This is a genomic window from Vibrio sp. B183 (assembly GCF_000740665.1).
GTDB lineage: Bacteria > Pseudomonadota > Gammaproteobacteria > Enterobacterales > Vibrionaceae > Vibrio > Vibrio coralliilyticus.
In genome coordinates this window covers 57,464-115,134 of the sequence record NZ_JPQB01000002.1, presented here as the reverse complement: position 1 = coordinate 115,134, position 57,671 = coordinate 57,464, and the positions used below count along the sequence as shown (strand labels likewise).

55 protein-coding genes and 1 tRNA gene (2 of these 56 running past the window's edge) are annotated in these 57,671 nt (G+C 44.9%); 37 read left to right on the top strand and 19 right to left on the bottom strand.

The annotated features are described in order from the left end of the window. Positions 1-211, top strand: the 3' portion of a protein-coding gene (locus IX95_RS00690; protein ID WP_038156021.1) for an SDR family NAD(P)-dependent oxidoreductase. 455 nt of this gene lie to the left of the window's left edge; only the last 211 of its 666 coding nucleotides appear in the window; the start codon falls outside the window, past its left edge; the stop codon is at positions 209-211. 20 nt (positions 212-231) lie between these two features. Here the strand turns inward: IX95_RS00690 and IX95_RS00685 are convergent, their stop codons facing one another. Further along, a complete protein-coding gene (locus IX95_RS00685) occupies positions 232-972 on the bottom strand; it encodes a substrate-binding periplasmic protein (RefSeq protein ID WP_038156019.1) in 741 nt (246 codons plus the stop codon). Positions 973-1,325: 353 nt separating this feature from the next. Between IX95_RS00685 and IX95_RS00680 the strand changes: the two genes are divergently transcribed. The 18 genes from IX95_RS00680 to nadA all read left to right on the top strand — a co-directional run bounded on the left by IX95_RS00680 (position 1,326) and on the right by nadA (position 18,678). Further along, entirely contained in the window at positions 1,326-2,297 is a 972-nt protein-coding gene (locus IX95_RS00680) for a porin (RefSeq protein ID WP_038156018.1), read from the top strand. Positions 2,298-2,674: 377 nt separating this feature from the next. Then, a complete protein-coding gene (locus IX95_RS00675) occupies positions 2,675-4,414 on the top strand; it encodes a glycoside hydrolase family 36 protein (RefSeq protein ID WP_038156322.1) in 1,740 nt (579 codons plus the stop codon). A 68-nt stretch (positions 4,415-4,482) separates the two neighbouring features. Continuing rightward, the gene (gene ruvC / locus IX95_RS00670) at positions 4,483-5,004 is read left to right on the top strand and encodes a crossover junction endodeoxyribonuclease RuvC (protein WP_006962853.1); all 522 of its coding nucleotides are present in this window, start codon (positions 4,483-4,485) and stop codon (positions 5,002-5,004) included. 123 nt (positions 5,005-5,127) lie between these two features. Next, on the top strand, positions 5,128-6,579 hold the full coding sequence (locus IX95_RS00665) for a methyl-accepting chemotaxis protein (RefSeq protein ID WP_038156016.1): 1,452 nt from the start codon (positions 5,128-5,130) through the stop codon (positions 6,577-6,579). A gap of 78 nt (positions 6,580-6,657) precedes the next feature. Next, positions 6,658-7,275, top strand: coding sequence for a Holliday junction branch migration protein RuvA (gene ruvA, locus IX95_RS00660; RefSeq protein ID WP_029236098.1), 618 nt, complete (start codon positions 6,658-6,660; stop codon positions 7,273-7,275). A 20-nt stretch (positions 7,276-7,295) separates the two neighbouring features. Next, positions 7,296-8,300 carry a Holliday junction branch migration DNA helicase RuvB gene (gene ruvB, locus IX95_RS00655; protein ID WP_038156014.1) on the top strand — a complete coding sequence of 335 codons (1,005 nt, stop codon included), beginning with the start codon at positions 7,296-7,298 and terminating at the stop codon, positions 8,298-8,300. Between the two features lie 459 nt (positions 8,301-8,759). Further along, positions 8,760-10,346, top strand: a complete 1,587-nt coding sequence (gene cydA / locus IX95_RS00650) for a cytochrome ubiquinol oxidase subunit I (RefSeq protein ID WP_019275757.1) — start codon at positions 8,760-8,762, stop codon at positions 10,344-10,346. Between the two features lie 15 nt (positions 10,347-10,361). Continuing rightward, complete coding sequence (cydB, locus tag IX95_RS00645; protein WP_038156013.1) at positions 10,362-11,498, top strand: cytochrome d ubiquinol oxidase subunit II; 1,137 nt, start codon at positions 10,362-10,364, stop codon at positions 11,496-11,498. A gap of 12 nt (positions 11,499-11,510) precedes the next feature. Further along, positions 11,511-11,618 carry a cytochrome bd-I oxidase subunit CydX gene (gene cydX, locus IX95_RS25750; protein WP_000270284.1) on the top strand — a complete coding sequence of 36 codons (108 nt, stop codon included), beginning with the start codon at positions 11,511-11,513 and terminating at the stop codon, positions 11,616-11,618. Then, positions 11,611-11,913 (top strand): cyd operon protein YbgE, encoded by a 303-nt coding sequence (gene ybgE, locus IX95_RS00635; RefSeq protein ID WP_038156009.1) that lies wholly within the window; start codon positions 11,611-11,613, stop codon positions 11,911-11,913. Before cydX ends, ybgE begins: the two co-directional genes overlap by 8 nt. A 165-nt stretch (positions 11,914-12,078) precedes the next feature. Further along, positions 12,079-12,498, top strand: a complete 420-nt coding sequence (gene ybgC, locus IX95_RS00630; RefSeq protein ID WP_038156007.1) for a tol-pal system-associated acyl-CoA thioesterase — start codon at positions 12,079-12,081, stop codon at positions 12,496-12,498. Continuing rightward, positions 12,488-13,186 (top strand): protein TolQ, encoded by a 699-nt coding sequence (gene tolQ / locus IX95_RS00625; RefSeq protein ID WP_019275754.1) that lies wholly within the window; start codon positions 12,488-12,490, stop codon positions 13,184-13,186. The genes ybgC and tolQ overlap by 11 nt, the downstream gene beginning before the upstream one ends. 5 nt (positions 13,187-13,191) lie before the next feature. After that, positions 13,192-13,635 (top strand): ExbD/TolR family protein, encoded by a 444-nt coding sequence (locus tag IX95_RS00620; RefSeq protein ID WP_006962844.1) that lies wholly within the window; start codon positions 13,192-13,194, stop codon positions 13,633-13,635. A gap of 13 nt (positions 13,636-13,648) precedes the next feature. Next, complete coding sequence (tolA, locus tag IX95_RS00615) at positions 13,649-14,722, top strand: cell envelope integrity protein TolA (protein ID WP_038156005.1); 1,074 nt, start codon at positions 13,649-13,651, stop codon at positions 14,720-14,722. Between the two features lie 49 nt (positions 14,723-14,771). Further along, positions 14,772-16,085: a Tol-Pal system beta propeller repeat protein TolB gene (gene tolB, locus IX95_RS00610; RefSeq protein ID WP_021454995.1), complete on the top strand. Its 1,314-nt coding sequence runs from the start codon at positions 14,772-14,774 to the stop codon at positions 16,083-16,085. Positions 16,086-16,122: 37 nt separating this feature from the next. After that, the gene (gene pal / locus IX95_RS00605; RefSeq protein ID WP_006962841.1) at positions 16,123-16,662 is read left to right on the top strand and encodes a peptidoglycan-associated lipoprotein Pal; all 540 of its coding nucleotides are present in this window, start codon (positions 16,123-16,125) and stop codon (positions 16,660-16,662) included. Between the two features lie 15 nt (positions 16,663-16,677). Further along, positions 16,678-17,454, top strand: a complete 777-nt coding sequence (ybgF, locus tag IX95_RS00600; RefSeq protein ID WP_038156002.1) for a tol-pal system protein YbgF — start codon at positions 16,678-16,680, stop codon at positions 17,452-17,454. 162 nt (positions 17,455-17,616) lie between these two features. Next, positions 17,617-18,678: a quinolinate synthase NadA gene (gene nadA, locus IX95_RS00595; RefSeq protein WP_006962839.1), complete on the top strand. Its 1,062-nt coding sequence runs from the start codon at positions 17,617-17,619 to the stop codon at positions 18,676-18,678. 68 nt (positions 18,679-18,746) lie between these two features. Here nadA and IX95_RS00590 read toward each other — a convergent pair whose 3' ends face one another. Together IX95_RS00590 and IX95_RS26595 are read right to left on the bottom strand one after the other, a co-directional pair. Beyond that, a complete protein-coding gene (locus IX95_RS00590; RefSeq protein ID WP_038156000.1) occupies positions 18,747-19,286 on the bottom strand; it encodes a disulfide bond formation protein B in 540 nt (179 codons plus the stop codon). Between the two features lie 10 nt (positions 19,287-19,296). Beyond that, the gene (locus IX95_RS26595) at positions 19,297-19,452 is read right to left on the bottom strand and encodes a DUF5993 family protein (protein WP_038155998.1); all 156 of its coding nucleotides are present in this window, start codon (positions 19,450-19,452) and stop codon (positions 19,297-19,299) included. Positions 19,453-19,742: 290 nt separating this feature from the next. Between IX95_RS26595 and IX95_RS00580 the strand changes: the two genes are divergently transcribed. The 3 genes from IX95_RS00580 to IX95_RS00570 all read left to right on the top strand — a co-directional run bounded on the left by IX95_RS00580 (position 19,743) and on the right by IX95_RS00570 (position 22,532). Beyond that, on the top strand, positions 19,743-20,774 hold the full coding sequence (locus IX95_RS00580; protein WP_019275746.1) for a potassium channel family protein: 1,032 nt from the start codon (positions 19,743-19,745) through the stop codon (positions 20,772-20,774). A gap of 176 nt (positions 20,775-20,950) precedes the next feature. Next, complete coding sequence (locus IX95_RS00575; RefSeq protein WP_051912411.1) at positions 20,951-22,180, top strand: S1 family peptidase; 1,230 nt, start codon at positions 20,951-20,953, stop codon at positions 22,178-22,180. Then, complete coding sequence (locus tag IX95_RS00570; protein WP_038155996.1) at positions 22,173-22,532, top strand: hypothetical protein; 360 nt, start codon at positions 22,173-22,175, stop codon at positions 22,530-22,532. Before IX95_RS00575 ends, IX95_RS00570 begins: the two co-directional genes overlap by 8 nt. Positions 22,533-22,567: 35 nt before the next feature. Here the strand turns inward: IX95_RS00570 and IX95_RS00565 are convergent, their stop codons facing one another. Further along, positions 22,568-23,137, bottom strand: a complete 570-nt coding sequence (locus tag IX95_RS00565) for a UPF0149 family protein (protein ID WP_006962835.1) — start codon at positions 23,135-23,137, stop codon at positions 22,568-22,570. Between the two features lie 123 nt (positions 23,138-23,260). On the opposite strand from IX95_RS00565, the gene IX95_RS00560 reads away from it, so the two are divergent. From IX95_RS00560 to IX95_RS00550, 3 genes are all read left to right on the top strand, one after another. Further along, positions 23,261-25,690 carry a hybrid sensor histidine kinase/response regulator gene (locus IX95_RS00560; RefSeq protein WP_038155993.1) on the top strand — a complete coding sequence of 810 codons (2,430 nt, stop codon included), beginning with the start codon at positions 23,261-23,263 and terminating at the stop codon, positions 25,688-25,690. A 224-nt stretch (positions 25,691-25,914) separates the two neighbouring features. Next, complete coding sequence (locus IX95_RS00555; protein ID WP_006962833.1) at positions 25,915-26,364, top strand: L-alanine exporter AlaE; 450 nt, start codon at positions 25,915-25,917, stop codon at positions 26,362-26,364. Positions 26,365-26,510: 146 nt separating this feature from the next. Further along, positions 26,511-26,598 (top strand) — tRNA-Ser (locus IX95_RS00550). Between the two features lie 77 nt (positions 26,599-26,675). Here IX95_RS00550 and IX95_RS00545 read toward each other — a convergent pair. Beyond that, on the bottom strand, positions 26,676-28,523 hold the full coding sequence (locus IX95_RS00545) for a 3'-5' exonuclease (RefSeq protein ID WP_038155991.1): 1,848 nt from the start codon (positions 28,521-28,523) through the stop codon (positions 26,676-26,678). A gap of 316 nt (positions 28,524-28,839) precedes the next feature. Here IX95_RS00545 and IX95_RS00540 point away from each other — a divergent pair, with 316 nt between their 5' ends. Both IX95_RS00540 and IX95_RS00535 read left to right on the top strand, forming a co-directional pair. Continuing rightward, a complete protein-coding gene (locus IX95_RS00540) occupies positions 28,840-29,448 on the top strand; it encodes a class I SAM-dependent methyltransferase (protein ID WP_038155989.1) in 609 nt (202 codons plus the stop codon). 3 nt (positions 29,449-29,451) lie between these two features. After that, positions 29,452-30,600 carry an HNH endonuclease gene (locus IX95_RS00535; RefSeq protein WP_038155987.1) on the top strand — a complete coding sequence of 383 codons (1,149 nt, stop codon included), beginning with the start codon at positions 29,452-29,454 and terminating at the stop codon, positions 30,598-30,600. Positions 30,601-30,664: 64 nt separating this feature from the next. Here IX95_RS00535 and IX95_RS00530 read toward each other — a convergent pair whose 3' ends face one another. The 3 genes from IX95_RS00530 to manA form a co-directional block, all read right to left on the bottom strand. Next, positions 30,665-31,063: a PPC domain-containing DNA-binding protein gene (locus IX95_RS00530; RefSeq protein ID WP_038155985.1), complete on the bottom strand. Its 399-nt coding sequence runs from the start codon at positions 31,061-31,063 to the stop codon at positions 30,665-30,667. A 98-nt stretch (positions 31,064-31,161) separates the two neighbouring features. After that, on the bottom strand, positions 31,162-32,319 hold the full coding sequence (locus IX95_RS00525) for a hypothetical protein (RefSeq protein WP_019275737.1): 1,158 nt from the start codon (positions 32,317-32,319) through the stop codon (positions 31,162-31,164). Positions 32,320-32,626: 307 nt separating this feature from the next. After that, positions 32,627-33,811, bottom strand: a complete 1,185-nt coding sequence (gene manA / locus IX95_RS00520; protein ID WP_038155983.1) for a mannose-6-phosphate isomerase, class I — start codon at positions 33,809-33,811, stop codon at positions 32,627-32,629. 151 nt (positions 33,812-33,962) lie between these two features. Between manA and IX95_RS00515 the strand changes: the two genes are divergently transcribed. Further along, on the top strand, positions 33,963-34,877 hold the full coding sequence (locus tag IX95_RS00515; protein WP_235202551.1) for an ROK family protein: 915 nt from the start codon (positions 33,963-33,965) through the stop codon (positions 34,875-34,877). Positions 34,878-34,885: 8 nt separating this feature from the next. Here the strand turns inward: IX95_RS00515 and IX95_RS00510 are convergent, their stop codons facing one another. The 4 genes from IX95_RS00510 to IX95_RS00495 all read right to left on the bottom strand — a co-directional run bounded on the left by IX95_RS00510 (position 34,886) and on the right by IX95_RS00495 (position 38,185). Beyond that, a complete protein-coding gene (locus tag IX95_RS00510; protein ID WP_006962825.1) occupies positions 34,886-35,191 on the bottom strand; it encodes a DUF1496 domain-containing protein in 306 nt (101 codons plus the stop codon). A gap of 97 nt (positions 35,192-35,288) precedes the next feature. Then, a complete protein-coding gene (locus IX95_RS00505) occupies positions 35,289-36,182 on the bottom strand; it encodes a 1-aminocyclopropane-1-carboxylate deaminase/D-cysteine desulfhydrase (protein WP_038155979.1) in 894 nt (297 codons plus the stop codon). 67 nt (positions 36,183-36,249) lie between these two features. After that, positions 36,250-37,518 (bottom strand): sensor histidine kinase, encoded by a 1,269-nt coding sequence (locus IX95_RS00500; protein WP_038155977.1) that lies wholly within the window; start codon positions 37,516-37,518, stop codon positions 36,250-36,252. Beyond that, entirely contained in the window at positions 37,511-38,185 is a 675-nt protein-coding gene (locus IX95_RS00495) for a response regulator transcription factor (protein WP_006962822.1), read from the bottom strand. The genes IX95_RS00500 and IX95_RS00495 overlap by 8 nt, the downstream gene beginning before the upstream one ends. Before the next feature lie 214 nt (positions 38,186-38,399). Between IX95_RS00495 and IX95_RS00490 the strand changes: the two genes are divergently transcribed. From IX95_RS00490 to fabV, 6 genes are all read left to right on the top strand, one after another. Further along, positions 38,400-39,401, top strand: a complete 1,002-nt coding sequence (locus tag IX95_RS00490; RefSeq protein WP_038155975.1) for a glycosyltransferase family 2 protein — start codon at positions 38,400-38,402, stop codon at positions 39,399-39,401. Next, a complete protein-coding gene (locus IX95_RS00485; protein ID WP_021455020.1) occupies positions 39,398-40,801 on the top strand; it encodes an ArnT family glycosyltransferase in 1,404 nt (467 codons plus the stop codon). The genes IX95_RS00490 and IX95_RS00485 overlap by 4 nt, the downstream gene beginning before the upstream one ends. Beyond that, the gene (locus IX95_RS00480; protein ID WP_038155973.1) at positions 40,798-41,214 is read left to right on the top strand and encodes a GtrA family protein; all 417 of its coding nucleotides are present in this window, start codon (positions 40,798-40,800) and stop codon (positions 41,212-41,214) included. The genes IX95_RS00485 and IX95_RS00480 overlap by 4 nt, the downstream gene beginning before the upstream one ends. 330 nt (positions 41,215-41,544) lie before the next feature. Continuing rightward, positions 41,545-42,171, top strand: a complete 627-nt coding sequence (locus IX95_RS00475; RefSeq protein WP_031342166.1) for a TetR/AcrR family transcriptional regulator — start codon at positions 41,545-41,547, stop codon at positions 42,169-42,171. Positions 42,172-42,236: 65 nt separating this feature from the next. After that, positions 42,237-44,522, top strand: coding sequence for an acyl-CoA dehydrogenase (locus tag IX95_RS00470; RefSeq protein WP_038155968.1), 2,286 nt, complete (start codon positions 42,237-42,239; stop codon positions 44,520-44,522). A 179-nt stretch (positions 44,523-44,701) separates the two neighbouring features. Further along, positions 44,702-45,904, top strand: coding sequence for an enoyl-ACP reductase FabV (gene fabV, locus IX95_RS00465; protein WP_006962816.1), 1,203 nt, complete (start codon positions 44,702-44,704; stop codon positions 45,902-45,904). Positions 45,905-45,959: 55 nt separating this feature from the next. Here the strand turns inward: fabV and xthA are convergent, their stop codons facing one another. Continuing rightward, the gene (gene xthA, locus IX95_RS00460; RefSeq protein WP_038155966.1) at positions 45,960-46,766 is read right to left on the bottom strand and encodes an exodeoxyribonuclease III; all 807 of its coding nucleotides are present in this window, start codon (positions 46,764-46,766) and stop codon (positions 45,960-45,962) included. A 222-nt stretch (positions 46,767-46,988) separates the two neighbouring features. On the opposite strand from xthA, the gene IX95_RS00455 reads away from it, so the two are divergent. Beyond that, positions 46,989-49,106, top strand: coding sequence for a methyl-accepting chemotaxis protein (locus tag IX95_RS00455; RefSeq protein ID WP_038155964.1), 2,118 nt, complete (start codon positions 46,989-46,991; stop codon positions 49,104-49,106). 35 nt (positions 49,107-49,141) lie between these two features. Here IX95_RS00455 and IX95_RS00450 read toward each other — a convergent pair whose 3' ends face one another. From IX95_RS00450 to dinG, 5 genes are read right to left on the bottom strand one after another with little or no spacing between them, the layout of a single operon-like run. After that, positions 49,142-50,278 carry a cupin domain-containing protein gene (locus IX95_RS00450; protein ID WP_038155962.1) on the bottom strand — a complete coding sequence of 379 codons (1,137 nt, stop codon included), beginning with the start codon at positions 50,276-50,278 and terminating at the stop codon, positions 49,142-49,144. Next, positions 50,275-50,439, bottom strand: a complete 165-nt coding sequence (gene rsmS, locus IX95_RS00445) for a pleiotropic regulatory protein RsmS (protein WP_006962812.1) — start codon at positions 50,437-50,439, stop codon at positions 50,275-50,277. The genes IX95_RS00450 and rsmS overlap by 4 nt, the downstream gene beginning before the upstream one ends. A gap of 1 nt (position 50,440) precedes the next feature. Continuing rightward, complete coding sequence (locus tag IX95_RS00440) at positions 50,441-50,989, bottom strand: primosomal replication protein (RefSeq protein ID WP_038155960.1); 549 nt, start codon at positions 50,987-50,989, stop codon at positions 50,441-50,443. Continuing rightward, complete coding sequence (locus IX95_RS00435; RefSeq protein ID WP_006962810.1) at positions 50,986-51,765, bottom strand: sulfite exporter TauE/SafE family protein; 780 nt, start codon at positions 51,763-51,765, stop codon at positions 50,986-50,988. Before IX95_RS00435 ends, IX95_RS00440 begins: the two co-directional genes overlap by 4 nt. A 19-nt stretch (positions 51,766-51,784) precedes the next feature. Further along, complete coding sequence (gene dinG / locus IX95_RS00430) at positions 51,785-53,857, bottom strand: ATP-dependent DNA helicase DinG (RefSeq protein ID WP_038155958.1); 2,073 nt, start codon at positions 53,855-53,857, stop codon at positions 51,785-51,787. Between the two features lie 517 nt (positions 53,858-54,374). On the opposite strand from dinG, the gene IX95_RS00425 reads away from it, so the two are divergent. Continuing rightward, positions 54,375-55,406, top strand: coding sequence for a porin (locus IX95_RS00425; protein ID WP_019275719.1), 1,032 nt, complete (start codon positions 54,375-54,377; stop codon positions 55,404-55,406). A gap of 132 nt (positions 55,407-55,538) precedes the next feature. On the opposite strand, the gene bioA is transcribed toward IX95_RS00425, so the two are convergent. Continuing rightward, complete coding sequence (gene bioA, locus IX95_RS00420; RefSeq protein ID WP_038155956.1) at positions 55,539-56,822, bottom strand: adenosylmethionine--8-amino-7-oxononanoate transaminase; 1,284 nt, start codon at positions 56,820-56,822, stop codon at positions 55,539-55,541. Between the two features lie 133 nt (positions 56,823-56,955). On the opposite strand from bioA, the gene bioB reads away from it, so the two are divergent. Then, positions 56,956-57,671, top strand: partial view of a biotin synthase BioB gene (bioB, locus tag IX95_RS00415; RefSeq protein WP_021455031.1) — the 5' portion only. The gene runs 337 nt beyond the window's last position; the window shows 716 of its 1,053 coding nt (coding positions 1-716); its start codon is at positions 56,956-56,958; its stop codon lies off the right edge, out of view.

Here is a 57,671-nt window from a genome sequence, read left to right as displayed (position 1 = left end):
GGAATCGGTGCGCCTAGAACTGAAGGGCAAACCAATGAAGTTGATTGCGGTGTACCCTGGCGGTATGGATACAGAATTCTGGCCCTCAAGTGGTAAGGAAGTGAACACGAGCGGCTTTATGGGCGCAGAGGACGTCGCTGAGATGATTCATTCGTCGTTGTCTAGCCTCGGCAATGGCTTCGTTTCTGACATTACGATCAATCGGGTTTAAAATCCTCTAAGCTGAAAGTACTAGTCAGTCAAACCGTACTTTATTCGCAGATCATGAAGTTTCTGCTCCGCGTGATGTTTAAAATACAGGTTGAGCGCTGTCACGATTTGCTCGGCTTGAGGATGATCTTTTCTCACTGCGGCGTGCAGTGGGGTAGAGTCAAGGTAGGCTTCGCTAAAATGAAGCCTGTCCTTTTTGATTCGCATCTCTTTCACTGTCCATCTTCCCACTGCTTCATCTGTGACGAGAACGTCTGCCCGATCGGTAAGCACCAAGCGGATGCTATTGGGTAAGTCTATCGAGTCTGCTGGGATCATTTCTTTGTAGTCACGCAATCCAGCGCCGTAGGCATAGTTGTTGATTAACGCAACACGTAAGCCTTTCAAACTGTTCATTGAGTTGTATTCAAAGTTGGTGTCGGTACGAGAAATAAAGGCCATCTGGTTATACATATATTCTTCTGTGAATAAGTAATCTTTGTTGCGTTGTTCTGTCTTCCAGATGGCGATGATGACGTCATTTTTGCCGTTAATGGTTTCTTTAAGCACCCTAGACCAGGGTTTGACAGAATATTCTATTTCAAAACCAGCGGAGACTAACGCTTCTGTCACCAAATCATGGGCGATCCCGCTGCCAAGTGCAGAGTTCATGACGTAAGGAGGCCATAAGTCTTGCGCGAGTCGTAATGGCGCAGCCCATCCTAGGCCACTCCATAGGCTGAGAGTAAGGAAAATCAATTTTCCAATTTGGTATCTATACACCAGTCTGTTCCATCAAACCTCTTAGTAATTAAGTTTAGTTGAGGTTGAGAAAGCCAAAAATATTTTTATCATCAGAGTTATCTTTGTGCTCATTCCGCCACGAGTATTTGCTTACGCGTATTCGAGTGTGGCGTTAGTGCTTTTACGTTCGGATTGAAATTTTCTCTTTATATTGAGCTGTTTGTCATTAGTGATTAAGGGAGCTTGACCTTTTTCGTGAATCTTAATTAGGTGACTACGTTTATTTTTTATTGATTTATTTGTTAATAATCGTTGGCGCCAATAGTTTCTATAGCCAGAGCGAGCAGATGGTATTTGACGCTCATAAATAAAAATCTATAGGAACATAGAAAATGAAAAAGACAGCATTAGCAGCAGCCCTATCTCTTGTTGCAGGTTCAGCCGTAGCAGCAGACGCACTTTCAGGCGACCAATTCACAGTATCTGGTGAAGTCGCAGTCGGTGGTTACTACCAAACAGACCGTAAAGAAAATGGTGCGGTAAACAACATTGAAAGACAAAAAGATGAAGAGTTTTACAATGGTGGTGTAACGGGTTTTGATATCTTCGCTGATTACGAAAACGGTAACATCGTTGGAAAATTTGGCGGTGAGTTTGACGTAGAAGATGATTACGGTACATCAGATTCAGAGTTCAATATTACTGACACTTGGGTTGGTTACAAAACTGGTGCTGGTGTTGTTTCTGCTGGCTATGCAAATGACACTGCTCTAGACGCGGTTGATGGTGCAGCAGACCAAACTATCGAGTTCCTATGGTCACCAAATGATGCATCTGACGCACGTCAGGTAGTTAAATTTGAAGGCGATAAAGAAGGCGTTAAATACGGTATCTCTTACTATGGTGACCGTAACTACGAAGGTAGCGATCGCCAAGCGGGTTACAACGGTTACCTAGGCTACGAAAATGACACTTTCATGGTTAACTTTGGTTACGAAGACAACGATGAAGATCAAGGCGATACAGACAAACTATACCTAGTGAACGGTTCGGTGAAGCTTGGTTCTGTTGGCATCGGTGCTACTTTTGCTGAAGAAGAATTTGCAGATGGCAAAAAAGTTAAGATGTACAACACATCTGCAGGTTACACCATTGATGCACTATACTTAGCAGCAGGTTACGTAACGATTGAAGACACTCGCGAAGCAGTGAACTTCGGTGGTTCTTACGCGTTTACCGATAACGTGACTGCACTAGTTGATATTGCTTACCACATTTCTGATGAAGGCTTTAACTCAACGACAGGTGTTGGCGCAGAAGAAGGCGACATCGAATCATTCGTTAAACTAGCTTACGCATTCTAATTTAACGATCGGGTTTATTCATATCTCTTAAAGCCCACAAAGGTGGGCTTTTTTTAAGCAGGACGCTTATCGCAATAATCCACTGCCTTTTCGCCCTCCGGAGTTGGAGGGCTTTTTCGTTTTAAGACACCCCCAGATTCATCTCCTACTAGGGTTCTTCATTCTTTCCCTCAAAAACTCTACCTGTGAATGGATGCTAATACCGCTTTGTGCGGGCAGGCATCTAAAAGTGATTTTTCATCACCATCACAAATGATATGAAAACAATTCGTGACCCAGACCAATATTACCTAAGTTAGTGATTGGACAATAAAAAAACCTAGTGCTCTAATTTGATTAAGGGCACAGCAAATTTGATTGATCTGGGGGGCTCATTTATGTCGTTTTCAGTCAGCTTGGAAAATGGTCGTACTCTGCGGGTCAGAGACATCAATTTGCAAGCCGAGCTCCATCACAATGAAATATCGTTTAGTTATCAAGGCTTGAATAATGATCGTATCAGTGGGCGCTATGTTCTGGCGATTACGGAGTTTGAGTTCGAACATAATGCGACTCTGCTAGGTGATGGTTTCCAGATGCTTGCTCAGACTACGGGTACTGTCGACAACCCTGTGGATATTGGACGCTGCCCGGACAACTCTTCAAGTTATCGTATCTATTCTTCAGCAGGACCAAAGCGCTATTACAATTATCTGGTGGTTGAAGACTCCATAGGTTATACCTTGTTTGGCTTTACTTCTTGCCACCGTTTTGCGGGTTATTTTGAAGTTGTAGAGTTAGAGAATCGCAACTGGTTGAAGATCTGTATTGATGGCGAAGGTACTTATCCATTGGATTGGGCATCCAATCAGCTGGAATCTGTAGCGGTTCTTCAGGGAGAATCGTTATCAACACTCTTTTCTGAGTATGCACAAATGATTTCGCGTCATCACTCCCCAAGAGCTGGCGTGAAGAAGGCAGCGCCTATTGGTTGGTGCTCCTGGTACGCTTACTATGCTGACGTTACGCAGAGCCATGTCCTCGATAACATGAATCATATGAAGGATGAGTTGGCATCGCTCGAATATGTACTGCTGGATGACGGTTATCAGGCTTTTATGGGAGACTGGCTCACGCCGTCTGACAAATTCCCCTCTGGCGTAAAAGCGCTGATAAAAGAAATCAAACTTCAGGGCAAGAAGCCCGCGATTTGGCTAGCCCCCTTTATTGCTCAGCCAGAGTCGGAGCTTTTTAAGCAACATCAAGATTGGTTTGTGACTCATGAAGATGGTTCTCTACTGAAAGCCGAAGACGTGACTTATGCCGGTTGGCGATGTACACCTTGGTATATCTTGGACACGTCTCACCCAGATGTGCAGGAGCATCTTACCCAAGTGGTTAAAACGATGCGAGAAGAGTGGGGGATAGAGCTGTTCAAGCTTGATGCGAATTATTGGGGAACGCTAAAAGGGCGACGAGATCAGAGCGGCATCACTGGTGTTGAAGCGTATCGATTGGGTATGGAAGCCATTGCCGAAGGAGCGGGTGATGCCTTAATTCTTGGCTGTAATGCTCCAATGTGGCCATCGCTAGGACTTGTCGATGCCATGCGAGTGTCAGACGATGTGGAACGAGATGAACGGCGCTTTGAGCAAATCGCGAAAGAAACGTTTTATCGCAGCTGGCAGCATCGAAAACTGTGGCAGATTGATCCAGACTGCGCCACGTTTGTCTCTTTGCCGAATCAGGCCACAGAGCGTCGTTATTACGAGTTTCATCGGGACACACTGCTAGCCTGCGGTGGCATGTTGTTATCTGGTGACCCGTTGCCCGAACTGACGCCCTTCGCTCAGAAAACACTCTCCCGCCTGTTTATCCGCCAAAAACATAGCCAAAACGCGGCTAGATTTACTTCGTTGAGCTTGCACCATGCTTATTTGAAAATGACGGAGCAGAATGATCTGCACTGTTTGTTTAACTTCCAGCAACCTGCTCGAGAAGTGACTTTAACCTCTGACTTTCCAGTGTATTGGTATGATTACTGGAGCGGCGAAAAACTCAGTCATGAACGTACTGCGGTGATCGAAGTCACCTTGGATGCTGGATTATCAAGCAGAGCTATTGTCACCGCGCGCTGAAACCTCGCTAAAGATCATGGGGTAAGCTAAGATACGCGCTGGCTAAACGAATAGGTTTTATAAGCACTATGTCAATCATCTTGGGCATTGACCCAGGTTCCCGCATCACCGGATACGGCGTCATCCGCCAGACCGGACGTCACCTCCACTATTTAGGCAGTGGTTGCATTCGAACATCAGAAAAAGAGCTGCCCGGTCGACTGAAGCAAATTTACGCCGGAGTCACAGAAATCATCACCCAATTTCAACCGGATGTGTTCGCTATTGAGCAAGTGTTTATGGCGCGCAATGCGGACTCCGCCTTAAAGCTTGGTCAAGCCCGCGGCAGTGCGATCGTAGCTGCCGTCAACGCCGATCTCCCTGTCTATGAGTATGCGGCGCGCTTAATTAAACAAGCGGTAGTTGGAACGGGGGGCGCAGATAAAGAGCAGGTGCAGCACATGGTACAGTCAATGCTCAAGTTGCCTGCTAAGCCTCAAGCGGATGCCGCGGATGCCCTAGGCGTTGCTATCTGTCATGCGAATACCAATAAAACCTTAGTTGCTTTGGCTGGCAAAGCAACCAGTGCACGACGAGGTCGTTACCGTTGATTGTGCGTAGTGATTTCAAAATTGAGACGTCCTAAACAGATCTAATAATGCGATTTGTTATGAAAATGTTGTAAATCTATAGTGGTCGGAGGTCTTACAACTTTCAATCAAGGATGATTGACAATGAACCCAGCCACTCTCTGGCGTCGTGCGTGCATGCCGAGCCAACACCATTGGACAAAATCACAACAGCGACAGGCTGACATCCTGTCTCTATTCACTTTTATTGCCTTCCTCGTTGGCCTTTATAGCTTTATTAAATGGAGTAAACACAGCCATGACAGCTTACTGTTGACTTCTGTGTTTCTGATTGCATTAGAGTTGATTTCTGCAGCTTGTTTGAAGTGGTTTAAACATCCCGGTTTTGCGCTCAATCTTGGATTTGTTGGTATGACGGTCCATGCGCTCAACATCATTTACCAAAGTGGCGGAGTGGTAGAGTCAACTCAAACCTATTGGGTGCCTTTACTGGTTGTTGCTTTTTTCCTATCGGGGACGAGGAGTATGGCGATTTGTTGGAGTGCGATTGTCATTTCGTTATCGGCTGCCATGACGTATCTTCATCTCTCGGATTTTAGCTTTCCTCAATTGATTCTGTCTGAATCGGCATTGCGCATTGAAATATGGTCAGGAACCATTCTCCCGCTGGTGGTGATATGCATTGCTCAAGCATTTACGGCGAAACAGCGTGATCAGGCGATCGAACTGGCAGAGTACGCCAAGCAGAAAAGTGAAGCGGTAGCCGACAAAGCTACCCAAGGTGAACGCCATTTATCAAGTGTGCTAGATCAGGCAAATCAGAATTCTCATCAATTGAAAGAAGTCTCGCAAATTTTGGAGTCTCAGTCGGAAGCCCTCGACAGCCAGGTCAGTCAGCTCAACATCAATAGTGAATCGCAGGCCAGTGCCGCTGAACAGATGAGCCAGCAAGTCCATCAGATGACGGAGGGGCTTGAAGATTCTAGCCACTTTGTCACTGAGTTACGCGGACGAAGTGACGCTGTTCATAAACAGGCGGAGAAAAGTTCAGAACTGCTTGAAGCTTCTACCAGTGCGATAAGCCAGATCATCGACAGCCATGAGCAAATCATGAAAGTCGCTGATTTGATCACTTCGGTTGCGGAACAAACCAATTTACTGGCACTGAATGCAGCGATTGAAGCCGCTCGTGCAGGTGAACAGGGCAGAGGTTTTGCTGTGGTGGCGGATCAGGTACGTGAGTTATCAGCTAAGAGTAGTGAGTCTGCGGTGGAGATTCGTAACTTGCTTGACCGAAGCGAACAGGAAGTGCGGCACGGTCAAGATGTGGTCCATGCTAGTGCGACGCGAATGAAAGAAGTCATCGAACAAGTGACGGGTATCTCGAAAGATGTAAACGGCTTAGCCAATATCATGACCAACCAAATGTCGGCACTCAAAGAACTGGATGAAGCGAGCAGTGAAGTGGCCAATGGTGTGGTGGAGACCAAGACCATTTCCGAGCTTGTTGCACAAAATGGTGCGCAGTTAAACGGGCAGGTCGAGACAGTTCGCACTCTCACATCCCAACTTGATCTAGTGGTCTCAAAAATCTAGATACACTGTATAAAGAACTGGATGTCTATCCAGTTCTTTATTATCCTGTCGCAAATTCATTTCCAAAGAGTATTGAGTGTGATTGGACGTTTGCGTGGCATTCTGCTTGAAAAGCAACCCCCTGAATTGTTGATTGAAGTAAACGGTATTGGCTATGAAGTTCAGATGCCGATGAGCTGTTTTTACGAATTGCCGAATATTGGTGAGGAAGCAATCATCTACACGCATTTCGTTGTTCGCGAAGATGCTCAGCTACTCTATGGCTTTAATACTGTTAAAGAACGCGCTCTATTCCGCGAAGTGATTAAAGCTAATGGTGTTGGCCCGAAACTGGGCTTGGGTATATTGTCAGGTATGACAGCCAGCCAATTTGTTTCATGTGTTGAACGTGAAGATATTTCAACACTGGTTAAATTGCCGGGTGTTGGTAAGAAAACTGCAGAACGTCTGGTCGTTGAGATGAAAGACCGTCTCAAAGGTTGGGGAGCGGGTGATTTGTTCACGCCGCATACAGATGCAGCGCCAGTCGATTCAGCGCCTCAAGTTGATCAAGCTAACGCCGAAGAAGAAGCAATTAGCGCATTACTTGCACTTGGCTATAAACCGACACAAGCTTCTAAAGTAGTGTCTCAGGTCAAAACCGCGGATATGAGCAGCGAAGAGCTAATCCGCGAAGCACTAAAGTCAATGGTTTAAGTGACGACTAGGAACTGTTAATGATAGAAGCGGATCGTCTAATCGCGCCGGAAAATGCGGTTTACAAAGAAGAAGACGTTATCGACAGGGCAATTCGCCCGAAAAAACTGGCGGATTACCAAGGACAAGATCACGTTCGTGATCAGATGGAGATTTTCATCAAGGCCGCCAACCTGCGTGAAGAAGCGTTAGATCATTTGCTGATATTTGGTCCTCCTGGTTTGGGGAAAACCACATTGGCAAATATTGTGGCCAATGAAATGGGCGTAAACATTCGCACTACATCTGGTCCGGTTCTGGAAAAAGCCGGTGACTTGGCTGCGCTTCTGACCAATCTCGAAGAAAACGATGTGTTGTTCATCGATGAAATCCATCGTTTGAGTCCGATGGTTGAAGAGGTGTTGTATCCAGCGATGGAAGACTACCAGCTCGATATAATGATTGGTGAAGGTCCTGCCGCGCGTTCCATCAAGATCGATTTACCGCCATTTACTTTGATCGGTGCGACCACACGAGCTGGCTCGTTGACTTCACCACTTCGAGACCGTTTTGGTATTACTCAGCGCCTCGAATACTACAAAATTCCTGATCTTCAACATATTGTCCAGCGTAGCGCTGATTGTTTGGGCTTGTCGATGGAGAGCGAAGGCGCGCTTGAAGTCGCAAGACGTGCTCGTGGTACGCCACGTATCGCCAACCGATTGTTGCGCCGTGTGCGAGATTACGCAGAAGTGAAAGGTAACGGGCATATATGTGCAGACATCGCAGACAAGGCCCTTAACATGTTGGATGTTGACGCACAGGGCTTCGACTACATGGACCGCAAATTGCTGCTGGCCATTATGGAGAAGTTCGGTGGTGGACCTGTTGGGCTGGATAACATGGCAGCCGCCATTGGCGAAGAGAAGGACACCATTGAAGATGTCTTGGAGCCGTACCTGATACAACAAGGCTATCTGCAGCGAACGCCAAGAGGGCGTATTGCTACCGATAGGGCATACTTTCATTTCGGAATTGAAAAATAAGTTTTCAGGACCAGCTCATCATGAGCTGGTCTTTTACTATAAGTGATCGTGATCACAATAATTAAATCTCGTTACTACTAATTAGGTAACTAAAATGCACGAGTTGTTAAGCGCTTGTTTTGCATAAATACCTTGGTCTACCTCCCAAATAACCGCAAATTAACAAAAGCTCGCTTAAACTGTTGATGTGGATCAATGTGATGGATTTTTAGACAAAAATGCCGCACAAAATTTGATACAAATCAAAGCGAAGTCCAAAGATAAACCTTTTGAAACAGACAGTTTTTAGGAGTAGCATTAGCGCCAGCTATATTAGCTGATGCTTAACAATTAACTAACCGTTACGGTACATTTTTGCAACAACATACTGTTCTTTAGCAACATTATTTAAGTTGGCTAAACGCCTACTTATGCTGCATGAATGTAGAAAGTGTCTTCAGCCGACACATAGGAGTAAACATGATTGATGTAGTCGATCTGTCGCGGTTGCAGTTTGCGCTCACTGCGATGTATCACTTCCTCTTCGTACCATTGACTCTGGGTATGGCTTTCCTTCTCGCCATCATGGAATCTCTGTACGTAATGACGGACAAGCAAATCTACAAGGACATGACAAAGTTCTGGGGTAAGCTTTTCGGTATTAACTTCGTACTTGGTGTTGCCACCGGCCTGACCATGGAATTCCAGTTTGGTACTAACTGGTCTTACTATTCTCATTATGTCGGGGATATCTTCGGGGCTCCACTGGCCATCGAAGCTCTGGTTGCCTTCTTCCTCGAGTCCACTTTCGTTGGCCTTTTCTTCTTCGGCTGGGACCGACTGACAAAACGACAACACTTAGTTGTAACTTGGTTAGTCGCATTGGGTTCTAACTTCTCGGCACTGTGGATCTTGGTTGCAAACGGCTGGATGCAAAACCCAGTTGGCGCAGAATTCAATTTTGAAACCATGCGAATGGAAATGGTGAGCTTTGCAGAGGTTGTACTTAACCCAGTTGCTCAGGTGAAATTCGTACACACAGTAGCTTCTGGCTATACGACAGGCGCGATGTTTATTCTTGGCATCAGTTCTTACTACCTATTAAAAGGTCGTGACATCGCTTTCGCTCGTCGTTCATTCGCCATCGCTGCCTCTTTTGGTATGGCGGCAATCCTGTCTGTAATCGTGCTTGGTGACGAATCTGGTTATGAACTAGGTGAAGTACAGAAAGTAAAACTGGCAGCAGTTGAAGCTGAATGGCACACCGAACCAGCACCAGCCGCTTTCACTCTGTTTGGCCTGCCAAATCAGGAAACCATGCATACTGATTACGCGATCAAGATTCCTTACGTCATGGGTATCATCGCGACTCGTTCTTTGGATGAGCAAGTAACAGGTCTACGTGACCTTCGTGATGAACACGTTGACCGTATTCGCACTGGTATGTACGCCTATGAACTGCTTGAAAAGCTTCGTGCAGGCGATAAGTCAGAAGAAAACATGGCTGCCTTTGATGAAGTGAAAGGCGACCTAGGTTACGGCCTTCTTCTGAAGCGCTACACAGAAAACGTGGTTGATGCGACTGAAGATCAAATCCAAGCTGCAGCGGATGATTCTATCCCAACAGTTTGGCCACTATTCTGGTCGTTCCGAATCATGGTTGCGTGTGGCTTTATCATGCTATTCGTATTCGGTGCCGCATTCATCCAGACTTGTCGCCAGAAGATCGAGCAAAAACCATGGGTACTAAAAGCCGCGTTGCTGAGTATTCCACTGCCTTGGATTGCTATCGAAGCAGGTTGGTTTGTTGCTGAATTCGGTCGTCAGCCATGGGCTGTGGGTGAAATTCTACCTGTACATGTGGCGGCATCCGCACTCACCGCTGGAGAAATCTGGACGTCACTGTTTGCAATCTTGGCGCTATACACCGTCTTCCTGATTGCAGAAGTGTACTTGATGCTGAAATTTGCTCGCAAAGGTCCTAGCAGCCTGAAGACAGGTCGTTACCACTTTGAGCAAAACGCTGACTCTGTTGAAGACAAAGTTAGTCGTCAAGTAGACGCGTAAAGCAAGGAGAAATATATGTTTGAATACGAAATCTTGCGACTTATCTGGTGGGTTCTGATCGGTGTTCTCCTGGTAGGCTTCGCAGTGACTGATGGTTTCGATATGGGTGTTGGCGCGCTAGTACCTGTAATCGGAAAAAATGATACTGAACGTCGTGTGATGATCAACTCGATCGCACCTCACTGGGAAGGCAACCAAGTTTGGTTGGTGACAGCGGGTGGTGCTCTATTTGCTGCATGGCCTTTAGTTTACGCAACGTCGTTCTCTGGATTCTATCTGGCGATGATTCTAACGTTGGCTGCTTTGTGGCTAAGACCGTTGGGCCTCTCTTATCGCTCAAAGATTGAAGATACTAAGTGGCGTCAAACGTGGGATATTTGTATTTCTATCAGTGGCTTCGTTCCACCAATTATCTTTGGTGTGGCGTTTGGTAATCTACTACAAGGTGTACCGTTCCAACTGACTGAATTTTTGATGCCAACGTATCACGGTTCATTCTTTGGTCTGTTAAACCCATTCGCATTGTTATGTGGCTTAGTTAGCTTGTTCATGATCTTAATGCAGGGCGCAACTTGGCTACAGATGAAGACTACAGACGAAGTTCACGCTCGCTCACGCAGTGTTGCACAAATCATGGGTCTACTAACGGTTGCGACTTTCGTTGCTGCTGGTTTCTGGGTTCAAAGCATTGAAGGCTACGTGATTACCAGCGCAATTGACCATAATGGCGCGTCTAACCCACTTGCTAAAGAAGTAGTTCGTGAAGCGGGTGCTTGGATGAACAACTTCGAGCAGTACCCGTTGATGTGGATTGCTCCGGCGCTGGGTGTAGTGATGTCTCTTGTTACTGTACTGGCTTCACGTCTTGAGCGTGGTGGTATCGCATTCTTCGCTTCAAGCCTAGGTAATGCAGGTATTATTTTCACAGCGGGTCTGGCGATGTTCCCATTCATCATGCCTTCTGATTTGATGCCTAACCACAGCCTGACCATGTGGGATGCAACGTCATCTGAATTGACGCTCAACCTAATGACAGGTGTAGCCTTTATCATGGTGCCTGTTATCTTGGCGTATACAATTTGGACTTACTACAAGATGTTCGGTCGTCTGGACAGCAAGTTCATTGAAGACAACAAAAACTCACTTTACTAAGGAGCTATTACTATGTGGTATTTCGCATGGATTCTAGGTGTACTACTTGCTTGTGCATTCGGTATCATCAATGCTCTTTGGCTAGAGCATTCAGAAATGATGGATAAAGACAGTGAGTAATCTCACTGAGCAGGTAGCTAAGCTGCATGCGCCAATGGATAAGGCTCCGTTTAGAGCCTTATCTCTGATTCTTGGTTTTTATCATGTTGCTATGGTGATGTGGGACCCGGAGCAGTATTCAGCTTCAATAGGCGGTTTCAATGCACTGATCTCACCGCTGATGATTTGGGCAATTTGCTCCAGCATGATCTTTGGCTTGAGCTTCAAACCAAAAAACTGGTATTGGCAAGTATTATTCAGTCCTTATTTTTCCTTAACGATTCTAATTTATTTAACTCTAATACGTGTTTTGTAAATTGAACTGACTGAAAATTATCCACTAATTAGTCACAATAGCGCCACTATTTGATAGCTGGCGCTATTTTTTTGTTTCAATCTTTGAAAACCTCCATTAACCCTTGCATAAACGGCAATGAGTTGCGTTATAGTAAAGCACCTCAATTGTTAGAAAGGGATTGATGTGCAAAGCGAACCTGCTGTATTTGAGCTGCCTGTGACGGTTTATTATGAAGATACTGACGTCGGTGGGCTGGTATTTCACGCCAATTACGTTAAGTATTTTGAGCGTGGCCGTTCTGAATATCTGTCCAGTATTGGCGTTTCACAATCGACTCTTTTGGAACAAAACATCGGTTTCGTAGTCCGACACATGGACATCGATTTTCTGCAAGGCGCTCGTCTCGAAGACCGTCTAACGGTTAAGACATCAGTTGCAGAAGCGAAGAAAGCAAGCTTTATTTTCTGTCAGGAGATCGTAAATCCTGCCGGCAAAACATTGTGTAAAGCAATGGTTAAGGTAGCATGCATCGATAATGAAAAAATGAGGCCAAAAGCGATCCCTCAATCAATAGTTATGGAGTTTACTCACAGTGACCGCTGATATTTCAATGCTTGACCTGTTTTTGCAAGCAAGCCTGCTCGTAAAAATGGTGATGTTGACCTTGTTAGGTATGTCGATTGTTTCTTGGGCAATGATCATTAAACGCAGTAAAGTGCTATCCCAAGCTGCGAAAGGAGCTGAAACATTCGAAGATAAGTTCTGGTCAGGCACTGATCTTTCCGTCCTTTATCAAAACGCTAAAAAGCGCAAAGACGAACTGGCAGGAACGGAAGAGATCTTCTACTCCGGTTTCACTGAGTTTGCCCGCCTAAGAAAATCCAACGCCGATTCACCTGACTTCATTATGGAAGGCACTGGCCGCGCAATGCGTGTTGCTGTTGCCCGTGAAGTCGATGAGCTTGAAACCAACCTACCATTTTTGGCAACGGTTGGCTCAATCAGCCCTTACATCGGTCTATTTGGTACAGTTTGGGGCATCATGCATGCCTTTATCGCACTTGGTGAAGTTAAGCAGGCTACTTTAGCCATGGTTGCGCCGGGTATCGCTGAAGCATTGGTTGCAACTGCGATGGGTCTATTTGCAGCGATTCCAGCTGTGATGGCTTACAACCGATTAAGCAATAAAGTGGGTAAGTTGGAACACAACTACGCCACTTTCTCTGAAGAATTCCACAGTATCCTGCACCGCCAAGCGATGGCTGGACGTGATTCTGCCAACAGGGATTAATGGATATGGCAGGCTATCAACCTAAAAAACGTAAGATGACGGCAGAGATTAACGTTGTGCCTTACATCGACGTTATGCTTGTGTTGTTAATTATCTTCATGGTGACGTCGCCTTTCGTAACACAGGGTGTTGATGTTGAGTTGCCAAAAACAGCAACAGCGAAACCTGCATCAGAGCTCGCTGGAGATAGTGATTCAAGCTTCATCATTGTAGAAATTGATCGTGAAGGCAATTTAGGCCTGAGTGTGAACGATGAAGAAGTCATGCGTGGTATCTCGCTGCAGGACGTGATTGTACGTGTGAAAGCAGAACTGTCCTTGAAGCCAGAGTCACCTGTCGCTGTTGGTGGTGATGCGGCGACTCCTTATGCTGAAGTGGTACTGGTTCTGGACGAATTAAGTCGTGCTGGGATCCCTAAAGTGGGGCTTCTTACGGACATAAAGGAATAAGCGCTCTCAGGTTATGAAAGAGACTAAACCAAAGAAAAAGAGTGATTACACCAAGCCGATAGCGATATCTGCGGCTTTGCATGCACTGTTGGCTGTGGCGCTTATTTGGGGAACAGACTTTACCATGTCAAAGCCAGAGCCTTCTGGTCAGATGGTTCAGGCGGTTGTTATTGACCCCAACTTGGTGCGCCAGCAAGCTCAGCATATTCGCAGTCAACGCGAAGAAGCAGCGAAGAAAGAGCAAGACCGTTTAGATAAGTTGCGCCGCGAAAGCGAGCAGCTTGAGAAAAACCGAAAAGCGGAAGAAGAACGCATTCGTAAGCTGAAAGAGCAGCAAGCACGAGAAGCGAAAGCTGCACGCGAAGCTGAGAAAGCCAGACAGCAGAAAGAAAAAGAGCGCCAAGCCGCTGAAGAGCGAGTTAAGAAAGAGCGCGAACGTGCGGCTAAATTGGAAGCTGAGCGTAAAGCGAAAGAAGAGGCGATCAAAAAAGCGGAACAAGAACGTTTAGCGAAAGAAGCTGCCATCGCTAAAGCAGAGAAAGAACGTGTAGCTCGCGAGAAAGCAGCAAAAGAAGCGGAAGAAAAGGCACGTCGTCAACGTGAAGCGGCTGAAAAAGCTGAAAAAGAACGTATAGCGAAAGAGAAAGCCGCTAAAGAAGCTGCTGAGAAAGCACGAAAAGAGAAAGAACGTTTAGAGCGCTTGGAGCGTGAACGTAAAGAGCAAGAAGCCGCTTTAGATAACATCTTTTCTGGTCTAGAAACTGAGGCTGAGCAAAACAGTTCAGCTAGACAGCAACACGTGAATAGTGAAGCGGATCGATACGGCGCTATTTATACCCAATTGATTCAGCAGAACCTGCTACTGGAGGACAGTTTCAGGGGAAAGTCATGCCGAGTTAATCTGCGCCTGATTCCTACAGGTGCTGGCGCCATTGTCGGTAATCTAAGCGTGCTTGATGGTGACAATCGACTGTGTTCGGCGACGCGACGAGCGGTTGCGCAGGTAGGAAGTTTTCCTTTACCTAAAGAGCAAGACGTCATCAATCAGTTAAAGAATATCAATTTAACCGTAGAACCTAAGTCATAAGGAAAAGCTTGTGTTAAAGCGACTAGTATTAGGATGTTTGCTCACAGTGATGAGCGCGTTTCAGGTAGCCAATGCGGCGCTGGAACTTGTGATTACAGACGGCATTGACTCTGCACGTCCGATCGCTATCGTCCCATTTAAGTGGGAAGGTTCAACTAAATTACCTCATGATGTATCAGCCATTATTGCTTCTGACTTGCAACGCAGCGGTAAATTCAGCCCAGTTGCGACCAGCAAGATGCCACAAACGCCATACAGTGAGAGTGAAATTAACTTTGATGCTTGGACGGGGTTAGGTGTTGACGCGCTACTAACGGGCACCATTTCGCAAAATGCGGAAGGTAACTATGTAATCAACTACCAGTTAGTGGACGTGGTTCGTGGTCAATTAACTCAAGGGCAAAGTAAAGCGTTAAGTACTGATGGCCAACTCGTGTTGTCTAAAGATCACGTGCTTTTCAACAAGCGTGCAACAGTGCCGGGGGAGCGTATGCGTGAATATGCTCACCGAATTTCAGACTTGGTATACAAAGAGTTAACTGGTGAGCGTGGTGCGTTCCTGACTCGAATCGCTTACGTTGTGGTTAACGATAAAGACAGCTATCCGTATCAACTACGTGTTGCTGACTATGATGGTTATAACGAGCGATTGGTTCTACGTTCTAAGCAGCCACTTATGTCTCCAGCTTGGTCACCAGATGGTAAGAAACTGGCTTATGTGAGTTTCCAAAATGGCCAGGCAGAAATCTTCATCATGAACATCTACACAGGTGAGCGTGAAAAAGTAACGTCATACCCTCGTCACAATGGTGCGCCACGATTCTCTCCTGATGGTAATAAACTCGCTCTCGTGTTGTCGAAAACAGGCAGCCTGCAAGTTTATACATTGGATTTGAAAACCCGCAAGTTGACGCAAATAACACGTGGTAGATCAAATAATACAGAACCATTCTGGCATCCTGATGGCAAATCACTGATCTTTACCTCGGATCGGGGTGGTAAACCTCAAATTTATCAAGTAGATTTGGCAAGTGGTTCAACCAACCGCCTTACCTGGCAGGGTCGCCAGAACCTAGGTGGGCAGATTACACCTGATGGACGATTCCTGGTAATGGTCAATCGCAGTAACTCGGGCTTCAATTTGGCAAAGCAGGATCTTGAAACGGGCGCCGTTCAGGTTCTGACAAAAACATTGCTGGATGAATCACCGAGTATCGCGCCAAACGGCGGTATGGTTATTTATAGCTCTATCTTCAACAAAACCAATGTGCTTTCAATGGTTTCAATAGATGGACGCTTTAAAGCTCGATTACCGGCAACAAACGGTCGCGTTCGTGCACCTGCATGGTCACCGTTTTTGTAGCAAGTAATAAGTATCAAAAAGTAAGGAAAATATAACAATGCAACTAAACAAAGTTCTTAAAGGGCTATTGATTGCGCTACCAGTTCTAGCTGTTACAGCATGTAGTTCAAGCGATGACGCAGCTAACGCTTCTGGTTCTGAAACTAACCAATCAACGTCTGGCTCTGCTAACGGTGTTGATACAACTGTAGTTTCACCAATCGGTGAGAACGGCCAACTTTCTGAGCAAGAGCTTAAAGAGCAGGCACTTCGTGAGTCTCAAACAATCTACTTCGCGTTTGACAACGCAACCATCGCTGGTGACTACGAAGAAATGCTAGCTGCACACGCGGCTTACCTAAGCAAAAACCCTGCACTAAAAGTGACTATCGAAGGTCACGCTGATGAGCGTGGTACTCCTGAGTACAACATCGCACTAGGCGAGCGTCGTGCAACGGCAGTTGCTAAGTACCTACAAGCACTAGGTGTTCAAGCAGACCAAATCTCAATCGTGAGCTACGGTGAAGAGAAGCCTCTTCTACTAGGTCAGTCTGAAGATGTGTACGCTAAGAACCGTCGTGCGGTTCTAGTATACTAATCAAGGAAAGACCTTATGTTCAGTAACCTTAAGCGCGTAGTTACGCTTACGTTACTGGCAAGTGCAGCGAACACTGCGTTCGCTGCACCAGCTCCAGTATCTGATCTTGGTGGTAGCAATTCAGCACCATCGTCTTCTGCCGTACCGGCAAATGAAACCGAAGTTCAACGCCTCGAGCGCTTGTTAGAAAACCGCAATCGCGTTCAGTTGCAAATGCAACAGCAGCTTGATGAAATGGCGTTGGAAATTAGTGACCTTCGTGGTCAGCTAGAAAAGAATAATTACGACATGCAGCAGATGCTGCAGCGTCAGCGCGAATTGTTTATCGAGCTTGATAAGCTTCGCGGCCAGATCAACAGCGCACCAGCAGTCGATACTACAGCTAAAGATGAGCAAGCGAAGCCTGTTGGTAAATTCAGTACTAATGTGGATGAGCAGACTGCGTATCAGAATTCCGTTGATCTTATCCTTAAGAAACGTGATTACACGGGTGCTATTGCTGCATTCCAGCAATTTCAGAAAGACTTCCCTGACTCAACGTTTGCGCCAAACGCCCATTACTGGCTAGGGCAGCTTTATTTTGCTAAGAAGCAGGATAAAGAAGCAGTTAAGAGCTTTGCCTCGGTAGTGTCTTACAAAGACTCGAATAAACGTGCAGATGCTCTGGTGAAACTTGGTGACCTTTCGCAGCGTAACAACAATGCAGTGCAAGCGAAAAAGTACTATCAACAGGTACTTGACGAGTATCCAGATAGTGCGTCTGCAAAACTTGCGGCAGAACGTATTAAGTAGATAAAAAAGGAGCGCAGAGTCGCTCCTTTTTAATACCCTCTGTACAGACATTCCATTCACTATTTACTCAGCAAGTAATTCTTGCGGAAACTGGCATCTTGATCTGGGTTAAGGTTACAATACCCGGATTACTGGAAGTTGCGTAGAGCAAGAGCAAGAGCAATGAGCCACATTTTAGATACAATCGAAACTGTTTACCCATTCCCACCGAAACCAACACCGCTGACAGATGACCAAAAGCAAGCGCACATTAAAAACATTAAAGAGCTGCTTAAAGAGAAAGACGCGGTACTGATCGCCCACTATTACACTGACCCTGAAATTCAAGCGCTTGCTGAAGAGACCGGAGGGTTTGTTGGCGATTCACTAGAGATGGCCAAGTTTGGTAACCGCCACCCTGCGAGCACACTGATCATCGGTGGTGTGCGCTTTATGGGCGAATCTGCAAAGATTCTGACGCCTGAAAAACGCATTTTGATGCCAACGCTTGAAGCGGAATGTTCATTAGACTTAGGCTGTCCAGCGGATAAATTCACAGAGTTCTGTGATGCGCACCCTGATCATACAGTCGTAGTTTATGCGAATACGTCAGCGGCGGTGAAAGCTCGTGCTGACTGGGTAGTGACGTCAAGTATTGCCTTGGAGATCGTTGAGCATTTAGACGCTGAAGACAAACCTATTATCTGGGGTCCTGACCGCCATTTAGGTTCTTACATCGCCAATCAAACCGGTGCTGATATGCTGTTGTGGCAAGGCGAATGTGTTGTACACGATGAGTTCTCTGCTGATGCATTGCGTAAGATGAAAGGCCTCTACCCTGAAGCGGCGATTTTAGTACACCCTGAATCGCCAGCGAGTGTAGTCGAGCTGGCGGACGCCGTCGGCTCAACCAGCCAACTGATCAAAGCGGCTAAAGAGCTACCTCAGCAAAAAATGATCGTTGCGACTGATAAAGGTATCTTCTTCAAGATGCAGCAACTGGTGCCTGAAAAAGAACTGATTGAAGCACCTACTGCTGGTGCAGGTGCCACTTGTCGTAGCTGTGCGCATTGTCCTTGGATGGCAATGAACGGTCTGAAAGCAATCGAAGAAGCATTGCGCGATGGTGGAGAACAACACGAAATTTTCGTTGATGAAGCATTACGTGTGAAATCGCTTATCCCATTAAATCGTATGCTTGATTTTGCAGAGCAACTGAACATGCAGGTTAAGGGTAACGCTTAAATCTGCATGGAAATAACTCAAAAGCCAGCTTAGTTAAGCTGGCTTTTTTGTCTCTGACTAACCATGTTCTAGTTAAGCAGCCAGTAACTTACAGGGTTATCTGGGCACTGGTATGGCCCGCATTCGACAAATGTCGATAGCATATTGAGTGCCACTACCGATATCGCAAGCAGGCACATCCAACGACTGATCTTACTCATTTCGAAAGGTTCTGTATTCCAAGCCTCGTTCCACAGCATTAGCAGTATCGCGACAGCCAAAACAGTTGCTGAGAACAAGACGAACGCCCAAGTGTAGTAATGCATACCAAAGATAGCGCTGCCATACCCAGGAGTACCAGGGATAACGTGTAATGAGACTTGGCGCAGAGCAGTCGCCGCCCCAAACAGCGCCCCTATCAACACGACACCATAATGTTGTTGTTGTGGACCGTATTTTACGTTGAGCAGAAAGCCAAACATCACCATGACAAAACCAATGCGCTGAAGTAGGCAAAGGGGGCATGGCAGCTCGTTGAGCGAGAATTGGAGGACAAAGCCAATTAGTAAGACTAACGTCATGCCGAAAAGGCCGAGCGTATTAAGAATATTGATTTGATTTCGATTCATCGTGCTCTCCTTACAGCAAAATAGAAAGAGCGTCGTTGGCATGGTGGTTAAACCAATACAAACCAATCAATATCGATGTGGCAAACAGAATGTAGCCAAGTGACTTTTTGCCGCAGAATGCGAAAAGCATCGCAGCAAGAAGTACTAAAAAGATGAAAGACATCATGTGAAAACCCTTACTTTCTTATCTTAATTACAGCGAGTTTAATACTCGTCTATCCCCAACATAGACCTAGCCGATTTGAGATTCGATAGATAAACGCAAAACCTAAGATTGCAGAAAGCGAGCGTCGGTGTGTAAGCCGCCCATTTAAACGTTATTACGCTGATTTTGCTGACTATAACCGTATAGAAGTGACAAGGGATCAACAGTTTAATACAGGGAATTGGCTCATCGGTCCTAAGTGAGTTAACCTAGTTAGAATATTGATAGTAATCAGTCGAGTAACAGGAAATATGTCAGTTTGGTTTGTTTTCAAAAAGTGGTTGAAATCACGATTATTCCAGCTGAGTAATCGCAATCTGATCATTTTGCTGCTGGCGTATGTGGCTTTGTCTTGGGGAATGTTGGTAGTTAGTGGTGAAACGGCACTGACTGAAGATATCTCCACTTTTGTTTATTACCTCATGGTCACGGCATCGACAGTCGGATATGGCGATTTGTCTCCGACAACAGCAGCAGGAAAATGGGTGGTGATTTTATTCGTCATACCTGGCGGATTAACCTTATTTGCTGCTCTTGTTGGTAGGTTAGCTTCGGCATCAGTAGATTATTGGCGCGCAGGAATATTAGGAAAACGGAGAGTTGGTGTGGAAAATCATATTCTGCTTTTAGGTTGGAACGGTCAGCGTACTATGCATTTAATTCGTATGCTGCAACATGAAGAAGAAGGGAAACGACCTATCGTATTGTGCAGTAGATCTGATATCGAGAATCCTTTACCAGGAGAAATCGGCTTTGTAAAAGTGACTAGCTACACCGATGAGCAGGAGATGGAAAAGGCATCGGTCGCACAGGCCAGTTGCATCGTGGTCGATAACTTGGAAGATGATATTACGCTATCTGCGGCGCTTTACTCAGCCAACGTGAACCCAAAGGCGCACCTATTAGCTTATTTCAAAGATGAAGCGTTGAGCCAATTGCTCAATCAACATTGCCCGAATGCTGAATGTATTCCAGCCGTTGGAGCCGAAATGCTTGCCAAAGCCGCTGTAGACCCGGGATCTAGCGCTCTTCATCAAGAGCTGCTCGCTTCCACTAGAGGAATGACTCAGTACTCAACAACCTACCCAGAAAGCGCTTCTGCAACAGATGTGCAGTCTATCTTTGTTTACATTAAACGTGCTTACCAAGCGACACTCATCGCGATTGATACCGGAAAAGGGATCGAACTCAACCCCGACTTAGAAAAGGTTATCCTTCCAGGAACTAAGTTGTTTTACATCGCAGATGAGAGGATAGAGCGGATTGATTGGAGCAAAACTTGAGCGTTGAACTGTAGGCTCTCATTAGAGAGTGTTTTACTTTTGCGTTGCTAAAGTAGTCTCTAAAAAGAGAAATACGTTACATCTTGTCCATTTTCTTTCTAATGCATTGATTTTGTAAATACTTCATTTATTGTGCTACCGAGTATTTGCACTATCAATAAAAAAGGAAGAAATATATGCAAAAAACGTTAGTGGCTTTTGCGGTGAGTATGTTGATGCCTATGGCTTCTAATGCTCAAGAGTCAATGACCTCTCTTAACGAGATTAATACTAGGATTATCAATGGTTCAGTGTCTGGAAAGTCTGACTGGCCATTTATGACAGCCCTTATTAAAAATACATCAAGCGACGCGTATACCGGTCAGTTTTGTGGCGGCAGTTTTATTGGCGGGAAGTATGTATTAACTGCTGCACACTGTGTGGATGATAAAGCGGCTAGTGAAATTGATGTATCGATAGGTATTCATGATCTAAACAATGAAGCGACAGAAGGTCAGCGTGTAGCAGTACGTGCTCATTACATTCATCAAGATTACAACGCATCAACTGCAGTGAATGATATCGCTATTCTAGAGTTGGTAAACGATGTTACGGCGACTCAAGTAGCACTTGCAACTGAAACAGAAGTGAACAATTTATCTGTAGGTCAAAGCTTGACTGTCATGGGATGGGGTAACCAAAGTACTACAGGTAAAGTGTACCCAACAGAACTGTATCAGGTTGATCTACCTTATGTTGATAGAGGTACTTGCCAAAACTTAGGTGGCAATTACGCTACTGTAGGAACAGATGCTATTTGTGCGGGTTATCAAGCAGGTGGAAAAGACTCTTGTCAGGGGGATAGCGGTGGGCCATTAGTTGTCAATGACGGCGGTACCCATAAACAAGTGGGTATCGTAAGTTGGGGGGATGGTTGCGCTCAAGCTAACGCTTATGGTGTTTATTCAAACGTTGGATATTTTGATACCAATGGCTGGATCAATAAGAAAACTGCAAACGTCAGCTACACCCAAGATATTTTACTGAGCTCTAAAAGTGGCGAATATTCCTATAGTCTACCAATCCGAAACTACGGAGCAGAGTCCTTTGATGTGACGAACATTACCACTCCGTCAGGCGTCACTTTAGTTTCAAATAATTGCTCGTCAACTTTAAACCAAGGTGATTCTTGTTCTATAGACATTAAAGTAGATGCTTCTACCGTTTATGCGTCATCAAACCGTGCCACGATGAAGGTCGCTACGGATCATAGTGTGGCTGGCGAGCTGGATATGCATATCATATATAGCTATGGAAACACTGTGGCAAATGGTAGTGGTGGAAGCGGTGGTTCAACGTCCTACGGCCTAATGCTATTAGCTGTATTGGGCTTTGTGAGCAGAATGAAAGAGAGAAAAAATGTTTAAGTGGTGTACTAGCCTACTGTTGGCTCTTTCAGGGCTAAGTCTGGCTGCGTGTAACTCAACGTCTAGCAACGTGAATCAAACTAATCTTGAGGTGCCTCTTGAAAGTCATAAGGTCAGCGAAGGGCGGATATCTTTTAAGGCAGTTTCCACAGGATGCAGCTCGAATGAAGACTTTGTAATTCGTGTTGATAGTGAGGATGCAGAGAAAGCCGGGATATCGATAATTCGAATCAAGAAAGACCTTTGTAAACGAATGCCTGCTTATGAAGCGTTTGAGCTACCTTTATTGGAGTCAATAAAGGACAAGCGTATTACGGTCAATAACCCGAAGGGTGAGGCTATTCGAAAGTAAGTAAAAACAAAGCCGGCTAAAAGCCGGCTTTGTTTTTATTCCGCTTCCACCAACATGGAGCCGCGCATTGCTAGGCCACATAACATAGTTGGGATTGCATTAAATATCTCTTCAAACTGCTCTAAGCCTTCAATACCTTGCTCAGCCAATGTAGCGATTGAAGTCTCTGGGTCGTAAAGCATGCTAAGAGAGAGCAGTACACCGCCAAGAAGGGCGCTGTCTTCGCTGTCTTCAGGCATGATGGTTTCCCAGTCATCTCTGGCTAGCTGCCAGCCTTGCAAAACACCTTCACAGAAATCACGTGCTTCCTGATTAACGATATCCGCTTCATCCAGCGAACATTCGCTTGGCCATACCCACTGGTTTTCTAGTAAAGCAGGGCGGTATTCGTTCCACATTGCAATAATCAATTCAATGTAAGTTTCTAGCTGCTCGCCATCAGAAAAAGGCGCAACTTCTTCTCCACCCCATAGAAAAGGAAGCCATTCTTGAGGCGGCAATACATTGGGTGCAGCAGCCATAGCTGTAACGAATCCTTGAGTTTTTGGCTCGTTGATCAGTCGGTTTTCCAGTTCTGGCTGAGAAAGGATTTCTTGTAGTGTCAAAATGAATACCAAACGGGTTTGATGAAATTGGGCTAATACTAACAGCCAAAACGAGACATAAAAAGGTGGCAGCTTTGTTATCTTCGCTATAATTGGAGTTAAACGGACAAAATTCAAAGGCTTATGGAAATTCGTTCCTCCCTCAAAAGAAAGAGCTTTTTGGCGCTCGCCATGTATATGGCGTTGCTGATTGCGATCATTGGTACTGTGAGCTATTTGGTGGTGGAGCCACCTATTAGGGATCAGTTAGAAAAGAATTTGGACCTGAGAACGCAAATAATAGCCGCTGAGATCAAAGAGCCTTTGAACAGTTCTCTGGGCATACTCCAGAGTGTGGTCAGTATCGGTAATACTCATGAATCGCAGAGCCATCAAGAAGAGATGCTGTTTGAGTTATTTTCGGTAATCGATGGCGTCGCGGTCAGTGGTGGACTTTGGCCAATTCCTTATTCAATCGAGGAAGGCAAAGCTTATAAGAGCTTGTTTTTCAATCGAGCCAGTGATGGGCAGGTAGATCAAGTATTCTCTTGGGATAATCCAGAGTCTGGAGGCTATGACAAAGAATCTTGGTATACCTCTGTTGTTGGTAAGCCAATGGGCACGGTTTCTTGGTCACAGGTGTATATCGATCCTTTTACCCATGTCCAGATGATCACCGCTTCTTCTCCTTATTACGTCGATGATGCTTTCGCCGGTGTAGCAACGGTAGACATATCGCTCGAAAGCCTAGTTGCTTTTGTACGTAAGCATGCCGAAGAGTACGAATTAGGCGTGGTGCTAAAAGACTCTTATGGTGATGTCATTACTGAGCACAACTTCCAGGTAGTGGAGGGAATTTACATCAGTAGTACCGACTTCGGCGACTTTAAATGGTACATCGATGTTGTGAATGCAAACCGCTTGGTAACAGAGCAAGTCTACGATCTAGTATCTAAAGTCGAAGCTGGCATCATACCGATTATGCTTGCTTGTGTGATGATGGGGTATTTCCTTATCAATCGCTTCCTTATTTCACCCATCGTGATTATTGCTCAGAAAGTTGATGACTCTATAGAAGGAGGCATCATTGATTTACGTTACAACAGTCAAGATGAGATTAAACACCTGATCGAGACATTTAATCAAAAAACCGTATTCCTAGAAGCCGAAAAGCAAAAAGCCCAAGCTTCAACCAAAGCGAAAAGCGCCTTTTTAGCCACATTATCACACGAGATTAGGACGCCAATGAACGGCGTACTGGGCACTGCTCAGATATTGCTTAAAACAGACTTGAGTGAAGAACAGCAGAAGCACATGAAAACGCTCTATGAGTCTGGCGACCATATGATGACGCTGCTCAATGAAATTCTCGATTTCTCTAAAATTGAACAAGGCCATTTGGAGCTTGAAAACAATCCGTTCCCGCTAGAGGCCATCATTGGCAGTATTAATAGTGTCTATTTTACACTGTGCTCTGAAAAAGGGCTGCAGTTCAAGGTTTATTCCGAAGTGCCACCTGATCGCTGGTATATGTCAGACAAGGCACGCCTGCGTCAGATACTATTCAACTTGCTCAACAATGCGGTCAAGTTCACCTCACGCGGATATGTTGAGGTGTATTTCAAGGAGGTAGAAAAGCAGGGGCAAAACTACTTAGAAATCAAAGTCCGAGATACGGGAATAGGAATAGCAAAAGAAGCTCAACAAAAGATATTCAAACCTTTCGAACAAGCGGAATCTTCCACAACTCGCCGATTTGGTGGCACAGGCTTAGGCTTGGCGATCGTCAAGCAGTTGTGTGGCCTCATGAATGGTAGCGTGACATTGACCAGTGAGCTAGGTATTGGTACCAGTTTCGATGCTCTGGTTGCTATGGACCGCTGCGAGCCTCGAAATCAAGACGCGAAAGAGCACCGCAAGTTGAATTATAACGGCCTGACGGCACTGATTGTTGAAGATAACAGGACCAATGCCATCATCATTAATACCTTCATGAGTAACAAAGGTTTTGAGTGTGAAGTGGTAGAAAATGGTGAGTTGGCGATCCATGCGATAGCAAACAATGAATATGACTTAATTCTAATGGACAACCACATGCCAGTAATGGATGGCGTGGAGGCTACTTCTGCAATCCGCTCACTTCCTAGCTCTAAATCTAAAATCCTAATATTAGGCTGCACAGCTGACGTATTTAAAGAAACCCGAGAGCGTATGCTTGGAGTGGGGGTTGATTACATTGTCTCGAAGCCTATTGATGAAAACGAACTTGGCGATGCGCTCTATCGATATTCTGAACGCCTTTATCAATATAAACCCACACTATTAAAGAGTTCGAATGCTGAAGATGAAGAGACAGAGTCATTGTTGCTGGCGTTCTATATGGCTCTAGAGAATGGTGACCTAGAAGAAGCACAAGAGCATTTTCAAGCCCTGAAAGCGGCGACAACAGGCATTGAAGATAACCACTTGGAAGAAACCCTGAAAGCGATACAGATGAAACTTACACTAGGGGAGGTTCCTTCCCAATCAGATTTGGACGTATTAACGGTTCTGCTAAAAGATTTCTGTAAGTAAATTACCTGATTTTGATTGTTTTATGAGCGTTATCAAGGTTTGTAGCGAATTACTCTAACTTTTTTACTGAGTTTGGTGGTTTATTTACCACTTTTGTTTTTATTTGAAATCTAAAACTATATAAATCATGAAATAATAGTCTCATATGCTGGTAATTTGAATTTTATCCAGTTTATATCACTGTCTTTATTGTTCTAATTTGGATTTATATACTGAGGTTTTAGATGAAGCCGCGTGGGCCGTTTTGTATTCGTAATGCAGCAGCAGACACTTTTGCTATGGTGGTATTCTGCTTTATTTCTGGGATGATCATAGAAATCTTTATTTCAGGGATGACGTTCGAACAATCTCTGGCTTCGCGAACTCTTTCTATTCCCGTGAATATTGCGATTGCCTGGCCATATGGCATGTTCCGAGATTTCATGCTCAGGCAAGGTGAGCGAGTCTCATCCACAAGTATGATGAAGAATATGTCCGACTTGCTTGCTTATGTACTGTTTCAATCACCAGTGTATGCTGCGATCTTGTTTGCAGTTGGCGCATCAAGTGATCAAATCCTAACGGCGGTAACCTCGAATGCAGTGATCTCATGTGGAATGGGTGTCTTGTATGGTTACTTTCTCGATATGTGCCGCAAGTGGTTTAGAGTACCGGGTTACTATCAGCAAGCCTGATTTTGCAGGAAATCTGGTCGAATTAGCCATTAAGTAATCAAACGATCAATGAGTGACGCTTTTTTTCCTCATTAGGCTTGACCTAACCTAATAGAATCATTAAATTAGCGCCTCGTTGGTGAGCAAAACCAACCACAATTTGATTCGGTGAGTTGTCCGAGTGGCTGAAGGAGCACGCCTGGAAAGTGTGTATACGGCAACGTATCGAGAGTTCGAATCTCTCACTCACCGCCACATTTAAAACCCTAGCAGAAATGCTGGGGTTTTTTCGTTGTACCTCTATGAATATGAGCACAACAATATGGTGGTTATCATGAGATAGCTATTGATAGTTGTTCACTGAACGTATTTTGTCTGTGGAAAGTGGTGAGTAAGTTTTTTGTTGCTCGTGTAAAACCGACATACATTACGCGAGCTGCATCTACTTCTTCGTCTTTATCTTTAGGCAGATAGCTTCCATCGATCATCACAACGGTTTCAAACTCCAGCCCTTTACTGCTCCTAACGGGAATAAGATTTATCTTATCTGCACTTGGGTCGTATCTCTTTTTATAAGACGGGGTCGCTAACCATTGAAATGGCACGTTAGAACCTTTTAATACATCAGCCATAGCCCTACCGGATGAATGGGTGGGGTATAAGATTGCAACTTCTTTCAAATCTTTGCCTTTCGCAATCCAGTGTTTTACGCAACGAAGAACAAATTCAGTCTCCTGAACCAGAGTGTCAAACTTCTTCAAGATAGGCGCATCTCCTTTGCATCCTGCTCCTTCTGGTTCTATTAGTGGTATCTCTTTGTGCTTGAAGCCTTCAAAGTACTTCTTAGCGAATTTGTATGAGAAGTCTAAGATTTCTCTGGTGTTCCGATAGTTGAGCTTGAGAATTGTGGTTCGGCCTTGAGCCTGAATACCTACACTTGATAGCGAAAAATCCAGTCCGGTGCTTTTCTTATAAATGGATTGAGCATCATCATATAGGAGTAAAAGTGAGTTAGTATCCGGATCAACCATCTTAGTAACTAATGTTAACCATTCGGGTTCAAAGTCGTGGCCTTCATCGATTAACACTGCACCATATTGACCTGATGGGATTTGACCAAATTCGACACCTTGAATGACTGTTTCAACGCTGAGTTCAAATGGCTTTCGGTCTTCATTTTCGATGGGGTTTACATGATAGGTTTTGATCTGTTGTCCACACCAATCGTGGAAATGATAAACTTGCACCCTAGCAGAAATCCCTTTTTCTTCGATAAATGAACGCAACTTAGCAGCCAAAGTGATGTTGTAGCAAAGGACCAAGATTGGCTTATTTAGCGTGTCTGCTAGATGTAGGCATCGGTAGCCAAGAATTAAGGTTTTGCCTGATCCCGCAACACCATGAATGACACGATGGCCGTCACCCAAGCTTCTAGCAAGCTGTTCTTGCTGAATGTCCATTATTTTAACTATATCTGGAATCGTTTCAGAGGCATTCACCTCGTGATCCAATGGTTCGGGAAATAGAGAAACTTGCTGCTGAACAATTCGAACTTCAGGGTAGAGGTGCCAACGAATACGATCGATTTGAGGCAGAGACAGCATATAGTCAAATTTATAGTTGAACATTTCCCATAGGCGAGCTTGGAAGTGTTCGGGATCAGCGGATTCTGTCATTTCATCACTACAAATGACAAGATGGCTCTGAAGAACACTCTCTTGTGCATCTATTGGAATTGCGTCGTTTAACTGCTTTCGAGAGACAAAAGGAAGTACGACACCATAACCATAAGGGAAACATAGTTTACCTTGATATTTAGGGTTCTTGCTGAGGAGCTGTTTATCTTTAGTTAGCTTATTAGCCACGGTATAGGCGCATTGACGAACTTGTTCAAGAGGGTTCGCTAAGGTTTTCAAACCACTATTTGTAAATAGCTCAACTTGCTTAGCGTTAATTGATTTGATGTTTTCTATCTTCCAGTCTTTAACTTCAAGAAATAGAAGGCCGCGTTGAGGATGCAGAATGGTAAAATCTGGGTAGCGGCGACGTTTTCCGACAGGAATGTCAAACCAGCAAAGGTAATCACTTTCCAGAAAAGACTCTAAACGACGAGCAAAACGCTTTTCTCCTCGTTCCATTTTGGTTAAACAGGAGTTCAACGAAGGAATAATCTCAGCCATACAAATCCATTAGCTTTACAATTTGTGATAATGTACGTCGTAATCATTGTGCAACTAAATGACTATGTTCATATAGTTAGATCTAACTCTCATATTGAGTGGCCTAAATTCTAGATTTTTGAAAGACGGGTGCTTGTAATTGCCGATTGTGGCTTCATTTCATTGTGTTGAAATGCGGTGGATTTGGTTGAGGCCTTGATAAGGTGATGATAACTCTTGATCTGCCATCACAATCACTCATTATTTTCTAATACTTTATCGTGTTATGTAATCAAGCCGTATATTATCTTTGGCATGGTAATAGGCGGTTAGACTTATGTCCTCAACAGCTTCATTTTACGAAAAAAATGCTATAAAGCTTGCTAAGCAATATGACTCTCTCAAGTTTGAATCTGTTCACAAATCTTGGTCTGCATATTGGCCGAATTCTGGTGTTAAGGTCTTAGATGTTGGTGCTGGGTCTGGACGTGATGCTCGGTGGTTTTCTGAACGTGGTTGCTCTGTAGTTGCAATTGAACCCTCCCAATACTTACGCGAGATTGGAAAGCAAAAATGTTCTGATAAAGTCGTCTGGCTAGCAGATTCGTTACCTAGCTTGGAACAAGCTATATGCCTTGTGGAGCAGTATGATGTAGTCATGCTGTCAGCCGTATGGATGCACCTTCCAGTTAATCAACGAGATATGGCTATAAGGGTGCTATCAAATCTTTTGTCAGATAATGGGCTTCTGGTCATTACATTACGCCACGGTAAATTTAAAGACAGTCGTGAGACCTTTGGCGTCTCTGTGTCTGAATTGGAAAGGTTATGCAGAGATGTTGGCTTGTTCGTCCTTTATGTCACTGATGACGAGGATGCGCTGCAAAGAGAAGAAGTGTCATGGCAAACCGTTGTCATAAAGAAGTCTTCAGCGATGGAAGGATAAGTTATGTCGCACGAATACTATGTAGATAAATTTCGCAATCTGAATATGAATATCGCTCGTGGTAAGAAGAGCCCGCATAAAGTGTGCATGCTATTGGCGGTTATGGATTTAATTCAAGCGGGAAACATCACTTCAAACAAGATTGAATTGAATCAGGCGCTAAAGGATAGGTTCGCGGATCACTTCAACAACCTTGCAGAAGGGAATGATAAGAATACACCGGAGAATCCGTTTTTCTTTGTCAGAAGTGAAGGGTTTTGGCATCTTTCCTATAACCTTGGCTATGAGGAAAAGGGTACTAGTCGATACTCGTCTAAAGCTATCGAGTACGCTTACTTAGACGATGAACTTTTTGTTTATATGAAGAGTTTTATCGTTACCAATGAGTTCAAGGAAGCCTTAGTTTCAAATCTTACTGATTTAGCTTCACACTACTATCTGTGGCTTATGGACATTGGAAAGTCAGAGAAAACAGCTAACAACTATCTTGGAGCGGTTCGTGGTTCCATTTCTAACTGGTTAATAGATGAAGGAGAGATACGTGAGCCACTCACCGAAGTTACATCTTATCGTCAATTTGTCCAGTATGAAGAAAAGGTTAAGCAGTTGGAAGTCTTTAAGCTGAGAGACCTAAAAGGGAAAGGTATGTATAGTGCTGCATTATCCCACTATCATAAGTTTTTAGCTGACCTAGCTCAAATTGACGTAAATGCAGATATTCGACAGGTTATGTCAGATCAGAAGCTGACAGACACCGAGAAGAGCATTATGGTTAAGACCAGAATGGGCCAAGGGCATTTTAGATCTCAGCTGGTACAAATGTGGGGTGGTTGTGCTGTGACAGGGTATAGAAATACTCAGCTATTGCTTGCCTCTCATATAAAACCTTGGCGCCAGTCAAACAATAAGGAACGGTTAGATAAGTTTAATGGGCTACTGTTGTTAGCTAACCTAGATAAAGCATTTGATCTGGGGTTTATCTCCTTTGATAACAATGGAAAAGTTCTTATCTCTGATTATCTAGAAACACCAGAGGTTATAGGGCTTAGAGAAGATATGTCGTTTAGGATTATGCGTGAACATAAACCATATCTAGCACACCATAGAGATACGTTGTTTAAGGGGAGTCGAGCATTGTATACAGCACCTTAGGTACAATGTAGCTATGCTAAGCACATAGATGAATACACTTCGTTAGGTACAAGACTTTCTTATCTCAACAACCCCCAACTACCAACTCGGTATACCCTGTTGTTTCATCCTGTTCTCTTGAAAAGCTTAGGTTAGGGAACTTGTGAAGGATCAGTTCGGCGGTGGTGTCTATGATGCTGTTTTCGAGAAGGTGGCCGCCAATTACCTTGCCGTCACTATCGGCGACGGAAATGTGGATGTGTTGGTGGTTTGGGGTCAGTGTTCCCATCACGGAAACAATTTCAAAAGACTGGGTTAGTGTTATAGATTGTTCAGCACCTGCCAAGCGCATGCTAATTTGTTCCAAACACCCTACACAAGATGCAATAGACCCTGCTTGAATATCATATTGTGTCACCAGAGACTGGATTTGCTTTTTTAAGTCTTGGCCTTTGGTGAGTCGAACAGCGATTGGCTGAATCATAGTTGGTTCTCGGTGATAAAAGTGCTGTGTTTAATGCAAAAAGGAGCAAATTGATTGCTCCTTTAAGTCGTTTACAGGTTGAGTCCGAGTTTCATGAATTAAATTCCGTGAATCCGAAATACTGCGGCTCCAATATAGCTGCTGCCGCCTATTTCTTGCTTAGGCGCAACAAGTAACCTGTGATGATTGAGGCCGATGTTTGTACTACCGCCAATATTGTGGCTATCTGCTTGATAGTACTCGTTGATGTCATACAAGTTACCTTCTGTATCCCAAATCTGTGGGCGATCAAAGTAGTAACCAGACATCACTTGTCGGGCTGAGCCTAGAATCATACCACCTTCTGTAATGGAGTCGATGCTTGTGGCGCCATAAGGTGACTCGGTCAATTGAGTAAAGCTCGATGGGTCATTGAGGTTTATTGTCCATGGACGAGTATATAAGCTGGCATCGACACCAACGATATCGCCGGAGTTATTGACGCTCATAGCCACTGAACCATATGGATATAAAGCTTCTGGTACGTCGAGTTTATGATGTGTGTTGGCGGTATCCCAATAGCTTGCAAACTCGCCATCAGGGATAAACTCATCGTATGCACCACCTACTGCGATCCCGTTTATGTTACCGGCACTAACACGTTCAAATCCTTGAGATTCTCCGCCTCCTCCCGGCAAAATAGTCAATCCCTCATTGTTTGACCATGTCCATGCTAAAATGCCGCGCGCGCCGTTATGAGTGAAGAAATTGGTAAAGCCAAATACTTCTCCATGAACATTGACGTCGTAAGGGAAATTACTTGGATTCGATCCCAATTGATTTTCTGCAATGAATTTGGCGATTTCCCTATCGACTTCCTGATTGAGTTTTACTATTTCGCCGTCAGCTTTCCAAAATACTGCTTGGCACCCTGAGTGCGTAAAACAAGCTGTACCCACCGCGTCACCATTGTCATTGACTGCGTACAACTCAGATTGGGTCAGGTTAGGTGCAGTCAGCCATTCTACATTGGCTTCTGCTCCTTCTTGCGACCAACGGAAGCCAGCTCTGCTCAGCTCTGGTGCACCCTCCCAATCCCAGTCGCCATTAGAAAAACCGACAACGTAATTGCCATCACTTATATCACGAGGGTATCCAGGAAGCTCAGCTTCAAGTGTGACTGTGATTTGATTTTGATTGGCTTCAGCGATTGCGGAAGCCGTGGTTACTGCCGAAAATACAACAAGTGGAAGTAAACTTGATCTAAACGGTTTCATACCTATCCCTATTATTCATCATTTAACAAGATCGCATACAACAGTCCATATGAATCAATGCGATATCCATATTGAACAATTTAATGTTGAAAAATTGTTAATGATTAAGAATGAATGATGATGCCATTTTCTTAAGGTATGAATTTTTAATGATATTTATGCTGTTGATAGAAAGTTCAATTGATAGATATTTTCAACTATTTATCTATTTTTTGAGTGAGGAGAATTTTATGTGACTAGTTGCTTATCTTTGACAATAAAAAAGCCCACTCAATAGTGGGCTCTATGAATTGTCAGAGTGAGTAGCCTAGTGAGCTCTTGCAACAGAGCCTTTAGAGCTGACGTTAATCGCTTGAGTAGAGTAAGGAACAAATGCTGACTGGCCTCGGCTTAACACTAGCCTCTCTGTACCTGAATGAAGCGTTACATCGCTATCAATAGCGAAGATTATCTCAGCACGGTTTAGCTCGAGCTGCTTACTTTCTGGCTGCTGGAGAACAGAAAACTTAAAGTCTTCAACAGGCACTGGGAAGTTTAGCTCACCGTCGTTAGCGACAGGTTGCGTTAAGATTTTATCTTTATCCAGCGCTTCAAATTTGCAGCTGCTCACCAATTCTTCTACGTCCATATATTTTGGCGTCAAACCCGCTCGCAATACGTTATCCGAGTTGGCCATGATCTCTAGACCTGTACCTTTGATGTAGGCGTGAGGGGTTCCCGCATCTAAGAACATCGCTTCGCCTGGTTGAAGCTCAAGTACATTAAGCATTAGAGGGGCGAGGAGACCGACATCGTTAGGGTACTGGGTGTTCAATTCCACAACCAGTGCCGCTAACGAATCTTCGCTGTTATTGGCCCAGCTTAGTAATGCATCTAAGGCATCGGATTTTTTGCCGCCATACAGTTCTAGCATGGCTTTGAAGAATGCCTGCAGACCTTCTGACGTAAGGTTCTCGCGAAAAGCATCAATATCCTGCTGCAGAGCATGAGCATTGATCTCATCAAACAGCGTAATCATTTCTTCGAAGTCGCGGAAGCCATTCATGGCCATATAAGGCGTCAGAGCGTACACCAGCTCTGGCTTGTGATTAGGATCTTTGTAGTTACGGTTAGAGGCATTACGCTCAATGCCTGCTTTATCCTCTCTGGCAAACCCTTCTTCCGCTTGTGCTTTGGACGGGTGAACCTGAATAGAGAGTGCTTGCGCGGCGGCCAGTACTTTGAAAAGAAACGGCAGTTCACCGAAACGCTGCTGGGTTTCTGTGCCAATGGTTTGCTCTGGGTTCTGGTTGATAAAATCAGACAGTAGGACGGTCTCATTCTCTAACTGAATTTTTGAACATCCATTCGGGTGAGCACCCATCCAGATTTCAGCCTGAGGCTGTTGCTCAGGGTTCGCGATACCAAATAGCGTGTTAATCGAATCTCGGCTACCCCAAGGGTAGTTTTGAATGACGTTTTCCAGAAGGAAAAATGGAGCAGAGTTAGACATTCTTATACCTTACAAAACAAATGCAGCTAGCAAAAAAGCCCAAACGAATAGGCCTAAACAAACGTAGTTTACAAACTTGCCAATATCATGAGCAAGATAAAAGAGATAAGAGTGTGACTGTGTCATGATGAGGTGAAACTTTCAGGTGTTTATGAAGAGGAAAACTATGCTAGTTGGGCTAGATATTGGTGGTACGAAAATAGAAGGTGTAGGTCTGGATAAGGGGACTTATGCAACCCTAGTCAAACATCGTGAACCGACCAATACAGAAAGCTATCAGGGTTTTCTGGAATCGGTATTAGCCGTGATAAAAGAGGTGGAGAAGCACGGCGAAATCCATTCTATCGGCATCGGATGTTGTGGTTCGGTAGGCAATGATGGCTTGATGCAAGGTGCCAATGTCACCGTGCTCAATGGTCAGGACTTTATTGGCGATTTAAACCGCTCCATTGATGTTCCTGTTGCTTTAGCCAACGATGCTGATTGCCTTGCTTTGTCAGAGTTCAAAGATGGGGCTGCGAAAGACGCAGAGCATTCGTGTGTCGCGATCATTATTGGTACGGGCTGCGGCTCGGGTGTCGTCATCAATAACGGCTTAGTGACAGGTTTGAACAAACTGGGTGGAGAGCTGGGGCACAATCCTTTGCCTGGATACGATAAAAACAAAGACGGTCAGCCTATTGAATGTTATTGCGGGTCGTTGAACTGTACAGAGTCATTTGTGTCTGGCACCGGATTTGGTCGCTCATTCTCAGAAAAATACTATTCAGCGGATTCCAAACAAATCATGGCGCTATGTGCCGAGGGCGATTTAGATGCACAACAGCATTTTGATCTCTATTGTGATCAACTGGCGCGTGTGTGTGCGTCCATCGTCAACTTTGTGGATCCAGAAGTGATAGTGCTGGGTGGAGGCATGTCGAATGTGGAAGCGATTTACCCGCTGGTGAACGAAAAGCTGAACTTATACACCTTTAACAAATCTGCAAAAACGCGCATTGTGAAGAATGTCCACGGTGACTCGTCAGGCGTACGAGGCGCAGCGTTTTTGCACTCACTTAGCTAGTTCGCCAATCATTTAATCGAATAGCTTTTAACTTTTGGGTTACTTTCTTTTGGCTCGACTTGAGTTTGGCTGTTGAGAGGCGCCCATTTTAACGCACCATTGGTTTCAAAATCGTTGGCTTCGGTACAAATCATGTAGTGTTCGCCAACTTGGAGTATTGCGCCCAGAGAATAGCCCTGGTCTTGGTAGTAACACACTCGCTTGGCGGCTTCGCTTCCATCGATGGCAATGACGGCTTTACCGGGCGTCGTAATAACGTTTGCCGAAGCGGATACTGATGCCAGCAATAGCAAAGTGTATAGATTGATTCGCATAAACTCTCCTTAGATTAACCCGTAGGATATAGGCGACCAGTTCTGAGTCGCGATTAAGTCGCTACCGAGAAAAATGTGTGGTTGTGTTTGCTTCTCTTCAATCTCCAAATTTACGCTGATAACGAGGCAACATACTTTCGTTTCCCAGCAAGCCACCTTGATGCACATAAATGATCGTTTTTTCTGGGTTTTCTTCAGACCAAGATTGTAAACATTGCCACATCATTGGGTCATAAAGCAGGTCAAACTCAACATTCGTTTGTTCCAGAAGTTTACGCCAGATTTCATAATCTTGACGATAAAGTTTGCCAAAATGGTGTTTGTTCTCTAGCTCAAGTATCTGAGGGAAATCGGTTTCACCGAGCTGCTTAAATTGCTCTATTAAGTAGTCTTTGCCGCCGACACAAGGGCAGGTCAGCACGTCGATTCCATGAAGTTTTAGAAAGCGATGCAAGTACAATGCTGTTGTGCCAGTACCTGATGGTAGTGCGACGACAAACTCGCTACCTGTTTCGAATCGAGTCCAAGACAGAATTTCATGGGCAAGTTGCTCAATCCCCAGTCTGGCATCGCTGGAGCGACCACCTTCTTCGACGACTAGGCAGGTGGAATCTGGCTGACGGACAGCTTTAATGAATTCAGCAGTATGAAGGTCGATCTCATTGACGGGGATGATGCTCGCACCAAGGTCTAGCGCACCTCGATAGTTACCAATCGGCCGTTCCACTAACCATTGGGGAATGTGGTCAACGTAAAACTCCAGAGACCAACCTTTGATAGCGCACAGGGCCGCTAATGAGTAAAGTGAGTTTGCTTGCGCACTGCCATAGCTAATCAGTGTGGTGACGTTTGGATAGTTTCCCTCTAGCAACGTCATGAACTTGCGAGCTTTGTTGCCACTAAAGTGGCTATGTAGTTGATCATCCCGTTTGAGGTAAAACGTGGTTCCATCAAATTGGTGCTGAGTTATTGGTGTATCGCAAAGTTTCATCAGATTCGTTGAGAGATAAAATGGACGATTATCTTACCTGATTTCACTTTAAAAGCATGAATATGGATCAAAACAGGATACGCGCGCTACAGCCTCTTCTAGGGTGATTTTCCAGCTCAAATGACCAGCCATAGCGCTGACTTAAATCATCGACGATCAGAAGCCCTAGTCCGTGTCCATCTACGTTGGGAGTTTCACTTAACCCTGGCCCGTCGTCGATAATCACCAACTGCTGCTCTGACACGTCAATGGTAATCTCTCCTTCCGCGGATGCCGCAATCGCATTGCGGATTAAATTGCCCAGAATCATATTCATGACCGCAGGGGTAGCCCTTACGGTAGGCAGCCCTTCAATCGTTAGTCGGATAGCTATGTTTTTCTCGGTCGCTTGAACGGAATTGGCATCGACAATCGATTGAAGCTCTGCTTCTTCGATGCCTCTCAAAGGCGCGTCATCGACATTTCGCTCGTAGCGAACGATGGAGAGCAAGGCATCCACCATAGTTGTCATTTGTGTCGTCGCATCTTCTATCCGACTGATTTGCCGTTCCTGAAATTCGGAGTGCTCTGAACGAGACAGCAATTTGTTGGCACCTTTGACGACGGTAAGCGGTGTGCGCAGCTCATGGCTGGCGTAACGTGCAAAGGCTTGTTCGCGTTTGAGTGCAAGGTTAAGGTCTTGCCGGTATTGGTTGAGTTGTTCGGTTAATGCTTGAAACTCGTCCGCGGCTCCTTCACGAATCGTAAAGGCTTGCGTGGCGCTACCTGAGTGACTTTCCAGCTGTTTAGCGATTTCATTGACGGGTTCAATCAAGCGTGTTGAGAGACGATATAACAAGGTACCAAACAGAAACATCAACACTGAAACAAAGCTGATGACAATCACACCTGAGTAGATGAATTCATCTGTCGCGAATTCAACTTGATCGATCAGAGACAGCAGAACGACGACTTTCTTTTCACCTTTATCGGTATAGTAGCCCTTGTAAACCATGTGGCCGTTGGGAGACAACGTGGAGCCAACCTCTCCAAGATAAGTGTCGTAAGTATCCGTATACTTTCTATAAAAATCAGGTACTAACGATAAGTCGTTATACGCTCTGGTAAGGGAATCAATCTGAATTTCTCCATCTTCACCCGCTATAAAACGCGCAACAGCTTCATCTCTGTCAATTAGAATCCTACGCTCACCCACTCGATCTTCTGACCACTGAAGCGATAGGGTAAAGATAAGGAAAATGACTACGCCAATGATGCAGGAAATCGTCGTGAAAAACAGGGCCAATCGACCAGTCAGCGAACGTGTACTAGAGAGAACTCGGTTCACGTTAGACATCCTCTAGACGAAAGCCAATTTTTGGCAATGTGGTTAACATTGGTTGGGCGAAAGGCTTATCGAGTTGGTTACGTAGTTGGTAGATATGACTTCGCAGGACGTCATTATTGGGTTCTTTTTCTTGCCAAAGCTTTTCAGAAATCTCTTGGCGGGTCAAAATCTCTGGCGCCTTGTGACATAGTGCCTCAAGGATGGTGTAGGTAGTCGGATTGAGTGCGAGTAACTTACCTTCTCGGAATGCTTGACGCGTTTTTTGATCGATTTTCAGGCTGCCAAAACTCAATACGGTGTTGGCAACCTGCCCTCGATAGCGCTTTACCAACGCATGCATGCGGGCTTCAAGAATCTCCAAATCAAAAGGTTTGGTTAGGTAATCATCTGCGCCATGCTCAAACCCTTTTAGCATGTCTTCACGATTATCCAGTGCGGTGAGCATCAAAACAGGGGTATTGTTACCAGCTTCTCGCAGTTTATTGCATACCGTTAAGCCGTCCATTCGCGGTAGCATCAAGTCCAATAAAATCAGGTCAAAATTCTCGCTGAGTGCAAGTTGCAAACCCAGCTCACCATTGTCTGCGTAGTCGAGCTCCATCCCCATACTTTCGAAGTAATCAAACAGAATACCAGCCACTTCCCGGTTGTCTTCGACCAATAAAATTTTGTTCATGCAACGGCTCTCTATTTCTATGGCCTTATGACAGCAAAACCTGCGTGGAAAAAACGTGAACAACATCGTTTTCACGTTGCGATTGATAATCTGCCAAAAAGTCGCAGAGGCTGGGCGGAACAGCGAGTTAGGTTTCCATCTCAGCTTCTTTTAGATAATCAATACGTATAGTGAAGTATCTCATGGTACGTATGCAACTATAGTGAGTTTTGCTATGGGGCTAGTCAATTCGGTACCAAACAGACTAAAAGCAGTGACATTATCGGTCATTGTTCCTTACTACAACGAAGCAGAGGTTTTGCCTGAGCTGCACCAGCGGTTAACTGAGGTGCTGAACGCTCTGCCAGATTCTTGCGAAATCATCTATGTGGACGATGGCAGCAGCGACGACAGCTTACAGTTGGTCGAATCCTTTACCGCTGAAAGTTGCACGATTCGCAGCATTGGGCTGAGCCGTAATTTTGGCAAGGAGGCAGCCATGAGCGCTGGGCTGGAGCATTCTCGCGGGCTGGCGGTGATACTTATCGATGCTGATCTGCAAGACCCGCCCGAGTTGATTCCTCAAATGCTAGCCAAGTGGCGTGAGGGTTATGACGTGGTCAATATGCAACGCACGGAAAGGCAAGGGGAAACCTGGTTTAAACGTGCCTCTGCGGCCGCGTTCTATCGTTTGCTCAACACCCTCGTCAAATCTGACATTCCAGAAAATGTGGGTGATTTCAGGTTGTTAAGCCGTGAGGTGGTGGATCACATAAACCAGCTGCCAGAGCGCAATCGTTATATGAAGGGCATCTTCGTTTGGCCGGGATTTAAACAAGCGACGCTGTCTTTTCAACGCGATGCGCGTTTCTGTGGCGAGACCAAATGGAATTACCTCAAGCTGATCGGGCTCGCGGTGGACGGCATCACTTCTTTTTCTATCAAACCACTACGTTTAGCCACTTTGCTTGGCGTTCTGATTGCAGGAAGTGCGTTTGGGTATGGTGCTTTTATCGTGTTTAAAACCCTGCTTTTTGGTGAAGCCGTCACAGGTTACCCGTCAATGATGGTGGTCCAACTCGCTCTGGGAGGGATTCAACTGCTGAGTATTGGCGTGCTTGGTGAGTATATCGGCCGCATTTTTATTGAATCCAAAGGGCGACCGCTTTATTTGGTTCAATCCGTCAGTGAGAAACCAGCAACCACTCAATATCAACAATTGGAGAAACGCGCGTGAGTTTTAATCGAGTCCACTTATGGGCGCTGCTAGGCGTTGCATTGCTTATTCGCTTGTTGAGTTTGGGGGCTTACCCACTGATGGATACGACAGAGGCGCGCTATGGTGAAATGGCGCGTCTGATGATTGAAACCAATAACTGGATCACACCGCAGTTTGATTATGGAGTGCCTTTCTGGGGAAAGCCGCCCTTATTCACTTGGTTAAGTGCTGGTGGTATCGAATTGTTTGGTATCAATGAGTTTGCGGTGCGTGCTCCCCATTGGTTGGCTGGAGTCATAGTCATCGCTTTGATGGCGTACTTTGCAAATCGACAAGGCTTTAGCGGGCTGATCACTGCGCTGGTTTTAGCCACGTGCGGTATTTTTTCTATTGCGGCAGGCGCGGTTATGACGGATATGGCGCTGACGTTAGGGTTGTCGATCGCGATGATAGGTTTTTACTTGTGCTGGCAAGGCTCTAAGCCTTGGGGGTATTTCGGCTTTGTTGGCTTGGCGATTGGCTTACTGGCAAAGGGACCACTGGTTATTGTCTTGATGGGCTTAGCGGTTGTGCCATGGTTGGTGATTCAACATGGTTTGCTGGGTGCATTCAAAGTGCTTTGGCAACGCTTTCCAGTTTTGGGAGGCAGTCTACTTATGCTGATTATTGCTCTTCCATGGTATTTCGCCGCTGAAGCGGCAACCCCAGGTTTTCTAGATTATTTTATTGTTGGCGAACACTTTAACCGTTTTCTGGTGAGTGGCTGGCAGGGCGATCTCTATGGCACAGCGCACGATGAACCGAGAGGAACCATTTGGTTGTTCTGGCTCTATTCAGCTGCACCATGGTCGATAGTATTGCCCATCGTTTTTTGGTTGAAACGCAAAAAGCTGGGGCAAGACATCATACTAAAAGATGGCATCTTTAGTTTTCTTGTGTGCTGGATGCTCGCTCCTATGCTTTTGTTTACCTTTTCAGGCAACATTCTTCCTGCCTATGTGTTACCGGGTGTTCCTGCGATTGGATTGCTTATGGCGATACTGCTTTCGGATGTGCGAGAGGATAAGAAGTGGTTCAAAGTCACGGCAGGCATCTTGCCTTGTTTGTTAATTGCCGCTGTTATCTACATTCAGCTTGGAGTAGGGGATCGTAAAAGTGACAAGGTCATTTTCCGTAATGCTGATCCTCAGGTAGTAACGTATTACGTAGGGAACCGCCCGTTCTCAGGTCAGTTCTACAGCCATGGTCAGGCCAAGCAGCTCAAAGACAGTTCTGTTCTGAATCGATTGGATAAGGTTCAGTTGATTGGTGAGAAGGGGCAGGTGGAGCAACTGGTCAAAGAGAAGAAGATGAGTTGCGCAATTGATTTTGTAGCTGAGAGCAAACGTGCATTATATCGATGTGATCGAAACTCATGATCAACAAATTATGGCGTTTTGCCCTAGTCGGGGGCGTTGGCTTTATCGCTGATGCCTCTCTTTTTGCCTTACTGTTTTATGCCATTGGGTTGCCGATATTGGACTCGCGCATTGTGGCTTTTCTCTTTGCGGCAACGGTAACTTGGTTAGGCAATCGTGTTTTTACCTTTGAGAGTCGAAATCCATCTGGGAAATTCTCGCAGTGGGTAAAATTTATGGGGTGTGCCATGTTTTCCGCTTTGCCCAATTTCGGAGTATTCAAACTCACCAGTTATTACTGGGGAAGTGAAGGCGTGTTGGCGATGTTCGCGCTGGCTTTGGGTGTGTTTGCCGGAATGTTGAGTAATTTTCTACTGAGTCATTGGTGGGTGTTTCGTACTCAATCTCACTCACAAACTGAGCGGCAGCCGTAAATAAAAAAAGCCCAGAGCAAACTGGCTCTGGGCTGATACAAAACATAGGAGTTAATAAGAAAAAGCAGCGTAAATTAGTAGCGTCAGTCAAGAAAACAAGTTTTACGGCCTGTAAACTTAAGAAGGCTCTGCTAACTACACTTATTCAGACTCTCGTTATTCAATTCAGTTCCATTCACAGTGAAAATTTTTTTAATTTTTTCTTCAAAGGCTTACAGCACATAACTTGCATTCTGGTCGGACCAATCTTTAAAAATGTGATGTTAAAAACTTGTTGGCTAATTGTTTCGGTTGTATATTTCAAACAGTTGTTTAATACGAGTGATTGAAATGTCGATGAGAAATACGACCAAAGAGAAAATCCTAGATGTTGCGGAAGCTCTGTTTGCTGAACATGGTTTCAATGACACGTCATTGCGCACGATTACCAGCAAAGCGGGTGTCAACCTAGCTTCGGTGAACTATCACTTTGGCGACAAGAAAACTCTGGTTAGAGCGGTTTTAAACCGTTACTTGGAAGCTTTCATGCCAGCGGTTCAAGACGCGTTGATCAATCTTAATCTTAATGAAAGTTATGAAATGGCGGATGTGTTTGAATCGCTAAGAGGGCCACTGCGTGCACTTAACGATGTCAGACCGAATGGAACCAGCCGTTTTATGCTGTTGATTGGCCGTGGCTATACCGATGTACAAGGCCACTTACGTTGGTTCATCACCACTCGTTATCAGGATGCGTTATCTCTGTTTACTCAGTCAGTGATGAAAGCGAATCCTAAGCTGTCTCAGGAAGAATTATTTTGGCGACTCCATTTCACGCTGGGTACGTGTGTATTCACTATGGCTTCAAGCCAAGCGTTAATAGAAATCGCAGAAAATGCATACGGAAAGCAGATGGACGCGAAATCTGTTGTCGATCAGCTTATTCCATACTTAGCCGCAGGCGTAGCGGCTGAGTAACACAAAAATCGAAACATAAAACAAATATAAATTGGACCACCAACTGTGAACAAAAGGATCTGATTATGTGCTCTCTACGTAGAAAATGGGTCAGTGACCCAGCTTTCAAAATGTTTAAAAAAGTACTGCCACCGCTTTCCAGCACGGAGAAGGAAGCAATGGAAGCGGGTAGCGTTTGGTGGGATGGGGAGCTGTTTTCAGGTCGCCCAGACTTCTCTAGGCTACACAAGTATCCAACACCAACGTTGACCGCAGAAGAGCAGTCCTTCGTTGATAACGAGTTGGAAACGCTACTTGGTATGTTGGACGATCATAAGATCGTAAAAGAAGACCGTGACCTACCCCCTGAGGTTTGGGAATACCTACGTAAAGAGCGTTTCTTCTCACTCATCATTTCAAAAGAATACGGTGGTCGAGAATTCTCTGCGCTAGCCAACTCAACCATCGTGACACGTATCGCAACGCGTAGTATTAGTGCAGCGGTGTGTGTGATGGTACCTAACTCTTTAGGCCCAGGTGAACTACTTTCTCACTATGGTACTCAAGAACAAAAAGATTACTGGTTGCCACGTTTAGCCGATGGTACCGACATCCCATGTTTTGCCCTAACGGGCCCTGAAGCCGGTTCTGACGCTGGTGGTATCCCTGATGATGGCATCGTTTGTTATGGAGAACACGAAGGCAAAGAAGTGTTGGGTATCCGCCTTAACTGGAATAAGCGCTACATTACGTTAGCACCAGTAGCAACGGTACTTGGCCTTGCATTCAAGATGTACGATCCTGATGGTTTGATGGGCGATAAGAAAGAGCTAGGCATTACTTGTGCGCTTATCCCAGCGTCCCACAAAGGGGTTGAAATTGGTGAACGTCATGACCCATTAGGTCTTGCGTTTATGAATGGTCCAACGCGCGGGAAAGACGTTTTCATTCCGATGGAATGGCTGATCGGTGGTCAGGATTACGCAGGTAAAGGCTGGCGTATGTTGGTGGAATGTCTTTCTGCGGGTCGTGGTATTTCTCTGCCGGCACTAGGTACTGCAGTTGGTCACCTAACGTCACGTACTACGGGCGCTTACGCTTATGTTCGTAAACAGTTTGGTATGTCGATTGGTAAGTTTGAAGGTGTTGCTGAGGCGATGGGCCGAATCGGTGGCCTGACTTACTTGCTTGAAGCGACGCGTACTCTAACAACAACGTCTCTGGATCTTAAAGAGAAGCCAGGCATTGTGACTGCGATTGCCAAATACCATATGACGGAAATGGCGCGTACTATTCTCAATGACTCAATGGATATTCATTCTGGTCGAGCGATTCAGGATGGTCCGATGAACTATCTAGCGTCGCCTTACCTCGGTATTCCGGTAGCAATCACGGTGGAAGGTGCAAACATTCTGACCCGTAACCTGATGATTTTTGGTCAAGGTGCGACTCGCTGTCACCCATACGTATTGAAAGAGATGGAAGCAGCGGCCAATCCTGATGAGAAACAAGGCGCTAAAGAGTTTGATGACTTGCTGTTCAAACACATCGCTCACGCGACCAAGAACACTTTTGGCGCATTTGGTGCAGCCCTTACAGGCTCTCGCTTTATCAAAGCCGATATGAGTGGCCCAACTCAAGGTTACTACAAAGATCTGACACGTATAAGTCGTGCGTTGGCAGTGAGTGCAGATATTGCGATGGCCACCTTGGGTGGTGATCTGAAACGTAAAGAAATGATTTCTGCCCGCCTTGGTGATGTTCTGGCTTACCTTTACATGGGGTCAGCGGCGCTTAAGAAATACGAAGACGAAGGGCGTCAGCAGCAAGATCTTGATTACGTACATTACGCTGTTCAACACTGTTTGCATAACGCCGCGAAATCACTGCAAGAAGCGTTTACTAACTACCCGCAAAAAGCGGTTGGCCGCCTACTCAAAGTGTTGATCTTCCCATTAGGGAATCACTTTGCTAAGCCAAGCGACAAACTGACAGTGAAATTGGCAGAAAGCTTGATGACACCAGGAGCGCACCGAGACCGTCTGACGCATCTTTGTTATGTTGGCAAAGAAGCGGATGATAGCGTTGGTCTAATGGAGAATGCCTTCCTTGCGATGTATGGTGTGAAGAGCCTTGAACGTAAACTGATGCGTGCTGCTAAAGAGGGCAAAGTTGCCCGTAAAGGCCTACTTAAAGAGCGTCTGGCACAAGCGCTAGAAGCCAATGTGCTAACTCAGGACGAAGTCGACCAAATCGTTGCAGCAGATGCGCTGCGCTACAAAGCGATTCAAGTCGATGACTTTAGCCACGACTTTAGCGAAGTGAGAACAGGTAAAGATCGGGTAAAGCCGAAGTTAGATAGCGTGGCTTAGAGCTAGCTGACCGATATTGATTAAAGGCACCTTAACGGGTGCCTTTCTTTTTGCTCGAAATCTAAAACTCGTATGAAAGAGCTCCAACCACTTGCATTTTACCGACATTTTTACAGAAATTAGATGCGAACTGGCGTTGAACCTTTTATCCTAGCGAAGTTTTTTAAAGGAAGTTGAATATGATCATCAAACCTAGAATTCGTGGATTTATCTGTACTACAACGCACCCTGTGGGTTGTGAAGCTAACGTAAAAGAACAAATTGCTTACACAAAAGCACAAGGCCCAATCAAAAACGCGCCTAAGCGTGTTCTTGTTGTTGGTGCTTCAAGTGGCTACGGTCTATCTTCTCGTATCGCTGCGGCATTTGGTGGCGGCGCTTCAACTATCGGTGTGTTCTTTGAAAAAGAAGGCACAGAGAAAAAGCCAGGCACAGCAGGTTTCTACAACTCAGTTGCATTCGAAAAGCTTGCACGTGAAGAAGGTCTTTACGCGAAGAGCCTGAATGGCGACGCTTTCTCTAACGAAGCGAAGCAAAAAACAATCGACCTAATCAAAGAAGATCTAGGCCAAATCGATATGGTAGTTTACTCACTGGCTTCTCCAGTACGTAAAATGCCAGAAACAGGCGAAGTGATTCGTTCGTCTCTAAAGCCAATCGGTGAGACTTACACTTCAACAGCCGTAGACACCAACAAAGATGTCATTATCGAAGCAAGCGTTGAACCTGCTACTGAAGAAGAAATCAAAGACACTGTCACGGTAATGGGCGGCGAAGATTGGGAACTTTGGATCAACGCGCTTTCTGAAGCTGGCGTTCTAGCTGAAGGTTGTAAGACAGTGGCATACAGCTACATCGGTACTGAGCTTACTTGGCCAATCTACTGGGATGGTGCACTAGGTAAAGCGAAAATGGACCTAGACCGTGCTGCGACTGCTCTAAACGAGAAGCTTTCTGCAACAGGCGGAACTGCTAACGTAGCGGTATTGAAGTCTGTCGTGACTCAAGCGAGTTCAGCGATTCCTGTTATGCCACTGTACATCGCAATGGTGTTTAAGAAAATGCGTGAAGAAGGCGTACACGAAGGTTGTATGGAGCAAATATTCCGCATGTTCAGCCAGCGTCTATACAAAGAAGATGGTTCTGCGCCTGAAGTTGATGACAAGAACCGCCTACGTCTGGATGACTGGGAACTACGTGATGATATTCAACAGCACTGTCGTGACTTGTGGCCACAAATCACGTCTGAGAATCTAAAAGAGCTAACTGACTACGTTGAGTATAAAGAAGAGTTCTTGAAGCTATTTGGTTTTGGTGCGGAAGGCGTGGATTATGACGCTGATGTTAACCCAGACTACAAAGCAGACTTTATTGCTATCTAATTGATTGCACTTAGTTCGAAATAAAATCCGGAGCCTAGGCTCCGGATTTTTTATTTTACTTAAACGTTGACCAAATCGGTGCGTGATCTGATGGCTTTTCGATGCCACGCAGTTGGTAGTCGATATCTGATTCAATACATTTCTCAGCGAGCTTTGGTGTCGCGAGTACAACGTCAATTCGCAGCCCACGGTTGTCATCGAAACCACGTGAGCGGTAATCAAACCACGAGAAACGATCCTCTACCTCAGGGTGGAGCTGACGGAAAGTATCCACGAATCCCCAGTCCAGTAGTGTTTTCAACCATTCGCGCTCTTCTGGTTGGAAAGAACATTTGCCCGTCTTTAACCAGCGCTTACGGTTAGGTTCACCAATACCGATATCGGCATCAATTGGGCTTATATTAATGTCACCCATCACGATAAGCTGTTCGTCGTTGTTGTGGTGATCATTAAGGTAAGTCATCAAGTCTTTGTAGAACTGGCGTTTGTACGGGTACTTGGTTTCGTGGCTGATGTTGTCACCCTGTGGAAAGTAGCCGTTGAGCACGGTGACTTTCTCGCCATTGTCGTCTTCAAACGTCGCCATGATCATACGTTTCTGGTGATCTTCATTGTCAGTAGGAAAGCCTTTCTGCACAGAAAGCGGTTCTTTCTTACATAGCATGGCAACACCGTAGTGTGCTTTCTGACCATGGAAGTAGACTTTATAGCCCATAGCTTCAACGTCTTCGATAGGGAAGGCTTCATCATGTACTTTGATCTCTTGAAGACCGATTACGTCTGGCTGATGTTTATCGATGACAGCTTGCAGTTGATGCAAGCGTGCGCGAAGACCATTGATGTTAAAGCTGATAACTTTCATTTTTATTCCTTGTTATTGAAATAATTCAACGAATCGAAATTTCCCCAGATATTACCACTTTCTTTAGTAACCGCCTAAAGTTAACAGTTGGTGTATTTGTATTAACATATCTGTAAACTTTCGATTGATAATTGATTGCAATATGTTGTAATTGGTCTCGAAATGTAGAATTTAGTTTTCGTTCTCATGCGATATGAATGAGTTTGCTCATAAGGATGTACTATGCGAACCCTTTCCGTTCAATGGAAAATTACCCTTCTTGCAGGTTGCTGCCTGCTCATTACTTCTTTATCCCTGATCGGATTTTCTGTTTACAACGCAGTGACTAACCAACAACAGATTAAGGCACAAAGTGCTGAGTCTGTGATCAACAAGTCTGAGCAACTGCTTGAAACACGAGCACTACTGAATGCCACTGAAGTAGCTGAATATCTTAATGAAGCCTTATATCGAGCGGAAATGCTGGCGTCCAATGCGCTGTTTTTGAAAACCAATACGGAAGAAAATTTTGGTGACAGCGAGGAATTGCGTACGGCTTTGGATGAAATGGTTCGCAAGTCGGTACTGAGCTTTGATTCGATTCAGGGGGCTTATCTTGTCTTCAGGCCTAACATGCTAGATGGTGAAGATAGTAACTATGTTGATGCGGAGTACGTAGGCTCGAACGAAAGAGGGCAGTTTGCACCTTACTGGGTAACCGCTCAAAACGGTGAAAATGTTGTGTCTAATGTGCTGAGTGAAGCGGTGCTGGAAGATACTCAAAACAGCGAGCGATTCTTTTGTCCGCTTTCCAGTGGCGACTCATGCGTCAGCACTCCAAGACTCATCAGCCAAGCTGGTGGACAGGTTCTGGCTACCTCTATATCTGTTCCGATCATGATTGATGATACTGTGATTGGCTTCTTTGGTATTGATCTTCGACTTGATGCAATGACAGGTATTGTTGTCGAGTCAGACAGTCAGCTTTTCAACGGCAGTGGTAATGTCAATATCATTAGTTTGGATGGTTCATTGATTGCCAGTGATGATCCCTCGGGTACAATAGGGCAGTCGTTCAACAGCAAGACACTTTCCAGTGATCAGCTGACCGATCTTCTGTTCGGGCAGGAAGTTCAAACCCAGTGGAGTAGTGATGGTGAATGGTTAAGCGTATTTGCCCCTATTATGGTTGCCAATCAAACTTGGGGCGTCTTATTTGATATGCCAAGAAGCAGCGTGTTGGCAGATGCAGAAATGCTCGATCAAACCATCAGCCATCAAGTGGAGTCGAGTGTGAAAACCGAAGTACTTGCTGGCTCGATTTTGGTTATTTTCGGTTTAGTGACCATCGCGGTGATGGCTTCTCGTTTGGTTAAACCAATTCGTGAAGTGGTTGGGAGGTTGGATGATATTGCATCTGGCGAAGGGGATTTAACTCAACGCTTGGATGTGAAATCTCAAGATGAGATTGGTCAGCTCGCCACAGGATTTAATAAATTCCTTGATAAGCTTCAGTCAATTATTAGTGATGTTGTAGAAACGACGTTGCAGATCGGTACGACGACAGAGCAGTCTCGAATTGCAGCTCAGCAAACTCGATCCAGCAGTGATTCTCAGTTTAAGGAAGTCGATTTGGTGGCAACCGCTTCTGAAGAAATGACACAAACTGCTGGCCTTGTGGTTCAAAACGCGGAAATAGCAGTGAGTGAAGCTGAAAAAGCCAACGTCGCTGCAGACTCAGGTAAGAAGGTTATTGAGCAATCTCAAGATGAGATGGTCCGACTAGTAGAGAGAATGACGGCTGCGGTTCCTGTCGTTGAAGAGTTAGCGAAAAATAATGCCAACATCACCGAGATACTGACGGTTATTGAAGGCATTTCAGAGCAAACGAATCTTCTGGCCTTGAACGCTGCTATTGAAGCCGCGCGAGCAGGTGATCAAGGACGTGGTTTCGCTGTAGTTGCCGATGAAGTTCGCAGTCTAGCCAGTCGCACTCAATCGTCAGTCGGTGAAATTCGTCAGGTGATCGAAGATGTACAGAAAGGGACGCAGGATGTGGTTAAAGCGATCCAAGATGGTAATGATTTAGCGAATGATTCCGCCCAACAAGTTGAAAGAGCGGTTTCTCAGCTCAACAATATCTTTGATGCGATTGCGTCCATCAATGATATGAACTCGCAGATCGTGAAAGCCGCTGAAGAGCAGCAATCGGTATCTGCGGAAGTAAATCAGAGTGTCAGCAACATCCGCGACTTGAGCGCACAGATCTTATCTCAAGCAGAGGAGTCTGAAACTGTCAGCACGCAAATCGGAAATCTCTCAGAAAGACAGCAACAACTGGTGAGTCAGTTTAAAGTATAAAAGTAAAGGGCCTCTTGATGAGGCCCTTTTGCTATCTAATCTAGGTACCAGTAACCAAGGTTAACCAGTGTTGTAAGCAGCTGCATTTGTGAGTCAGATAACTTGCCGTCGATGTGTTCGATCTCAATCGACTCTTGACTACACAGTAGGTGGACGAGATGCTGTGATTCAGCTGGGTAAGCATCACCATTAATGTAAACATGTGCAGATTCATTCTCATGGTACAGCGCACGTAAACCAGAGACTTTGCGTAAACTGCCTAGTGATTCTAGGTGGTGGTAGATTTCCAGAGTATTAATCGGCTCTTCAGGTTCAACAATATCCAGCTGGTGGCGAGACTGGCTTAGCATACCCCCCATAAATTCACGGATATCAGATTCTGATTGCAGGGCAGATCGAAGCATGGTTGTCAGCTTATCTAAGTCAGCGTTGAGTATCTCGCCGTATTGATGCTGAGCAGTCATTTCTGGGTTATGCAGATGAACATCACCTTTTTCATTCGCTAGCACATAGTCAGCGAAATTACTGAGCAGTTCTTGCTCCTTAGGGGAGCGAAAGCCCATTGAGTAACTCATGCTCGGTTCCAGTGTATTCCCTTCGTGAGGGAAACCTGGCGGGATGTACAATATGTCACCGGGTTCCAATACTTCATCAATGATGGCATCAAAGCCTTCAATCTGACGCAAAGCTCCGGCTTGAATTGACTCTTTATACTGACCTTTATCTAGATCGCCAACACGCCAGCGTCGTTTACCACTGCCTTGAATAATGAAAACATCGTATTGGTCGATGTGAGGGCCAACTCCACCTTCTGGGGCAGAAAAGCACACCATTAAGTCGTCAAATAACCAGTTGGGCAGCTGTTTGAATGGCTCTATTAATTCGGCTGCACCTAGGTGCCAATGGTTACAAGCTTGTACCACTAATTGCCAATGGGACTCAGGCAGGTTTTCAAACAGAGAATCGTCAAAAGGACCGTGTTGTGCTGACCACTTACCTTCAATGTTAGAAATGTAGCGCGAATCTACCTCTTCCTCCATGGCAAGTCCTGCTAACTCGTCTGGAGAAATCGGGTCAATGAAATCATTGAATCCGCCTTTAATCACAGTCGGTTTCTTGTGCCAGTATTGAGCAAGAAACTCAGCCATGTCAAAACTCAGTGGATAGCTCATGACTTCTTCTCCAATTTGTTTTCCAAATCAGATTTAACAATGTTGATGGCCGCCAATGCTACTTCGGGATCTATCTCATTGCTTTCAATTAAATAGATGAGATCCACTGCGAGTTTTATTTCATCAGGTGCTTGATCCAGATTGGACGAGTTTGAAGACATATTACTGGTTTCGCTCTTTGTAACTAATTTGCTTTTCAATTTTAATTTTAGCGTGCTGGCATCGTTGCAAACGACGCTGAGCAGACTGCAAAGTTTGCGCGGCGAGAGACTTATCTCTTGGTGTGGCGAGCTTATGTTCTTGCTCCTTGTTTTTCACCAATGTTTTAAGCCGTTGTTCCCATTGTTGGTGCTGAGCCAAGCTTTGGTAAAGTTCATTGAGGTTGCGTTGACTGAATGACTTGCCGGTCGGTTCGCTTTGTCTGAGAGCTGTTGTAGCTAATTCTCGTTTAATTGCGCTAATCTGGCACAACAGTTTTTCAGACAAAAACTCTGCTTGGTCAGGCGATAGTGATCCTGATGATTGTTCGCAGAGAATTTTGTCGAGTGTTTCATGTGCTTCATAAGTGTAAGGCGTCAGAAGCTTGGATTGGCAGCGAAATAGTTTTTGGTCGAAAAGGGCTTGCTGATGTTCGCCTCTTTGGTTATCTAACAGAGTGGCTTCTTGTTCCAATTGTTCTAATAAAGATGACAGCTGGCCAAATTGCTTCATAGATTCACAAACCACGCTTCATAAGCAAGTTTAACGGCAAGGATACTTACAACGGTAACAAATACAGGGCGGATAAACTTAGCACCGAATCGTATTGCCGAATGAGCACCTACAAAGGCGCCTGCCATTAGGCAAACACCCATAGTCAGCCCCAACACCCAATCAATGTGACCCAGGATGGCGAACGTGATCAGCGAGGTGAAGTTACTGGTAAAGTTCATCGCTTTCGATAAGCCCGACGCCAGCAAAATGTTCAATCGATACAGTGCCATTGAACTGACAGTCCAAAATGCGCCTGTCCCTGGGCCTGCAACGCCATCATAGAAGCCGATACTGAACCCTTGAATATATTGTTTTTTATTAAATTTAGGGCAAGGTTGTGGCATCTCATTACTGTTTGATTGTGGTGTTTTGTGCCAGATGGTGTAAATCGCGGCCAGCAGAATGATGATAGGGAGAATCTTCTCCAGCCATTCGGTACTAATTAGATCGACAACTAGGGTCCCAAGCGTTGCACCAATTAAAGTCGCGATAAACGCTCGACCCCAGCAATGAGGCTTGAACAGTCGCTTTTTATAATAAGTAAACGCTGCTGTTGATGACGCGAACGTAGCTGCCAGCTTATTGGTACCTAACGCGATATGTGGTGGTAAGCCAAGGGAAAGCAGAGCAGGTACGGTAAGCATACCGCCACCGCCAGCTACGGCATCGATAAAACCTGCCACAAAAGCAACCAGCGCTAACACCAACAACATTGTTGGTTCAAAAAGTTCCATACAGTTTCTTATATTCTAGTTATTCGATGACACGTTTAAATGGTGGCAGTGAGTCGAGTAGAGCCTTGCCATATCGCTTAGTAACGATACGACGATCAAGGATGATGACTGTACCAGAATCTCGCTCTTTTCGCAGCAGACGGCCGACAGATTGAATCATTTTTTTGCTCGCTTCAGGTACTGTGATTTGCATAAATGGGTTTCCACCTTTGCTCTCAATATACTCTGCGTGAGCTTGTTCCACTGGTGACGTGGGGACGGCAAATGGTATCTTGGTAATGATTAGGTTTTCAAGTAAATCTCCAGGAAGATCAAGACCTTCTGAAAAACTTCCGGTACCAAATAAGATGCTGGTTTTCTTACATTGCACTAAGGTTTTATGTTTTTTTAGAATCTCTGAGCGCGATTCTTTACCTTGAACCTGTAGTGACCAACCTTTTTTTATAAAGTATGACGATAACGCGTCCGTGACTTGATTCATTTGCCAGTAGGATGAAAACAAAACCAAGTTGGCTTTGTTCTCTTCAATCAATTCTGGCAGTCGTTCAATTAAGCTATCGGTAAACTGAGGAGCTTGAGGTTCATAAGCCATTTTAGGCACTCTAAGCTCCGCTTGGTTTTGATAATCGAACGGAGAAGCCAAAGCCAAGAATCTCACGCCGTCTTCTGGCTTCTCGCTGATCCCGGCTTGTCGACAAAAGAAGCTAAACGAGTTAAGCGCTCGCATGGTTGCAGAGACAAGCACCGCGCCAATACAGCGGCTCCAAAGCTGTTGATCCAATTGCCACCCAACTTCCAACGGTGACACATTAACAACAAAGTCGCCCTCACGTTCAGGTGCAACTTCCAACCATCTTGCTAGAGGGGCTCCTTTCTCTCGTTGAGGTTCAGCCATTAAGTTCCAGACTTGAGCAAGGTTATCCATGCGTTGAATGTAAAAGCCAAGCTCGGCTAAAGCAGGTTCGGCAAGTCGGTTAGCAAGCTCGCCATCTTTCACTCGCTCAGCAATAAGATCTGCAATCTTTGCAACAGACTGCGCACCTTTTTGGGTGACAATCTTTAATTGTTTAGACTCTTCTTCTAACCATGTGGGTAACTCACCTTTCTCAAACCGATAACAGCCATCTTCAAATTGGTCAGCATTAAAACGACTCGCAAGTTGAGTCAGTGAAGGAATCAATTGTTGAACTGCGTCTTGCAATTCATTGCGAAAGCGGCCTACGCGTTTTTCATCTGCCAGATTGGCAAACTTAGTTACAGACTGATTCAAACGCTCGAGCCAACTTGCCGCGCCTTTTAAACTCGCTGCAGCTGAGGAGTGGTCTCGTGCAACATGTGGGAGGTGATGAGCTTCATCAAAAACATAAATAGTATTCTCTGGTTCAGGGAGAATGACCCCACCACCGAGATCGGCATCGGCCATAACTAAGCTATGGTTGGCAATGATGACATCCGTTTTATCTAGCTCTGAACGCGCTTTTTGGAAAGGGCAGTCACGATGAACGGGCATGCTGTTGTTACAGCTGTGTTTGTCGCTGACGATGGATTGCCAAATTTCATCGGAGATCGGCTTTGGCCAAGAATCCCTGTCACCATCCCATTTGTTTTGCGCAAGCTTTTGATACATCAGCTCAAGCTGCTCGATGTCTTTGCGCTTTGGTTTGTTGTCAAACATCGCCATTTGACCACCATCTGCTCCACATGCAGCGGCAAGTTTTTCTGCACAACAATAGCGTTGTCTGCCTTTGGCCAGTATGAAAGAAAATTCTCTGTCGATCAGTCTTCTATACAAAGGGAGGTCTTTATTTATCAACTGTTCTTGCAGCGCGACCGTTGCTGTTGAGATCACCACCTTTCGGTTGTTGAACAAAGCCACTGGGATCGCTGCCATCAAATATGAGAGTGATTTACCGATACCAGTCCCTGCTTCGGCGACAATCATTCGAGTTGATTTGTGGTACTCACCACATAGGGATTTGGCGATTTCTGCGACTAAATAGTTTTGAGCTCTGCGAGGTACAAAGTTATCCAGCTGAGATTGTAAATTTTGATAACTGGTACGTATGGATTGCTGGATTTTACTGGTGGTCATACTGGTGCCTTTAATTAGTGAAGGCGATGTTACCACATTTTTTTAAATGATAAGTAGTTCACGAAATGAGAGCATTTCATATCAAATCTAGATCTCCTTCACAAAAAAAAACTGAACCTTCATAAACTTAGAGCGTATTTTTAGATTTAAAAATATATCTCTTCATAAGTGTTTTTTATGCAGATGAAAATTCTGCCTGTTAACCATGTGTTTACTTTGATTGGTTTAAAATATCGCAAAACTGCAATTTCCTTTTTGATGATAATTTACTTAATTTGATTAGAACTTGCTCGAAAAAACATTCTATATATATGTAACTATATGTATTTAAAGTGTTTTATGTTTTTTGATTTGTTTTATTTAGGTCATTTGACAGGTAGCTCAATCTTTTGCAATCTAGACCCCGAATTTTAGTGGCGACAACATCTGACCAGTTAGAGTTCAGAGTTGTCATCAAAAAACATAAAGGGAACCGGATAAGGATTTCCCCATTCTATAGAAAAGGCAGTGGATTATTATGAAAAAGACTCTAGTAGCTCTTGCAATCGCTAGTATGTCTGCATCAGCATTTGCAGCAAACGACAGCTCTCAAAATTCAAAACCAACTTTCGAGTTTGACCCAATGCACAAAGACCAGTTCTCTGTTTCTGGTTCTTGGGGTGTTGGTGGCTACTACGATACGTACTCAGAAGCATTCTACGATGACTGGGTTACGGCTCTTACAGTTGCTGTAAACTACCAAAACAACCGACTACTAGGTTATGTAGAAGTCGACCTAGAAATGAACTTTAACTCCTCAGAGAGCGATAATGACCGAGTTAGCGCAGTTTACGGTGATCCAGTAACTTCAGGTCCTGGTACTGACGTAGATAAAGCTTGGTTAGGTTTTGATACTGGCTACGGTGTACTATCGTTTGGTTGGGAAAACGATACTGCTCTAGATAAAGTAGACGGTGCTGGCGACTTCACTTACGAATTTGGTTCAAGTGCAGGCGATACGTCTGATGACTTCAACGTATTCAAGTTCCAAGGTTCAACTTCTGGTTTTGCATACGGTATCTCTGCTTCTGACTCTAGCGACGATCGTGATGCGGCTGAATCAACTTACAACGGTTACGTTGGTGTTGAGCAAGAAACATTCAATATCTACGCTGGTTACGAAACTCGTGACAAAGATAACGGCGAGGAATACGAAGTTACTTCTCTATCAGGTAATGTAACTATTTCTGACCTGAAACTAGGTGCTAACTTCTGGATCAATGACTCTGAGAACGATGCTAAGTCTGGTTCAGAAACAACTGGTTTCTACCTATCTACAGCTTACCCTGTTACTCCTAAGCTAACACTAGCTGCAGGTTACGCAGATCAAACTACAGATTCTCAGAACACTACTGTTGCAGATGTAGATTACAGCTACTTCAACGTTGCTGCTATGTACACAGTTAGCGACAAGTTCGACATGGGCGTAGATATCAAACGTGACCTAGAAGAGAAGTTTGATAACGAAGAGCAAACTTACGTATTTGCTGCTGCGTACTACTACTTCTAATCTAACTTTAAGTTAGTCTAGATATTGAAGCCAGTCTTTGTGACTGGCTTTTTCCTTATATAGAACGGCTTAAAAAAGGAGGAGCTCACAAAGCAGACAACCTCCTCTAGATTCTTAAAAAATTATATATTTTTATGTTCCAATGAAGCAAAGCTCATTACTCAAAGCATTTTCAATTGCTCCAACAAGCTTTTCTATATGATCGGGCTCACTAATAAACGGTGGCATCATATAGATGAGTTTACCGAAAGGTCGAATCCATACGCCTTGCTCAACAAATAGTTGTTGTATCTTTTCCATATTGACTGGTTTAGTTGTCTCAACGACTCCAATTGCACCTAACCACCTCGCATCGGCGACTAAGTCATATTGCTTTAATCTAGGCAGCAATTCTGAAAACGCATTTTCAATTTGAAGTGTCTGATGTTGCCAGTCTCCTTGCTCTAAAAGCTCTAAACTGGCTGTTGCCACTGCGCAAGCAAGCGGGTTGCCCATAAAGGTAGGGCCATGCATAAAACAGCCTGCTTCACCTCCACATACAGTGTCAGCGACGTCTTTTGATGCGAGAGTGGCTGACAGTGTCATGTACCCGCCTGTCAGCGCTTTGCCTACGCACAGAATATCGGGTTCTACATCTGAGTGTTCACAGGCGAACATCTTCCCTGTACGGCCAAACCCCGTTGCGATTTCATCGAGAATCAACAGTACACCAAATTGGTCACATAGTTTTCTCACACCTTTAAGAAAGCTCGGATGATAAATCCGCATGCCACCAGCACCTTGGACAATGGGTTCTAGAATTACGGCCGCGATCTCAGTGTGATGAGCTTCTAACTTAGATTTGAAATCATTCAGATCAGCTTCATCCCACTCCTGGTGAAAACCGATTTTCGGGGAGTGTGCGAATATGTGTTCCGGAAGAAAGCCTTTGTATAGCGAATGCATTGAGTTATCTGGATCCGTCACTGACATTGCAGCGAAGGTATCACCATGATAGCCGTCCCTAAGAGTTAAGAACTTAGGTCGTTTCTCACCTTTCGCGTGCCAGTACTGAAGTGCCATTTTTAGACTTACTTCGACGGCTACCGAACCAGAGTCAGCTAAAAATACATGTTCGAGATTATTGGGCGCGAGAGAAAGCAGCTTCTTGCATAAATTAATTGCTGGCTCGTGAGTTATGCCGCCAAACATGACGTGCGACATCTTGCTTATTTGTTCTTGAGCCGCGTTATTTAGAGCAGGGTGGTTGTAGCCGTGAATCGCCGACCACCAAGAAGACATGCCGTCTATCAATTCTTTCCCACCTTCAAGCTTTATGTAAACACCATTCGCTGAGGTGACTGGATAGCAGGTCAGAGGTGTTAGCGTTGATGTATAGGGATGCCAGATATGGCGGCGGTCAAAGTCGAGATCCATCAATATTTCCTTAATGATGAATGGTCATTAAATGACCATATGTAAACTTTATAAATCTAATGGTGTTGACAGTTTACATCGCGTCAGTAGACTAGCCAAGTCAAGAAACTAACAATAATAGTAAGGAATACACGTGGAAGTACGTCACAACTGGACGGTAGCCGAAGTTCGCGAATTAATGGCGAAGCCGTTTATGGATCTTCTTTTTGAAGCGCAGCTAGTTCACCGTCACTATCAGCAACACAACCACGTACAAGTCAGTACATTGCTCTCAATTAAAACTGGCGCCTGCCCTGAAGATTGTAAGTATTGCCCGCAGAGTGCTCGTTATCAGACAGATGTTGAAAAAGAACGTTTGATGGAAGTTGAGCGCGTGCTTGATGCAGCCCAAAAAGCCAAAAGTGCTGGGTCTACTCGTTTTTGCATGGGAGCAGCTTGGAAGAATCCTAAGGCTCGTGACATGCCCCACCTGACAGAAATGATTAAGGGCGTGAAGGGGATGGGGCTTGAGACCTGCATGACTCTCGGCATGCTCACACCTGAACAGGCCTCTGAGCTGGCTGATGCAGGCTTGGATTATTACAACCACAACCTTGATACTTCTCCTGAGTTCTACGGCAGTATTATTACCACACGTACATACCAAGATCGTCTAGATACCTTATCTCACGTACGTGATGCCGGTATGAAAATCTGTTCTGGCGGGATTATTGGTATGGGGGAAAGTGCCAATGATCGTGCTGGTCTGCTAGTTGAGCTAGCAAACTTACCGACTCACCCTGAGAGCGTTCCTATCAACATGTTAGTGAAAGTCAAAGGGACACCGCTTGAAGAAGTCGATGATGTTGA

Bases quoted from the DNA above. Each gene is read 5' to 3' on its own strand.
- IX95_RS00555 (WP_006962833.1), top strand. From the start codon at position 25,915: ATGAAGCCGCGTGGGCCGTTTTGTATTCGTAATGCAGCAGCAGACACT.
- bioA (WP_038155956.1), bottom strand. From the start codon at position 56,822: ATGGATCTCGACTTTGACCGCCGCCATATCTGGCATCCCTATACATCA.
- IX95_RS00540 (WP_038155989.1), top strand. From the start codon at position 28,840: ATGTCCTCAACAGCTTCATTTTACGAAAAAAATGCTATAAAGCTTGCT.
- IX95_RS00455 (WP_038155964.1), top strand. From the start codon at position 46,989: ATGCGAACCCTTTCCGTTCAATGGAAAATTACCCTTCTTGCAGGTTGC.
- cydA (WP_019275757.1), top strand. From the start codon at position 8,760: ATGATTGATGTAGTCGATCTGTCGCGGTTGCAGTTTGCGCTCACTGCG.
- rsmS (WP_006962812.1), bottom strand. From the start codon at position 50,439: ATGTCTTCAAACTCGTCCAATCTGGATCAAGCACCTGATGAAATAAAA.
- IX95_RS00580 (WP_019275746.1), top strand. From the start codon at position 19,743: ATGTCAGTTTGGTTTGTTTTCAAAAAGTGGTTGAAATCACGATTATTC.
- IX95_RS00495 (WP_006962822.1), bottom strand. From the start codon at position 38,185: ATGAACAAAATTTTATTGGTCGAAGACAACCGGGAAGTGGCTGGTATT.
- IX95_RS00425 (WP_019275719.1), top strand. From the start codon at position 54,375: ATGAAAAAGACTCTAGTAGCTCTTGCAATCGCTAGTATGTCTGCATCA.
- IX95_RS26595 (WP_038155998.1), bottom strand. From the start codon at position 19,452: ATGATGTCTTTCATCTTTTTAGTACTTCTTGCTGCGATGCTTTTCGCA.
- IX95_RS00480 (WP_038155973.1), top strand. From the start codon at position 40,798: ATGATCAACAAATTATGGCGTTTTGCCCTAGTCGGGGGCGTTGGCTTT.
- IX95_RS00475 (WP_031342166.1), top strand. From the start codon at position 41,545: ATGTCGATGAGAAATACGACCAAAGAGAAAATCCTAGATGTTGCGGAA.
- IX95_RS00570 (WP_038155996.1), top strand. From the start codon at position 22,173: ATGTTTAAGTGGTGTACTAGCCTACTGTTGGCTCTTTCAGGGCTAAGT.
- IX95_RS00620 (WP_006962844.1), top strand. From the start codon at position 13,192: ATGGCAGGCTATCAACCTAAAAAACGTAAGATGACGGCAGAGATTAAC.
- IX95_RS00440 (WP_038155960.1), bottom strand. From the start codon at position 50,989: ATGAAGCAATTTGGCCAGCTGTCATCTTTATTAGAACAATTGGAACAA.
- xthA (WP_038155966.1), bottom strand. From the start codon at position 46,766: ATGAAAGTTATCAGCTTTAACATCAATGGTCTTCGCGCACGCTTGCAT.
- tolB (WP_021454995.1), top strand. From the start codon at position 14,772: ATGAGCGCGTTTCAGGTAGCCAATGCGGCGCTGGAACTTGTGATTACA.
- tolA (WP_038156005.1), top strand. From the start codon at position 13,649: ATGAAAGAGACTAAACCAAAGAAAAAGAGTGATTACACCAAGCCGATA.
- IX95_RS00505 (WP_038155979.1), bottom strand. From the start codon at position 36,182: ATGAAACTTTGCGATACACCAATAACTCAGCACCAATTTGATGGAACC.
- fabV (WP_006962816.1), top strand. From the start codon at position 44,702: ATGATCATCAAACCTAGAATTCGTGGATTTATCTGTACTACAACGCAC.
- IX95_RS00560 (WP_038155993.1), top strand. From the start codon at position 23,261: ATGGAAATTCGTTCCTCCCTCAAAAGAAAGAGCTTTTTGGCGCTCGCC.
- ruvB (WP_038156014.1), top strand. From the start codon at position 7,296: ATGATAGAAGCGGATCGTCTAATCGCGCCGGAAAATGCGGTTTACAAA.
- IX95_RS00435 (WP_006962810.1), bottom strand. From the start codon at position 51,765: ATGGAACTTTTTGAACCAACAATGTTGTTGGTGTTAGCGCTGGTTGCT.
- IX95_RS00575 (WP_051912411.1), top strand. From the start codon at position 20,951: ATGCAAAAAACGTTAGTGGCTTTTGCGGTGAGTATGTTGATGCCTATG.
- ruvC (WP_006962853.1), top strand. From the start codon at position 4,483: ATGTCAATCATCTTGGGCATTGACCCAGGTTCCCGCATCACCGGATAC.
- IX95_RS00530 (WP_038155985.1), bottom strand. From the start codon at position 31,063: ATGATTCAGCCAATCGCTGTTCGACTCACCAAAGGCCAAGACTTAAAA.
- IX95_RS00450 (WP_038155962.1), bottom strand. From the start codon at position 50,278: ATGAGCTATCCACTGAGTTTTGACATGGCTGAGTTTCTTGCTCAATAC.
- IX95_RS00525 (WP_019275737.1), bottom strand. From the start codon at position 32,319: ATGAAACCGTTTAGATCAAGTTTACTTCCACTTGTTGTATTTTCGGCA.
- IX95_RS00510 (WP_006962825.1), bottom strand. From the start codon at position 35,191: ATGCGAATCAATCTATACACTTTGCTATTGCTGGCATCAGTATCCGCT.
- IX95_RS00675 (WP_038156322.1), top strand. From the start codon at position 2,675: ATGTCGTTTTCAGTCAGCTTGGAAAATGGTCGTACTCTGCGGGTCAGA.
- manA (WP_038155983.1), bottom strand. From the start codon at position 33,811: ATGTCTAACTCTGCTCCATTTTTCCTTCTGGAAAACGTCATTCAAAAC.
- IX95_RS00665 (WP_038156016.1), top strand. From the start codon at position 5,128: ATGAACCCAGCCACTCTCTGGCGTCGTGCGTGCATGCCGAGCCAACAC.
- IX95_RS00545 (WP_038155991.1), bottom strand. From the start codon at position 28,523: ATGGCTGAGATTATTCCTTCGTTGAACTCCTGTTTAACCAAAATGGAA.
- cydX (WP_000270284.1), top strand. From the start codon at position 11,511: ATGTGGTATTTCGCATGGATTCTAGGTGTACTACTTGCTTGTGCATTC.
- dinG (WP_038155958.1), bottom strand. From the start codon at position 53,857: ATGACCACCAGTAAAATCCAGCAATCCATACGTACCAGTTATCAAAAT.
- nadA (WP_006962839.1), top strand. From the start codon at position 17,617: ATGAGCCACATTTTAGATACAATCGAAACTGTTTACCCATTCCCACCG.
- IX95_RS00590 (WP_038156000.1), bottom strand. From the start codon at position 19,286: ATGAATCGAAATCAAATCAATATTCTTAATACGCTCGGCCTTTTCGGC.
- IX95_RS00500 (WP_038155977.1), bottom strand. From the start codon at position 37,518: ATGTCTAACGTGAACCGAGTTCTCTCTAGTACACGTTCGCTGACTGGT.
- IX95_RS00470 (WP_038155968.1), top strand. From the start codon at position 42,237: ATGTGCTCTCTACGTAGAAAATGGGTCAGTGACCCAGCTTTCAAAATG.
- IX95_RS00490 (WP_038155975.1), top strand. From the start codon at position 38,400: ATGGGGCTAGTCAATTCGGTACCAAACAGACTAAAAGCAGTGACATTA.
- IX95_RS00680 (WP_038156018.1), top strand. From the start codon at position 1,326: ATGAAAAAGACAGCATTAGCAGCAGCCCTATCTCTTGTTGCAGGTTCA.
- cydB (WP_038156013.1), top strand. From the start codon at position 10,362: ATGTTTGAATACGAAATCTTGCGACTTATCTGGTGGGTTCTGATCGGT.
- ybgF (WP_038156002.1), top strand. From the start codon at position 16,678: ATGTTCAGTAACCTTAAGCGCGTAGTTACGCTTACGTTACTGGCAAGT.
- IX95_RS00535 (WP_038155987.1), top strand. From the start codon at position 29,452: ATGTCGCACGAATACTATGTAGATAAATTTCGCAATCTGAATATGAAT.
- pal (WP_006962841.1), top strand. From the start codon at position 16,123: ATGCAACTAAACAAAGTTCTTAAAGGGCTATTGATTGCGCTACCAGTT.
- IX95_RS00515 (WP_235202551.1), top strand. From the start codon at position 33,963: ATGAAGAGGAAAACTATGCTAGTTGGGCTAGATATTGGTGGTACGAAA.